Source organism: Anaeromicrobium sediminis (genome assembly GCF_002270055.1).
Lineage (GTDB): Bacteria > Bacillota > Clostridia > Peptostreptococcales > Thermotaleaceae > Anaeromicrobium > Anaeromicrobium sediminis.
On record NZ_NIBG01000011.1, the window covers coordinates 1 to 57671 of the forward strand.

41 protein-coding genes (1 of these 41 running past the window's edge) are annotated in these 57671 nt (G+C 31.3%); 34 read left to right on the forward strand and 7 right to left on the reverse strand.

Annotated features, from left to right (window positions below; genetic code table 11):
* Nucleotides 1-42: 42 nt before the first annotated feature.
* Nucleotides 43-4926, forward strand: coding sequence for an AAA family ATPase (locus CCE28_RS12840; protein ID WP_207652902.1), 4884 nt, complete (start codon nt 43-45; stop codon nt 4924-4926).
* A 117-nt stretch (nt 4927-5043) separates the two neighbouring features.
* Here the strand turns inward: CCE28_RS12840 and CCE28_RS12845 are convergent, their stop codons facing one another.
* Complete coding sequence (locus tag CCE28_RS12845) at nt 5044-5418, reverse strand: class II SORL domain-containing protein (protein WP_095134131.1); 375 nt, start codon at nt 5416-5418, stop codon at nt 5044-5046.
* A gap of 226 nt (nt 5419-5644) precedes the next feature.
* On the opposite strand from CCE28_RS12845, the gene CCE28_RS12850 reads away from it, so the two are divergent.
* Nucleotides 5645-6124, forward strand: coding sequence for a pyridoxamine 5'-phosphate oxidase family protein (locus CCE28_RS12850; RefSeq protein ID WP_095134132.1), 480 nt, complete (start codon nt 5645-5647; stop codon nt 6122-6124).
* 162 nt (nt 6125-6286) lie between these two features.
* Entirely contained in the window at nt 6287-7282 is a 996-nt protein-coding gene (locus CCE28_RS12855) for a fatty acid desaturase (protein WP_095134133.1), read from the forward strand.
* A 54-nt stretch (nt 7283-7336) separates the two neighbouring features.
* On the opposite strand, the gene CCE28_RS12860 is transcribed toward CCE28_RS12855, so the two are convergent.
* On the reverse strand, nt 7337-8506 hold the full coding sequence (locus CCE28_RS12860; protein ID WP_176461815.1) for an MFS transporter: 1170 nt from the start codon (nt 8504-8506) through the stop codon (nt 7337-7339).
* A 184-nt stretch (nt 8507-8690) separates the two neighbouring features.
* On the opposite strand from CCE28_RS12860, the gene CCE28_RS12865 reads away from it, so the two are divergent.
* Nucleotides 8691-9917, forward strand: coding sequence for an MFS transporter (locus CCE28_RS12865; RefSeq protein WP_095134135.1), 1227 nt, complete (start codon nt 8691-8693; stop codon nt 9915-9917).
* A 156-nt stretch (nt 9918-10073) separates the two neighbouring features.
* Here CCE28_RS12865 and CCE28_RS12870 read toward each other — a convergent pair whose 3' ends face one another.
* Nucleotides 10074-10637, reverse strand: coding sequence for a DUF3841 domain-containing protein (locus tag CCE28_RS12870; RefSeq protein WP_095134136.1), 564 nt, complete (start codon nt 10635-10637; stop codon nt 10074-10076).
* Between the two features lie 20 nt (nt 10638-10657).
* Nucleotides 10658-11254 carry a DUF3841 domain-containing protein gene (locus CCE28_RS12875; RefSeq protein WP_095134137.1) on the reverse strand — a complete coding sequence of 199 codons (597 nt, stop codon included), beginning with the start codon at nt 11252-11254 and terminating at the stop codon, nt 10658-10660.
* Between the two features lie 503 nt (nt 11255-11757).
* Here CCE28_RS12875 and CCE28_RS12880 point away from each other — a divergent pair.
* From CCE28_RS12880 to CCE28_RS22290, 19 genes are all read left to right on the forward strand, one after another.
* On the forward strand, nt 11758-13107 hold the full coding sequence (locus CCE28_RS12880; protein ID WP_095134138.1) for a hypothetical protein: 1350 nt from the start codon (nt 11758-11760) through the stop codon (nt 13105-13107).
* A gap of 198 nt (nt 13108-13305) precedes the next feature.
* A complete protein-coding gene (locus CCE28_RS12885; protein WP_176461816.1) occupies nt 13306-14916 on the forward strand; it encodes a sigma-54 interaction domain-containing protein in 1611 nt (536 codons plus the stop codon).
* 776 nt (nt 14917-15692) lie between these two features.
* Nucleotides 15693-17147 carry a Na+/H+ antiporter NhaC gene (gene nhaC / locus CCE28_RS12890; RefSeq protein WP_242972976.1) on the forward strand — a complete coding sequence of 485 codons (1455 nt, stop codon included), beginning with the start codon at nt 15693-15695 and terminating at the stop codon, nt 17145-17147.
* Nucleotides 17148-17592: 445 nt separating this feature from the next.
* Nucleotides 17593-18693 (forward strand): NAD/NADP octopine/nopaline dehydrogenase family protein, encoded by a 1101-nt coding sequence (locus CCE28_RS12895; protein ID WP_095134141.1) that lies wholly within the window; start codon nt 17593-17595, stop codon nt 18691-18693.
* 411 nt (nt 18694-19104) lie between these two features.
* The gene (locus tag CCE28_RS12900) at nt 19105-20244 is read left to right on the forward strand and encodes a glucose-1-phosphate adenylyltransferase (protein ID WP_095134142.1); all 1140 of its coding nucleotides are present in this window, start codon (nt 19105-19107) and stop codon (nt 20242-20244) included.
* Nucleotides 20245-20269: 25 nt separating this feature from the next.
* Nucleotides 20270-21388 (forward strand): glucose-1-phosphate adenylyltransferase subunit GlgD, encoded by a 1119-nt coding sequence (gene glgD, locus CCE28_RS12905; RefSeq protein WP_095134143.1) that lies wholly within the window; start codon nt 20270-20272, stop codon nt 21386-21388.
* Nucleotides 21389-21419: 31 nt separating this feature from the next.
* Nucleotides 21420-22850 carry a glycogen synthase GlgA gene (gene glgA / locus CCE28_RS12910; protein WP_095134144.1) on the forward strand — a complete coding sequence of 477 codons (1431 nt, stop codon included), beginning with the start codon at nt 21420-21422 and terminating at the stop codon, nt 22848-22850.
* A 59-nt stretch (nt 22851-22909) separates the two neighbouring features.
* Nucleotides 22910-25345, forward strand: a complete 2436-nt coding sequence (locus CCE28_RS12915; RefSeq protein ID WP_095134145.1) for a glycogen/starch/alpha-glucan phosphorylase — start codon at nt 22910-22912, stop codon at nt 25343-25345.
* Nucleotides 25346-25365: 20 nt separating this feature from the next.
* Entirely contained in the window at nt 25366-27258 is a 1893-nt protein-coding gene (pulA, locus tag CCE28_RS12920) for a type I pullulanase (protein ID WP_095134146.1), read from the forward strand.
* A gap of 19 nt (nt 27259-27277) precedes the next feature.
* Entirely contained in the window at nt 27278-29239 is a 1962-nt protein-coding gene (gene glgB, locus CCE28_RS12925; RefSeq protein WP_095134147.1) for a 1,4-alpha-glucan branching protein GlgB, read from the forward strand.
* A 122-nt stretch (nt 29240-29361) separates the two neighbouring features.
* A complete protein-coding gene (locus tag CCE28_RS12930; RefSeq protein WP_176461817.1) occupies nt 29362-30147 on the forward strand; it encodes an IclR family transcriptional regulator in 786 nt (261 codons plus the stop codon).
* A gap of 181 nt (nt 30148-30328) precedes the next feature.
* Nucleotides 30329-31099, forward strand: coding sequence for a LamB/YcsF family protein (locus CCE28_RS12935; protein ID WP_095134149.1), 771 nt, complete (start codon nt 30329-30331; stop codon nt 31097-31099).
* Between the two features lie 20 nt (nt 31100-31119).
* Nucleotides 31120-32349 (forward strand): NRAMP family divalent metal transporter, encoded by a 1230-nt coding sequence (locus CCE28_RS12940; RefSeq protein WP_095134150.1) that lies wholly within the window; start codon nt 31120-31122, stop codon nt 32347-32349.
* Between the two features lie 79 nt (nt 32350-32428).
* On the forward strand, nt 32429-33169 hold the full coding sequence (gene pxpB / locus CCE28_RS12945; RefSeq protein ID WP_095134151.1) for a 5-oxoprolinase subunit PxpB: 741 nt from the start codon (nt 32429-32431) through the stop codon (nt 33167-33169).
* Nucleotides 33170-34192, forward strand: coding sequence for a 5-oxoprolinase subunit C family protein (locus CCE28_RS12950; RefSeq protein WP_095134152.1), 1023 nt, complete (start codon nt 33170-33172; stop codon nt 34190-34192).
* 243 nt (nt 34193-34435) lie between these two features.
* On the forward strand, nt 34436-37504 hold the full coding sequence (locus CCE28_RS12955; RefSeq protein WP_095134153.1) for a DUF4489 domain-containing protein: 3069 nt from the start codon (nt 34436-34438) through the stop codon (nt 37502-37504).
* 472 nt (nt 37505-37976) lie between these two features.
* Nucleotides 37977-39335 (forward strand): hypothetical protein, encoded by a 1359-nt coding sequence (locus tag CCE28_RS22285; protein WP_176461818.1) that lies wholly within the window; start codon nt 37977-37979, stop codon nt 39333-39335.
* Nucleotides 39336-39401: 66 nt separating this feature from the next.
* A complete protein-coding gene (locus CCE28_RS12965) occupies nt 39402-40115 on the forward strand; it encodes a sigma factor (protein ID WP_095134154.1) in 714 nt (237 codons plus the stop codon).
* On the forward strand, nt 40112-41638 hold the full coding sequence (locus tag CCE28_RS22290) for an anti-sigma factor domain-containing protein (RefSeq protein ID WP_095134155.1): 1527 nt from the start codon (nt 40112-40114) through the stop codon (nt 41636-41638). The genes CCE28_RS12965 and CCE28_RS22290 overlap by 4 nt, the downstream gene beginning before the upstream one ends.
* A gap of 154 nt (nt 41639-41792) precedes the next feature.
* Here the strand turns inward: CCE28_RS22290 and CCE28_RS12975 are convergent, their stop codons facing one another.
* The gene (locus CCE28_RS12975; protein ID WP_095134156.1) at nt 41793-42251 is read right to left on the reverse strand and encodes a threonine/serine exporter family protein; all 459 of its coding nucleotides are present in this window, start codon (nt 42249-42251) and stop codon (nt 41793-41795) included.
* A complete protein-coding gene (locus CCE28_RS12980; RefSeq protein ID WP_176461819.1) occupies nt 42251-43024 on the reverse strand; it encodes a threonine/serine exporter family protein in 774 nt (257 codons plus the stop codon). The genes CCE28_RS12975 and CCE28_RS12980 overlap by 1 nt, the downstream gene beginning before the upstream one ends.
* 533 nt (nt 43025-43557) lie before the next feature.
* On the opposite strand from CCE28_RS12980, the gene CCE28_RS12985 reads away from it, so the two are divergent.
* The 11 genes from CCE28_RS12985 (at nt 43558) to CCE28_RS13035 (ending at nt 57184) form a co-directional block, all read left to right on the forward strand.
* Nucleotides 43558-44226 carry a response regulator transcription factor gene (locus CCE28_RS12985; RefSeq protein WP_095134158.1) on the forward strand — a complete coding sequence of 223 codons (669 nt, stop codon included), beginning with the start codon at nt 43558-43560 and terminating at the stop codon, nt 44224-44226.
* A gap of 4 nt (nt 44227-44230) precedes the next feature.
* Nucleotides 44231-46021: a sensor histidine kinase gene (locus tag CCE28_RS12990; protein WP_095134159.1), complete on the forward strand. Its 1791-nt coding sequence runs from the start codon at nt 44231-44233 to the stop codon at nt 46019-46021.
* Between the two features lie 230 nt (nt 46022-46251).
* The gene (locus CCE28_RS12995) at nt 46252-48414 is read left to right on the forward strand and encodes a right-handed parallel beta-helix repeat-containing protein (RefSeq protein WP_095134160.1); all 2163 of its coding nucleotides are present in this window, start codon (nt 46252-46254) and stop codon (nt 48412-48414) included.
* Between the two features lie 263 nt (nt 48415-48677).
* Nucleotides 48678-49292 (forward strand): Crp/Fnr family transcriptional regulator, encoded by a 615-nt coding sequence (locus CCE28_RS13000; protein ID WP_095134161.1) that lies wholly within the window; start codon nt 48678-48680, stop codon nt 49290-49292.
* A 93-nt stretch (nt 49293-49385) separates the two neighbouring features.
* Nucleotides 49386-50150, forward strand: a complete 765-nt coding sequence (locus CCE28_RS13005) for an SDR family oxidoreductase (protein ID WP_095134162.1) — start codon at nt 49386-49388, stop codon at nt 50148-50150.
* A 568-nt stretch (nt 50151-50718) separates the two neighbouring features.
* The gene (locus tag CCE28_RS13010) at nt 50719-51075 is read left to right on the forward strand and encodes a BrxA family protein (protein WP_176461820.1); all 357 of its coding nucleotides are present in this window, start codon (nt 50719-50721) and stop codon (nt 51073-51075) included.
* Nucleotides 51076-51313: 238 nt separating this feature from the next.
* Nucleotides 51314-51535, forward strand: a complete 222-nt coding sequence (locus CCE28_RS13015; RefSeq protein ID WP_095134164.1) for a hypothetical protein — start codon at nt 51314-51316, stop codon at nt 51533-51535.
* A gap of 28 nt (nt 51536-51563) precedes the next feature.
* Entirely contained in the window at nt 51564-52796 is a 1233-nt protein-coding gene (locus CCE28_RS13020) for a tetratricopeptide repeat protein (RefSeq protein ID WP_095134165.1), read from the forward strand.
* 35 nt (nt 52797-52831) lie between these two features.
* On the forward strand, nt 52832-55087 hold the full coding sequence (locus CCE28_RS13025) for a WG repeat-containing protein (protein ID WP_095134166.1): 2256 nt from the start codon (nt 52832-52834) through the stop codon (nt 55085-55087).
* 88 nt (nt 55088-55175) lie between these two features.
* The gene (locus CCE28_RS13030) at nt 55176-56759 is read left to right on the forward strand and encodes a zinc ribbon domain-containing protein (RefSeq protein WP_176461821.1); all 1584 of its coding nucleotides are present in this window, start codon (nt 55176-55178) and stop codon (nt 56757-56759) included.
* 245 nt (nt 56760-57004) lie between these two features.
* Nucleotides 57005-57184, forward strand: coding sequence for a hypothetical protein (locus CCE28_RS13035; RefSeq protein ID WP_095134168.1), 180 nt, complete (start codon nt 57005-57007; stop codon nt 57182-57184).
* A gap of 415 nt (nt 57185-57599) precedes the next feature.
* Here the strand turns inward: CCE28_RS13035 and ychF are convergent, their stop codons facing one another.
* On the reverse strand, nt 57600-57671 hold the 3' end of the coding sequence (gene ychF / locus CCE28_RS13040; RefSeq protein WP_095134169.1) for a redox-regulated ATPase YchF. The gene runs 1020 nt beyond the window's last position; the window shows 72 of its 1092 coding nt (coding positions 1021-1092); the start codon falls outside the window, past its right edge — the gene reads right to left on this strand; the stop codon is at nt 57600-57602.

A 57671-nucleotide genomic window follows, 5' to 3' on the forward strand; every position in this document is an offset into this window, starting at 1 on the left:
AAAATGCCTGAAGATAGATATCAAAATTTAAATGGACTAACAATGGATTTAAAGAGATGTGAAAAGAGTTTTAAATCCATGGGAAAAATAGAAAATTTCCAAATTGGAGAATTTGATGTTTCTGATAGATTTCAAATGCCAGAAAAGTTATATGGTAGGGAAGAAGAGCTTAAAGAATTATTTGAGTTTTTTGAAAAGGCAAATGCTGGTCATAAGGAATTAGTATTATTACAAGGTAATGCAGGGGTAGGTAAGTCAACACTAGTAAAGGAAATGGAAAATCGCCTTGTAGGAGGGTCTGTTTATTTTATATCAGGTAAATTTGAACAATTTCAAAGGGAAATACCTTATAGTGCTCTTATTATGGCACTTGAGAATTTTATAAATGAACTACTTTTAGAATCTTCTCATAAATTAGATATATGGCGTGAAAAAATATTACAGGCGGTGGGAAATAATGGACAGATAATTACAGATGTTCTCCCATCCTTAAAACTCATTATAGGAGAACAAAATTCTGCTCCAAAATTAGGAGTAGTTGAGACTCAAAATAGATTTAATCTTATTTTTCAAAATTTTATTAAGGTAATTGCTCAAAAGGAACATCCTCTTGTTATGTTTATTGATGACTTACAATGGGCAGATTCAGCAAGTTTGAATTTTATAAAAAATCTAATGACAAATAAATCAATTGAACATTTACTCATTATTGGAGCATATCGTCATAACAAAATTAATTTACTTGAACCATTTATTATGATGAAAAATGAACTTATGAAAAATAATGTTATGGTTAACAACATAAATTTAAACGAATTTCAAAAGAAAACACTTAAAGCATTTCTTCAAGATACCTTCATAAGTTTAAGGAAAGATTTAGGTACTATTGAAGAATTATCGGAATTCATCCATAACAAGACTAAAGGAAATCCATTTTTTGTGAGACAATTTTTACAATCTTTATACGATGAAGAATATATTTGGTTTGATTATGATGGAATGGAGTGGAGTTGGGATACTACACAAATAAAAAAAGTGAACATAACCCACAATGTGGTAGAATTGTTGATAGAAAAAATTGAAAAGTTAAAACCTTCAACTATTGAAGAATTAAAAAATGCTGCTTGTGTAGGTAATCAATTTGATTTAAAAACTCTTGCTCTAATTAATGATAAATCTTTTCATACTGTGTTAGAAGACTTACAGCCTGCTCTTAAGGAAGGATTAATATCTGTTATTAATAATGTAAGTGTAGATTGTAATGAAAATAATATTAAATTTTACTTTCTTCATGACCGTATACAGCAGGCCATTTATTCTTTAATACCTGATCATGTGAAGGAATCTATTCATTTACACATTGGACGAGGACTGCTAAAAGAATATTCCAATTGTGAAGAAGTAGAACAACTATTTGAAATAGTAAGGCAGTTTAATGAAGGTAGGAGAATCATAAGAGAAAAGGACGAATGTATAAAACTTGCAGAATTGAATTTTAAAGCAGGTATGGCAGCGAAAGGGGCTTCTGCTTATAAAGCCGCATTTATTTATTTTCAAACAGGTATTGAAATGTTAAGTAGTAATGCCTGGAAAGAATATTACGAAGTTACTTTGCAATTATATTCGGAAATAACAGAAATGGCATACCTTATAAATGATTATAAACAAATGGATAAATTTGGAGAAAAAGTTTTGGAAAATGCAAAAACATTAATGGATAAGGTGAAGGTATACACTACAAGAATACAAGCCTACCAGGCCCAACTTAATTTACATGAAGCTTTAAAAACAGGTATATCGGTCCTTGAATTAATGGGAATAAATATGCCTATTAAGCCAAAGCAAACTGATATTGAAAAAGCTTTTGCTAATGTAAAAGAAGCTATGGAAGGAATGGAAGTAGAAGACTTACTTAAGTTACCTTCCATGAGAGATACTGTAAAACTTGCGGCAATGGAGATTATGCTAAGTACTTTACCTGCAACTTATAAAACAGCCCCCATGTTAACTCCCATATTAACTTGCAAAATGGTGGAGTTTTCGATAAAATATGGGAATTCACCCCTTTCGGCGGGAGCCTATACCTATTATGGCCTTTTACTTTGCACAGTAGTAAATGACATAGAGTTGGGATATAAAATGGGAAAAATGAGTGTAAATATGGTAGAAAATCAAAATCTAAAACAATACAAGGCCACTGTTTTAGACATGGATAGTTATTGCATAAAGCATTGGAAAGAACATCTCAAATCAACTCTTGATTCATTTATTAAGGGATTTAGAGCAGGAATGGAAAATGGAAATTTTGAATGTGCTGCCTGTTGTTTGGCGGGACATGCTAAAAATTCATTTTATACGGGTCGTCCCCTTGGTGTCTTAAGAGAGGAGATAGAGGGAAACATAAAGATCATAGAAAAAGTAAAAGAATGTTCATCATTAAATTATAAAAAAATATTTGCACAACTTGTTTTTAATATGGAGGGAAAGTCAAAAAATCCTGTAAATCTCATAGGTGAAACATGTGATGAAAATAAAATCTTTTCGATATTAAGTAATAGCAATGATATGGTTGGAATGTTTTTTCTTTTTTTAAGTAAAACAATATTAAATTATCATTTTGGAGAATATTCCTTAGCAGTTGAAACTGCAAAAAAAGCAGAAGAAAACTTAGGTGGAGTTGGAGGAATGGTAGATATTCCAGTTTTTAATTGTTTTGATTCACTTTCAAGACTTGCAACATATTCTACTGTTTCAGATAGAGAAAAAGAATACATATTAAAAAAAGTTTCTAAAAATCAGGAAAAGATGAAAAATTGGACCAAACATGCTCCTATGAATTTTTTACATAAATTTTATTTGGTTGAAGCAGAATTACTAAGAGTTACGGGTAAAGCTGAAGAAGCAATGGAATATTATCATAAATCTATTTATCTGGCAAAGGAACATGGGTATATAAATGACGAAGCTTTGGCTAATGAGCTAGCTGCAGGCTTTTGGATTGCTAAAAATAAATATGAATATGCTAAATTACATCTTAAAAAAGCCTATTCTGCTTATAAAATCTGGGGGGCAGAAGGGAAAGCAAAGGATTTACAAAATAAATATGTAGAAATTTTTCATGAAAAATTTGAAGAAAATACAAATAAAAATGAAACTACAATAAGTACTTTAGAGTTAGTAGACATAAATACGATTATGAAAGCAAGTCAGGCTATTTCACAGGAGATAGTTTTAGAAGAACTTATAAAGAAATTAATTAGGATTCTTATTGAAAATGTAGGGGCTCAAAAGGTAATCTTCATTATGAAGAAAGAAGATGACTTTATAATTAAAGGGAAAAAAGAAATGGAAGAAGAAAAAATAACTGTAGTTAAGGATATAATGGTGGAGGAGTATGAGAACATTCCTAAAAGTATTATAAACTATGTTAGCAGAACAAATAAAAGTGTTATTTTGGAAAACTCTATTCATTCTACAACTTTTGCTTCTGATAATTATATTGTTAAAAGTAAACCTAAATCAGTTTTATGTTTTCCATTAATTAATAAAAGGGAATTAAAGGGGATAATTTATCTGGAGAACAATCTCATGACAGGGGCTTTCACTAGGGATAGGCTGAAGGTTTTAGAAATACTTTCTTCCCAAATAGTTATCTCCCTTGAAAATGCAAAGTTATATGAAGATTTAGAACGTTCTAATGAAATATTAGATATTAAAGTAAAAGAACGAACGGCCCAGCTAAAACAAGAGAGAGATAAATTGGAAAAATATCTCCATATTGCTGAAGTTTCATTTTTAGTTTTAGATGTAGAGGGGAAAGTAGCATTAATTAATAGAAAGGGTTGTGAACTTTTAGGTTATTCTGAAGAAGAGGTAATAGGACAAAAATGGCATGATAAATTTATTAAGGAAGATAATAGAGAAGAAGCAAAGGATAGTTTTAAAACTTTATTAAATGGAGAACAGGTAGAATATTGTGATAGAATTATTATTACTAAAACAGGTAAAGAAAGGATGGTCTCCTTTCATAATATTGTGTTAAGAGATCAGGATGGAAATGTGGAAGGAACCTTGAGTTGTGGAGTAGATGTTACCGAGCATAAGCTGTTGAGGGAACAGCTTGAATATAATAAATTAAAGTTGGAGTTTTTTGCTAATTTATCCCATGAGTTAAAAACACCTTTAAATTTGTCCTTCTCTGCATTACAAATGCTAAATTTATATAGAAACACTAGTTTAAGTTCAAATGATAATGAAAAACTTGAAAAATATACAAATATTATTAAACAAAATAACTATAGACTTCTAAGATTAGTTAATAATCTAGTGGACATAACTAAAATAAATTCTAATTCATTTGATTTAAATTTACAAAATCATGATATAGTAGACCTTATTAGAAGAATAACTTACTCAGTTTCAGATTATATAGAAAATAAAGATCGAACATTAGAATTTAATTCAAATGTAAAAAGCAAGGTAATTGTCTGTGACCCCTTTAGTATTGAAAGGATTATCTTAAATCTACTCTCTAATGCCGTAAAATTCACGGATGAAGGGGATGAGATTTCCGTAAATATATATGATAGGCAAGGGTCAATTATTATAGTAGTAAAGGATACGGGAATTGGGATTCCAGAAAGTAAGCAAAAAATGATTTTTGAACGTTTTAGACAGGTAGATAAATCCTTTACTAGGAATAGTGAAGGAAGTGGAATTGGGTTAACTATTGCTAAGTTACTTATTGGAGTACATGATGGTGAGATTACAGTTGAGAGTAAGGTAGGTGAATTTACTAAATTTATTATAGATTTACCTATTAGGGAATTGGAGGAAAAATATATTTGTTCAAATAATTATACAACTTGTGAAGAAAGCTTAATTAATAGAATGGATATAGAATTTTCTGATGTATATGGTTTATAGATAGAAGAGATTAGTTTTAAAATAATGTAAAAGAATTAAATATAAAATGCCACCTTAAAGTAATCATCTTTTTAGATGATTACTTTAAGGTGGCATTTTATATACAAATTCTTTGGTCTATTCTACCACGATTGCCTTTGAGCTTTGCCATAGCCCATGAATATTGCAATAGCTTAAAGCATAAAAGGTTCCAGATTTTTTTAATTTTACATTTGTAGAGGTATTTGGTTCATCATATGCATCAGCTTCTCCATGGGCTCTACATTCAAAAGAGGCAAGTTCTACAGGGAATTTTCCTCCTTCAGGTAAATAAAAAAGTTTAAGCCATGCAATATGGTGTTCAAGAGTATTTGGATGTTTAATTGCATCTCCAATAGAAATTTTAATTTCAGTTAATTCATCTGATTTTATTGTTTCAGGGGCATGGATAACTGGAACGTGCTTTTCCCCTTTCCAATCACCAGTTTGTAAAAGTTGATCTAATGAACTCATAAAAACACTCCTTATAATAAAATTACTATATACATTTTTAGAATTTGTAAAGAGTGTTTTTAATATACATATTACTGGAATAGATGACAAAAGGTATGGATGCTATCTGATAAATTATCCAAATTTTTATGTCCTATTAATTATATATATAGTAATTCTGCACATAGTATTTTAAATTATTCAAATAATAATTTTGTAGCCATAATTTAAAATAAGGAGAGATATTATGAACAGAGAAATGACATCTTCCGAGTTGAAAAATGAAATATTAGATTTTTTAAAAGAACATATATCAGCATCCTTGGCAACATGCTTAAATGATATTCCTAGAAGTAGTCCAGTGCAATATTTTTTAGGAAATGACATGGACATATATATACTTTCAGCTGGTGGAGAGAAGTTTAAAGCAATAGAAAAAAATAATAATATTTGCTTATTAGTTAACTCTGAATACATTAGTTATAGGAAAATAAGAGGTGTTCAGATATTTGGAACTGCAACTACTAGTATTGAAGATATATCTTTAAAAGACGAGGCACATAAATATTGTCCAGACCATTATTTACACAATAATGAAGATTTAAAAGTAATAAAAATAAGTCCAAGGGAAATAGTATATTTAGATTCTATAGATAAAGGAAATAGAACTAAGCAAATATTAAGAAATGATGAAGTTCTAATTAAAGATGAACCTATGTTAGTATAACAAAAGTATGAGAAGTTGGGGATACCTAACTTCTTTTAGATTACTCTGAAATAGTTAGTGATAAATTTTGCCAATTGAAAATTATTATTCATTAGAGTCTATTTAATATATTTGGGTATAGGTTATATGACAATGAATATGACATAAAAAAAGGAGTTAACTATGAATTTAAGACAATGGAACAATTATCTAAAAAAATATGCAAAGGCTAACAATAAAAAAGCTGTTATACAAATTATAAATACATTGCTGCCATATATTCTATTGATGAGTTTTTCTGTATATTTAATAGAGACACAAGCATCAATCATAACCATAATACCTATAGTTTTAATTACTGGTGGATTTATGGTGCGCGTATTTATTCTTTTTCACGACTGCACACACGAGTCTTTTGTAGAAGCTAAAAGATGGAATGATATTTTAGGGCATATTTTTGGAATATTTGCTTTTACGCCTTATGTACCTTGGAAAAGGGATCATAATATTCACCATGGCTCAGTAGGAAATTTAGACCGTAGAGGAGTAGGTGATATATGGACTATGACAGTGGATGAATACAGGCAAGGAAAGTGGTATAAAAGAGGTATATATCGTATATATCGAAATCCTATCTTTTTATTTGGCATAGCTCCAATATTTTTATTTGCTGTAATTAATAGATTTCCAAGGCTTAAAGCTAGTAAAAAAGAATGGATAAGTTGTATGATAACTAATGGAGGAATTATACTTGTAAGTTTAATATTTTCAAAAATATTTTTCCTTAAGAGCTATTTAATTGCTCAGTTGTTAGTAATTGCTTTTGCTAGCAGTATGGGAGTTTGGTTATTTTATATTCAACATCAGTTTGAAGAGGTGTATTGGATGGATAATGAAAAGTGGAACTTTGTAGATGCAGCCTTAAGTGGAAGTACATTTTATAAACTACCATTAGTTCTTGAATGGATTACAGGATATATAGGATACCATCATATACATCATCTTAATGCAAAGATACCGAACTATCATCTAAAGGAATGTTATAAGGGGAAATCAGAACTTAGAGAAGTTAAGACAGTAACCCTTTTATCAAGTTTACCTTTAGGGTTACTTCAATTGTATGATGAAAAGAAAGAATTATTAGTATCATATAAGCAGTTGTGTAAAAGTAATGTTTAGATGTGAATATAATAAAAGCTCAAGAATAGTAGTTGTCTTGAGCTTTTATTATATCTAAATTCGTTTATCGCTAATTAAAATTATTAAATATGAAAGGATAAATACTACTCCAGCTGCTACAAATAGCATTATAGGAAATACATCTAATAAGACTCCAGCGAATAAAGAACCACCAACCATACCAACTGAATTAGCAGAGTTTTGAAGTCCCATTATTTTTCCATGATCACTTTTACTAGCCTTTGATATTAATGTTTGAAGTAAAGGTCTATACATGGATAAGAAAAATAAGAATATAACTAAAACAACTATGGACTTTACTGACAATAAATCATCAAATGTAGACAATAGTATAAGGGTTAGACCTGTAATCAATAAAACATATTTTAATGATTTTTTCTCTCCATATTTTCTAGATATTCTAGGCGTAGTATAAATATTTGCAATGATTCCTATAATTCCCATAAATGCCATATAATATCCGATTTGTAAAGGATTTAAACTTAGGTATTTTTTTAAGAAATAGTTTATTCCTGTATTGTATGCTACATATGAAAAAGAGGTTAGAAAAACTAAAGTAAGTAATATTCCTAAAGAAGTCGTGATATATTCTTTCAGATTAATATTAAATTTTAATGTAAAGGGTTTATTTTTTTCTTTAGGATTTCTAGTGTCCATATTACTTTCAGGTAAAAAGAAGTAAACGAGTACAGCATGTAAAAGAAGGCCACTGGATTGAAGAATAAAAGCATAGTGGTAATCCTGTGCTCCAATGTAACCTCCTAGAAGATAGCCTAAGGATATTCCGAATCTGGTTATGGCAGTATAAACCGATATGGCCTCACCACGTTCTTTCGTTGTGGTCTCATCTACTATATAGGCAACAGACACTGTAAATACGGAACAACCAAAAGCACCTCCTATAATTCTAAATATAATAATTAAGATAGGAGATGTGGAAAAACCAAAACCTATTTGAGCAAGGGCATAACCAATAGAAGGAAGACACAAAAATAGCTTTCTTGATTGAAATCTATCAGATAAACTTCCCCAAATTGGAGACATAGCAAAACTAGCAACAGACATGGCAGCAAACATTATGCCATACATTAAAGAAGACATGTTAAGGTTGACTACAAGCTCAGGCGTTACGGGATGAGCTGTATTTGCCAATATGGACATAAAAAACATAGCTATGGTTAAATATAATATTTTTTTATTCAAAATGAACACCTCATAATTCATTTGTTATTTATTTATTATTTACATGTGTTACATTATATTCCATTAAATAAGTAGCATCAATAGAAAGTTAAAAAAATATTAATTTCTAACTCATATAATTTGACAATGGTCTAATAAAATAGTAATTTTAAAAAGTGAATAAAAAAAGAGAGGATATGAAGGAATGTTTAAAAGGCTTGAAAGGATAAATAAAATTCAATTTGTTTACTTTAGTATTATTGCACTTACAGCACTTGCTTTGGGATTTAGTCACAATGTAATATCTAATTATTTTAAAGAGGCCTATGATATTACAGCATATCAGCGAGGCCTTATAGAATTTCCGAGGGAACTACCTGGTGTACTTGTTATATTTATCATTGCAATATTATCATCATTTTCTGATATACGTATTGCTATGGTGGCACAAATATTGAGTATTATAGGCATAGGAGTATTAGGTTTTATCACACCACCATTTGCAATTATGTTAATTTTCATATTTATTAATTCATTAGGAATGCATATGTTTATGCCTGTTCAAGACAGTATAGGCATGTCCCTAATTAAAGATGAAAACATAGGGAAGAAAATGGGCCAATATAAAGGGGTTATGACTAGCTTCACTATGATTGCTAGTATTATAGTATTTGTTGGATTTAGAACTGGATTTTTTAGTTTTACAACTAAAATTAAATGGATATTTATTATATCGGCAATTATATTAGGAATAGTTCTTGTACTATTAATGGTTTTACAAAGCCTAATAAAAGAACCTATAAAAAGTTCTAAAAAGATTAATTTTGTTTTTAGGAAAAAATATAAATATTATTATGCATTAGTAGTCATGTGGGGAGTACAAAAACAAATTATGATTGTGTATGGCCCGTGGGTTTTAATTGATATATTAAATAAAAGAGCTGATACTTTAGCCATATTAAATATAATTGGTGCATTTGTAGGTATGTTTTTTATTCCTGCTGTAGGTAAATGGATTGATAAATATGGACTTAAAAAATTACTTTATGTAGATGCCTTATCTTTTATATTTGTATACTTAACTTATGGTTTATTAAGTGCGGGTTTTGCATCTAAAAGTTTAGCTACTGTAGGAATTCCAGTTTTATTTGCCTACACTTTATTTATAGTAGATAAAATGTCTACTCAAATGGGAATGATTAGAACTATATATTTACGATCTATAGCAGTAAAAACCTCAGATATTAGACCAACTCTTTCTTTAGGACTTAGTATAGATCATATAGTTTCTATCACATGTGCCTATCTAGGAGGAATTGTATGGAGTCTATGGGGACCACAGTATATATTCTTTTTAGCAGCATCTCTTTCCTTAGTAAACCTGTATGTAGCTAGTAGAGTAGAAGATGATAGGATGGTTAAATCTAGTTAATATGCCATGACTATTGGATATTAATTAGATTTACTGACAGTGGACAAGGGGACCTTTTCCATCACAAGGATACGGTTAAAAAGTGACTAGAGTAATGAAATGAGGTAAAGGAAAAGGTCCTTAAGACACTACCTAATTTATATAAATAAAAAGGTTCTAATTTTCTATAATATTAACTATCCATTCTTTTCGTATTTCCCAAAGGGCAGCTTGATTAACTCCTGAAATTTTTATATCTTCATCAAACAATCTATCCCAGCTTCTTCTAATCCTAGATTTTAATTGAGGATAAAAATTGCTCATATATGCTTCAGAATCATCTGTTATATTATATCTCTCTAATTCTTTTATAAATTTCTCCTTATCATTTTCATCTTTAGGTATATAGGAAAGATTTAATATTTTATTCCACTTTCCGCTATCAAACAATATTGTATGATCCTTTTCTATCTCTAACACCAAAATAACTGAATTTTGAAAATGCTCAACATGTTTCGGATCTGTCCATGTCCAAATGGGAAACTTTGCTTTTTCTGGGGGATGTAGTATATTTTGAGCATTTCCTACAAACCAATCATATGCAGTAAGAAAAATCTTCGAAACTTCTTCATATTTATTAGTTATATATTCTCTTTTTACATGGTATACGTCATTATTCATTATAGTATCTAGAACTATTTTATTTTGACAAGTCCACAACCTAATAACCTCTTTACTCATAGTTTTAACCTCCTATAGCTCTAATCTTCTTTGGAGTGAATAGTATCAACTATCCAGTCTTTTTTTATCTCCCACAATGTGGCCTGAGTAAGGTCACCTAATCTAATATTATTATCAAATAATCTGTCCCAGCTTTTTTTTATCTTATCCCTAAGTAGGGGATAAAAGTTTCCTTTACTGCTCATAATTAGTGCAGATTCATCTCCAATACCGTATTTTTTAAGTTCCTCATTGTGTTTTCTTTCATCTTCTTTATTTAATGGAACATACCAATAATTAATAACATATCCCCACTTTTCTTGATCTGTAATAACCACATAGTCCTTAGGAACTTCTAAATGAAAAACCACCGTATCTTCTGTAGGCTGGAGCATCATATTTTCCGTAGTAGACAACCATATGGGATATTTAACACCTTCTGGCTTTGGAACTACCTTTGATGCTCCTTCTGTGTACCGCTTATATGCCTTAAGATAAAATGGAGCAATAGTATCAAACTTTTCCTTTATATATTCTTCCTTAACGCGGTATACGCCATGTTCTTCTAAATCAGTTAAAATTCCCTTATTCTGTCTAGTCCAGAGTTTTATTTTTCCTTTATTATGTTTATCACTCATGTATAGTTCCTCCCTATAAATTAATATATTATCCTTTAGACTTTTTAATATATTCATTTTTACAAACTGACACAATATTACAAGGCTCTTTCTAATCTGAAAAGTACCAAAACCAGCAGAGGCTATTATCTATAATTGAATAGAGTTTACCATAAAAAATGCAAAAATGGAAACTAGGGAAAGTCTTTAGGAATATGTTTTGCCAAATCTTATAGAAAATTAAATTTATATTAGAATTATAACTAATATAAAGAGCAATATAACTAGATACATAAAAAATCAAAAATAAAATTACATGTTAAATTGGCATAAAGATTGCTTTGTATACCTACATGAAATTAAACCTTAATTAAGGTTAATTTTAGTCAAAAGTGATTGTTAAGATAAGAACTATTTAATTTCACTTTGAGGAGGTGAAAGCAATATAGGAAACTTATATACCTGCGTGAAATGAAAAAAATCTTGAATTGGTGTAATAATTAAATGGAAGGAGATGAACAACTATGGCAAGGATTTTAGATCAAATCGAACATATAACAAGCACTATATCTGATACAGTATGGCCTATATTCTTACCTTTATTATTAAGTACGGGGTTATTTGTATCAATCATAACAATATTCAAAATAAGAAAAGAAACAACTATTAAAGACAAAATGAAAATAAGGGATTTAATAGGGCCAGCTTCAATTTCATTAGGAGCTATGATTGGTACTGGTGCAATAATTGGGGTTTTAGGATCCTTGAGTAACTTATCTGGACAAGGACAAACTCATATAGAAGCTATTGCCATTTGGGCATTAATAGGTTCGTTAATTTTAATACCGTTATCATACTCTGAAACATTGATTTCAAAAATTATGAAACAACCTCCAAAAGAATATATTAAGACTTTATTGTCACCTGCTTTTGGAACAATTTATGCTATTGCGTTCATTGTATTATATATCTTTGGTTTTGGTGGTTTCCAGTTTAGCGGTATTGATGCAACTATAACAATCATAACAGATAGGTTTATGGGAATTGAATTAGCTGTTACACAAAGATATTTATTTGTTGTAATTCCATTGATTATAATTGCTTCTGCAATTATTTTAACTAAAAAACATGATTTGTTCATCAATTCAATGACAATAATGATTGGTATGGCAGTAGTCATATATTTCGCATTCTTCTTTATCTTTGTATTTAGAACTTCTAGTCACTTGGGAACATTCTTTACGAAATTATTCAAAGGGTTAACAAATCCAATTCCAATGTTATTTGGTATTCCATTAGGATTGGTACTAGGGTTACAACGTGTTATTCAAACAGCTGAATCGGGCTTAGGTGCATTAGCAATGGCAGCTCAAGAATCAGATAGTGAACCACGTTCTGCAGCTATTATTTCAGTAATTCCAGCTGCTATCACAGTTATAGTTGCTATTTTAGTAACTTCATATATTACTTCCTATGGAGTAGCACAAGGCATTATTAAATTACCAGCTGATGGACTTGCTAGATTATTTGGATATTTTGATACGGCTGTATCCGTAACTGGTATGTTTGGATTAGTGGGATTATCTTTATTTACAATTCTATCTGGATTAACAACACTATTGGGTTCTTACTATTTCTTATCAGTGTTATTAGATACCCGTGAAAATGTAAACATAGCTATATATATTGTATTAATTACTTTAGCAGGCACATTAGCTGTATTTGGTTTTGGTATTGTGTTTGATGTTGTGGACTTGTTATTATTCGTTGTAAGTGGTATTAATGTTGCAGCATTAGTGGTATTTTCAAAAGGTAAATGGAAAGATTATAAATTAAAAGAAAAGAATGGGGAATGTAGAAAAAACCCTGCGTAAATAAAAGAAATCTCTTTTCTGGCTATGATTGAAAATGAAAATAAAGCTGGAAAGGAGATTTTTCCCTGTTTGGGCAGGATTTTTTCATAAAGTTGTAGAAGATATTCGGAAAGAGGTAGGTTAGTATATTTCTGAAGAAGTTATAGGTAAGACAACAGTTCAAAAGTTTCTTACTAGGAAAGATAAGGGGAGATGCTTGTGGCAAGGGATATTTTTAATGCTTCAATCGGAATAATTCTAACCAATTCAAAGGAAGTTATTACTTTTTGTAATGACTCAGTTCAATCGGTAATGAAAGATATTGAATTAAAACATAAGAAAATGTATTCTATTTTGCCCTTGTTGGAATTAGAATTTCGAATTAAAAGATTTGCCTTGAAAGAGACTTGTAATGAAAATAGTGTTATATATGTACTTAAAAGATTAATTGATGATGAAGTTTTGTACAAAAAAATATTAGAATTCTCTTATGATGAAATATGTGTAACGGATCCAACGGGAATTTCAATTTATTGTAATAGTGCCTTTGAAAAGAATCATGGGATAAAACGACCAGATATTAATGGGAAAAATATTTTTAGAGTATTAAATCAAACATCTCCCTCACATAAAGCTATCTATTATGCAATTAACAAGAAAAAAAGTTGTACAATTGAAAGAGAAACGAAAACAGGTAAAACGTTGATTACTACAGCAACTCCTGTCTTTAATAATCAGAATGAAATTGAACTTGTTATTGCAAATACTAGAGATATTACTGAAATTGAAAAAATAAAATCAAAATTAAAGGAAGTACAAATATCTTCAGAAAAATATAAGCGAGAAATTGAGGTGTTAAGAAAAAAAGAGCTTGAAATAGATGGGGGATTTGTAGCCATTAGTTCAAAAATGAAAAATTTATTAGAAGTAATAAAAAGAACGGTTAACATTGATTCTACCATTTTAATTATGGGGGAATCTGGAACGGGTAAAAGTTTTATTGCAAAATATATACATAGGATGAGCAACCGGAGTCAAGGTCCATTTATAACAATAAATTGCACTACCATTCCAGAACATTTATTAGAATCTGAGCTTTTTGGCTATGCGTCTGGGGCTTTTACTGGGGCTAAAAAGGGTGGAAAACCTGGACTGGTAGAATTATCAGATGGGGGGACTCTCTTTTTAGATGAAATTGGAGAGTTACCACTTAACCTCCAATCGAAATTTCTAGAGCTTATACAAGAACGTTCCTATACGCCTGTAGGTGGAATGAAATCTAAAACAGTAGACACTAGAATAATAGCAGCAACCAATGCCGATTTAGGGAAATTAGTAAAAGAAAAAAAGTTTAGGAAAGATCTTTTTTATAGATTAAAGGTAATTGAATTACTAATGCCATCTTTAAGAGAAAGACAAGAAGATATTCTACCTTTGATTAATCTTATTAAAAGTAAGTTTGAAAAGAGATATAAACTTACTCGTGAATTTTCACAAGGAAGTATAAATGTTTTTAAGGATTATGATTGGCCGGGAAATATACGTGAACTTGAACATGTTATAGAAAAACTAATTGCTATAACACCGGATAATATCATTGAATCTCATCATATTCGAGAATTAATCCAATTAGATAATGAATCTGTAAATAATATAAGTGTTGATCAATTGATGCCGTTGGATTTAGCTATTGAGAAAGTCGAAAAAGAATTAATTCTAAAAGCATATAAAAAGTTAGGTAGTTCTTATAAAGTTGCGGAAGTTTTAAAAATTTCTCAAAGTAGAGCAAGTAGAAAAATCATAAAATATACAAAAAATATGAAAAAATAATTTTTCATATTTTTATTATAGGTCATTTTACAAAGTGAAATTCAAACAAAATAAAAGGGCTTCATGCCCTTTTGTTTTTTGTTTTTGAAAACAACTACTTATGATTATGCAACATAAGTCATTGCTGGGTCGAGTCAGTCATGAATGACTTATGACTGAAGTTTGTAATTTACTGATTATAATTAAAATCATATTAAAACAAGTCATTGCTGGGTTGGCTGTAAAAATGAATAGGAATGGGAGATGAAGATTAATTTTCAGAAAAATATAAAAACACACAAAAACTATTGATTTATCCATGAATTTTCACGTTTAATGAGTAAGTTATAATAATGAAAAAATTGGTACAAAAATTGCTACATATAAAATTAGATAAAACATTTTGCAGAAAAAAATATTGCTAAAACTGTAAAGTGGCGTTAATAGAAAATATTTAAGTTAAAGGAGGTATGGTTTTGAAAGATTTATAAATATAGTTTGCTGATTACTAATTTGTCCACTTTTCTTGGAAAACTCTTTCCTTGAGTGTTTACTCGTCATTACGTTGTTAAATAAGTAATATTCTATCAACACAAGTTTTTCTGGTCTTTTGATACCTATATGGTAAGAAATAAGCAGTAAGAAATTTTATTAATAGTAAGTAAGTGTCTTATATTACATACTTAAATAACCCCCTTCATAATTGTAAAAGTGAAAGAAATTCGTAGTGTTCATTGGAACTAATTTTGTGATTTTACTTTGTGTTATAAATGTTTAAATATTGAGGAGGAATGTACATGGTGAAACGTAAACCGACGTTATTTGAAGCAATATCTTGTATTGTTGTAATGGCTGTTTTAGTTGGAATTGGTTTTGGAATTTTTAGAATGAGAGTTGAACCACTATTAATTGCATCTGCAGCATATGCAGGATTTATTGCGAAAAGAACAGGGATGAATTGGGAAGAAATGGAGAAAGCCATATCCGAAAAAATTGCTAAGGCTATGCCAGCTATATTTATTTTATTTACTGTTGGAATAGTGGTAGGAACCTGGGTATATTCAGGAACTGTTCCCATGATGATTTATTACGGTTTGAAGATTATTAATCCGAAATTTTTCCTGGTAACTGCATTTATGATTACGGCAATAATATCTACTGCAACAGGTACAGCTTGGGGATCGGCAGGTACAGCTGGTGTTGCACTTATAGGAATAGCTAGCGGCTTAGGAATTCCAATCCCTATAGCTGCAGGAGCTATTGTGGCAGGGTCTGTATTTGGAGATAAGGTGTCGCCCTTGTCAGATACTACCAACCTTGCTGCTTTAGTTACAGGAGTCAATTTGTATGATCATATTAAACACATGTTTTATACTACAATACCATCTGCATTAATAGCTCTAGTAGTATATCTTGTAATAGGATTGAAGGGTATGGGTCAATTAGCAATACCTGAAACTGTTAGTGTATTGTTGAATACACTTGACTCAATATATGATTGGAATGTATTCTTATGGTTACCTGTAGTTATAGTGATTTACGGATCCATTTGCAAAAAACCTACAGTTCCTGTAATGCTTGTGTCATCAGTAGCAGCTGTATTTATAGGAATGTTTTCACATGGATTTACTTTTGTGGATGGCATAAATTCTATGGTAAAAGGATTTAATGTAAATATGGTGACTGCTCAAGGGTTTGATCCAAGTTCAGTTATTTGGGAAGTAACAAGGCTGATAAATCGAGGCGGTATCATGTCAATGACAGGGATAGCAGTAATTGTATTTTGTGCATACTCCTTTGCAGGGATCGTTGAAGAAACAGGCTGTTTATCAGTAATATTAGAATCCTTCTATAGCAAAGTAAAGACGGTGGGTCAATTGGTTGTAGTTACCATTATAGGAAGTATTATATTAGTTTTCACTGCTGGAACTGCCTTTATATCAATACTTATGATTGGAGAACTACTTAAAGAAGCTTATTTGAAGAAAGGATTACATCTTAAGAATTTATCTAGAACTTTGGAGGATGCAGGAACAATGATTGTTGCATTGGTGCCTTGGAGTACATCTGGTGTATTCTATCTTGCCACTTTAGGGATATCTCCTATTGATTTTTGGATGTGGGCAATTCCAAACTACCTATGTATAATATTTGCCATAATTTATGCATATACAGGATTTGGAATAGCAAAAATAGATTCGGACAGTAAGATTTCTTGTGAAATTATTAAAACTATAGAAAAACCTAGTTAATACTATTTCATGATAAATAGATGCTTGTTCACAGGACTTCATACCCTTTTATATAAGAAGGGGGTGAAGTCCTGTTTTAATATAGAGGAATAAAAGGGAAGGTAGCTTGATTTTTATGGAAATCCATTGTATGTCATTTGTATTTGAGGAAGTCGTTATCGGGTTAAGTGAGTCGTTGATGACTTTAATGTAGAACTTGCAAACTTCAAAATGCAGAGGAAATATAAGTCACTACTGGGTTGAATCAAATTAAATATATTATTTACAACAATGAAGTTCAAAAAATATAAAAAAATTAGACTAAATATGTGAAGCTAATTAAGTTTTAAGTTATATAATTTACTAAATTATATAACTTAAAACTTAATTAGCGTTGGCACAAGAATTGCTTATATAAATAACAAGTATATGAAACAAAATAATTGACATTTAGGAGGAGATTAGTGTGGAGGTAAAAAGAGTAGCAATTTTAGGGGCAGGTAATGGAGGAATTACAGCTGCTGCACATGTAAAGAGTATGGGTTTTGAAGTAAGTTTATATGAGTTGCCTGATTATGGAAAAAACTTGGAAGGAATAAGTAAAAAGGGAGGCATTCTTTATAAAAAAAGAGAAGGTGGAGAACAGTTTATAACGCCTGATTTACTAACAACAGATATTTGTGAAGCCATAGAAGGAGCCCAAATCATAATGTTAACTATACCTGGGTTTGCCATTGAAGTATTTGCAGAAATCCTTGCACCAGTAGTAGAAGAAGACCAAATTATTTTCTTTAATGGTGCTGCAGCAATGGCCTGTGTCCGTTTTGTAAACAAAGCTAAGGAAATGGGAATAACTAAGAAATTTAAAATTGCAGAGGCTAACTCATTAACCTATGGTACAAGAGCTTTTCCTGATGAAGCAGTAGTAGAAATGTCTTTGTATGTTAATAAACTATATTTTGCAGCATATCCTAGCAGTAATACGGAAGAATTGCTAAAATCTTGTATACAAGTCTATGACTGTTTAGTTCCAGCAACAAATATATGGGAAACAACATTAGCCAACGGAAACCCTGAGGTTCATCCAGGACCATGCCTATTAAACGCAGGTAGAATAGAATATTCAAAGGGTGAATTCTGGTTATATAGGGAAGGGATAACAAAACATACTGCTAATATTATTAAGGCTATAGAGAAAGAAAGACTGGATTTAGGGAAAAAATTAGGATTCGACCTTGAAGGGGCTGCCTTAGGGCGAGCAACAAGAGGATACTTTAGTGAAAGTGAAGGAGAACTATATGAATTATTTAATAATAGTGAGGTATTTGCACAAATCAAAGGACCTTTAAGTGTAACTAGCCGTTATTTTACTGAAGATATATCCACTGGATTAGTATTATGGTCTAGTATAGGTAAAGCAATAGGCGTTGAAACTCCTGCCATAGATTCAGTAATTACTTTAGGAGGAGCCTTATTAGAAAGAGACTTCTATGATGAAGGCATTTCATTAGAAAGTTTAGGTTTGGGTGGAATGAATATTGAAGAATTAGTTCAAACTGTTAGTTAGACTGTAGAGTGTCTTATATTAATACATAACTTATTATTTAAGCTAATAAGCCCCGTTAAAGTAAAGGTCAGAGATGTAGGAATTCATAATTGTAGAATCAAAAACGAGGGGTCGATGACGGTTCCATCTGTCATAAATAATATTGTTAAAATTTTTAACACCGCTATTTTCTAGAAAGATATTAGATTGTAGCGGTCTTTTTTTGTAAATTATTGCTCGGATAAAATCTGATGAAAAAAGGAATATAATTTGTCTAAGGATTTAGTTTTACAATTATAAAAAAAGGAAACGTTTCCAATAAAAAAACATGAAAAAACATAGAATATTACCTCTTTTACATAAATATAATGTTCAATAAATGATTTTTTACATTTAAGTTAAATATTGAAATATCATAGAGGAGGTATAAAGGTGTTAAGACAAAAAAAAGAAGTAGTTGCAATGGTTTTGGCAGGGGGACAAGGCTCTAGATTAAAAGAAATGACTGAGAATATTGCAAAACCAGCTGTGGCTTTTGGAGGTAAATATAGAATTATTGATTTTACTTTGAGTAATTGTTCAAATTCAGATATGGAAGCTGTTGGAGTGCTTACACAATATCAGCCCTTTGAACTGAATGCTCATATAGGCAATGGTAGTCCGTGGGATCTTGACAGGATACATGGCGGTGTAAGTGTATTACCTCCTTATGTAGGGCGTGATGGAGGAAGATGGTATAAAGGAACAGCAAATGCCATATACGAAAATATGGATTTCATTGATTCCTATGAGCCTGATTATGTCCTTATTTTATCTGGGGACCATATTTATAAGATGGACTACTCAATGATGTTAGAATATCATAAGGAAAAGGGGGCAGAGGCCACTATATCCGTTATAAAAGTTCCATGGGAAGAAACCTATAGATTTGGAATAATGAATGTAGATGAGGATAATAGGATTTATGAATTTGAAGAAAAACCTAAAAATGCAAAAAGCAATTTGGCCTCAATGGGAATATATATATTCGATTGGAAGGTTTTAAAGGAATATTTAGTAGAAGATGAAAAGGATGAAAATTCCAAAAATGATTTTGGGAAAAATATAATTCCTAAAATGGTAGATAGTGGACTTAAAGTTTATACATATAACTTCGATGGCTACTGGAAGGATGTTGGAACAATTGAAAGTTTTTGGGAAGCAAATATGGATTTATTAAAGGACGATAGTAAGCTTGATTTGTATGATCGTAAATGGAAGATTTATTCTGTTAATCCCCATACTCAACCACATTATATAAGTAGCAGCGGAGAGGTTAAAAATTCACTTTTAAATGAAGGTTGTATAGTACATGGTAAAGTTGAAGGTTCTGTACTTTTTACTGGAGCTTATGTAGGAGAAAATGCAAAGGTAATAGATTCAGTAATTATGCCTGGTGCTAAGATAGAAGATTATGCAATTATTGAAAAGACTATAGTTATGGAAGATACCGTTATAAAGGCAGGAAGCAAAATTGGAGATAAGGATTCAGCTGAGGTGGAGGTAATAAATAAAAATAACAATTCACATTAATGAGTAAAAAAGGGGGATATATAGGATGAAAGATTTAATGGGAATCATCAACTTAAGTGAAAATGAAGAAGAAATCAAAGAGATAACCTATAACAGACCTACGGCTACTGTTCCAATAGGAGGAAGATATAGAGTTATAGATTTTATATTATCAAATATGGTGAATGCTGGTATACATAATATATCTATATTTACTCAAGGTAAAAGCCGTTCTTTAATGGATCACATAGGAACTGGAAAACCTTGGGATTTAGATAGAAAAAATGATGGATTATTTGTTTTAAATCCTGTTGTTAACGTAAATGATGTAATTACGCATAAAGGAGATTTAGAGAATTTTAAAAATCATTTAGATTATATTAAATATAGCAATCAAGAATATGTACTTTTATCAAGAAGTTACATGATATGTAATATAGATTTTAAAGAAGCTCTTCAATATCACAAAGAAAGTGGATCAGACATAACTATTGTTTACAAAAAAATGATAAATAATAACAAAAGATTTTTAGGACGCAATAGTTTGAACATTGATGAAAACGGAAGAGTTATAAGTATAGGCCGTAATGCAGGTAACAGAAGATACTACAATATATCTATGGAAATGTATTTAATGAAAAAGGAATTATTTTTGGATATTATTCAAGATAGCTTAACATTGGGTGACAGCCAATATTTAAAACAAGCTATATTCCAAAGATTAGACACTTTAAATGTTAACGGATATCCATACGAAGGATATTTAGCATGCATTAATTCTATTCAGAACTATTATGAAACTAGTATGGACATTTTAGATATAGATGTTTCAAGGGAGCTGTTCCACAAAAGAGGCTCAATATATACGAAGACTAAAGACGAACCACCAGCAAAATATACAGATGACTCTAAAGTGAGTAACTCTGTAGTTGCAAATGGTTGTATTATAGAAGGCATAGTTGAAAATTGTATCATTGGTAGAGGGGTAAAGATTAAAAAGGGTGCTGTTGTAAAGGACAGTATTATTATGCAAAAAAGTATAATAGAGGATGGATCATATATAAAGAATGCAATATTAGATAAATATGTACATATAACTGAAAATAACATGCTTGCTGGGGATAGAAAAAATCCATTAGTTATTAAGAAAGGAATAAAGATTTAGTATTTCAATAACAGTTAGGGGGATAATACCAATGCTAAAAATACTTTATGTTGCTTCAGAGGCAGTGCCCTTTATAAAAACGGGAGGTCTTGCAGATGTTGCCTTCTCACTTCCGAAGGCACTTCGTAAACTTGATGTGGATATAAGGGTAATTGTTCCAAAATACAAAGAAATAAAGGAGCAGTTCACAGAAAAAATGAAGCATTTAATTAGCTTTCAAGTTCCTGTTGCCTGGAGAAGACAACATTGTGGAATCGATTATTTGGAATATGAAGGAGTACCCTTTTATTTTGTAGACAATGATTACTATTTTAAAAGAGATGGATTATATGGTCATTATGATGATGGAGAAAGATTTTCCTATTTTTGTAAGGCTGTACTTGAATCTATGGAAAATATAGACTTTGTGCCGGATGTTATACATTGTAATGACTGGCACACAGGGATGATACCTGTATTATTAAATGAGCACTATAAAAAATATGGGAAATACGACCACATAAAAACTATTTTTACTATACATAATCTAAAATATCAAGGGGTATTTCCTGAGGAAATATTAGAAGACGTTCTAGGTCTTGGAATGGAATATTATGATGAAAATGCCCTTGAATTTTATGGCGGAGTAAGTTTTATGAAAGGCGGTATTAAATATTCCAATTTAGTTACTACAGTAAGTGAGACCTATTCTAATGAAATACAATATCCTTTCTTTGGAGAAAGGCTTGATGGACTTTTGAGACATAGGAAAAATGATTTGCATGGTCTAGTAAATGGAATTGATTACGATATTTACGATCCAAGTAAGGATGAAAATATATTTGAAAAATTTAGTTTCAATTCTATAGAAAAAAAGCAAGAAAACAAAATAAGACTGCAAGAAAATCTAAACCTACCAAAAAGAAAAGATGTGCCTATGATATCAATGGTTTGTAGACTAGCAAATATGAAAGGATTAGATTTAGTATTACATATTTTAGAGGACCTATTATGTGAAGATGTTCAATTAGTAATATTAGGTACGGGAGATGAGCATTATGAATCTAAATTGAAGGAAATTGAACATAAATATCCAGAAAAACTATCTGCAAATATTCTTTTTGATGAGGGATTAGCACATAAAATATACGCAGCTTCAGACACATTTTTAATGCCTTCCTTATTTGAACCCTGCGGACTTGGCCAGCTTATAGCTCTAAGGTATGGATCTGTGCCTATAGTAAGGGAAACAGGTGGATTAAATGACACAATTAAATCCTTTAGTGAATATACTGGAGAGGGTAATGGTTTTAGTTTTACTAATTATAATGCCCATGACATGCTTTATACAATAAAGACAGCTTTAAAATTATATAGAAACAATGAAACATGGGAAAAAATCGTAAAAAATGCCATGAGTGAGGACTACAGTTGGAATAACTCAGCCAATACATATAAGAAATTATATCATAAAATATATTAAATAAAATGGCAAAAGAAATTGTGAAAGTTTATCTTCACTATATGAAATAGGAGGGGTATATGAGGTTAAGCAAAAACAAATTTAAAGAGGATTTAATCAAAAAGCTTGAAAAGGAACGAGCAACTAATATAGATGAAGCTTCCGAGTTAGATATATATTATGCCCTTGGCAGTTTAATAAGGGATTATATAGCTGAGAATTGGTTAAGAACTAACGAAGAATATATAAAAAATGCTAAAAAGCAAGTATACTATTTTTCAATGGAGTTTTTAATGGGAAAGCTTCTTGTAAATAACCTCATGAACTTAGGAATAAAACATATTTGTGAAGAGGCACTAAAGGAATTAAATATGGATTTAGATAAAATTGAAGAGTTGGAAAAGGATCAAGGCCTAGGAAATGGAGGCTTAGGAAGGTTGGCTGCATGTTTCATGGACTCGATGGCTTCCATAGGAGTTCCAGGCCATGGATGCGGTATAAGATATAGATATGGACTTTTTGAACAGAGAATAATAGATGGTTATCAGGTTGAGTTTCCCGATAAATGGCTGCAAAATAAAAATGTATGGGAAATTAGAAGAAAAGAAAGGGCAGTTGAAGTAAAATTTGGGGGGAATGTTAGGGTCATAGAAGAAAATGGAAAGCTAGACTTTATTCATGAAAACTATGAATCCATATTAGCTGTACCCTATGATACACCTGTAGTAGGATATAAAAATAAACTGGTAAATACCCTAAGACTTTTTAGTGCTGAAGCCATAAAAAAGGATTTTGACTTTTCTTATTTTAACAGGGGTCAATATATGAAAGCCTTTGAGTATAAGCATTCAGTAGAGGCCATTTCTGAGGTCTTATATCCAAATGATGCCTTTGAAGCTGGAAGAAATCTTAGGCTTAAACAAGAATACTTTTTAGTTTCTGCAGGAATTCAGAGTATAATGAGGACCTATAAAAGATTAGGAAAGTCTATAGATGATTTTCATGAATACATTGCAATTCATATAAATGATACCCATCCTGCTCTAGCAATACCAGAGCTTATGAGAATATTGATGGATGAAGAAGGACTAGGGTGGGATGAGGCTTGGAGGATAACTACAAATACTATATCTTATACTAATCATACTATCATGTCAGAGGCCTTAGAAAAATGGGATGTAGATATGTTTAAAAATCTTTTACCTCGTATATATATGATAGTAGATGAAATAAACGAAAGATTTTGTAGAGAACTTTGGAATAACAAGTATCATGGTGACTTTGAAAAAATTTGCCAAATGGCTGTAATAGCTCACAATGAAATTAGGATGGCCCATCTTGCAATTGTAGGAAGTCATAGTATAAATGGAGTAGCTAAGCTCCATACGGAGTTGTTGAAAAAACAAGAACTTAAGGAGTTTTACCAGTATTACTCCTACAAATTTAATAATAAGACCAATGGAATAAGTCATAGACGATGGCTTCTTAAAGCAAACCCAGAGTTATCAAAACTCATTAATGACACCATTGGAAAAGGTTGGATAAATTTGCCGAATCAACTGAGTAAACTATTAAAGTATAAGGATGATCCAGTTTTTAAAGAAAAAGTTCATGAAATAAAACAGAAGAATAAAATAAAGCTTGCAAATATGATAAGGGAAAAACATGGAATAGAAGTAGACCCCAATTCCATATTTGATATCCATGCTAAAAGGCTCCATGAGTATAAAAGACAACTTCTTAATGTATTTCATATAATGAATTTATATAATAAATTAATAGAAAATCCAGAACTAGATATTTATCCAAGAACATTTATATTTGGAGGAAAGGCAGCTTCATCCTATTTTATGGCAAAGCAAGTTATTAAATTAATAAACACCCTAGCATATAAAGTGAACAATGATAAAAGAATAAAAGACAAAATCAAGATTGTGTTTATGGAGAATTATGGTGTGACCTTGGCAGAACATATGATTCCAGCAGCAAATGTAAGTGAACAGATATCTACTACAACAAAGGAAGCTTCAGGAACGGGAAACATGAAATTCATGATGAACGGTGCAATTACTATAGCTACCCTAGATGGAGCTAATATTGATATAAAAAATGCAGTTGGTGAAGAAAACATAGTAATATTTGGATTAAATGAGAAAGAATTTTTAGAGCTTTATAGGAATGGAACCTATAACTCTATAGAATTATGTAATACTGACATAAGATTGAAAAAAATATTAAATCAATTAAGGGGTGGATTTTTCCCTGTTAAGGATGACGAATTTTCTATAATATATCATTCACTTACTAAGCATAATGATGAATTCTTTGTTTTAAAGGATTTTGACTCCTATGTAAAGGCACAGGAAAGAATAGATAAGCTTTATAGAAACATTTCTAAATGGACAGAAATGTCTATAGTAAATATTGGATCTTCGGGAATCTTTTCCAGTGATAGGACCATATGTGAATATGCTACAGGAATATGGAAAACTAATTTATGTGATAGACATTATTAAAAATAGGAAAGGAATTTTATATGGTAGATAAGGTGGATTTAGATAAATATATCTACAAAGGTAATGATTTAGGAGCTACTTACCATAAGGATTATACTATGTTTAAAGTTTGGGCTCCAACCCAAAAGAACATGAAAGTTATTATTTATGATAATTATAGTGACATAAATGGTCAAACATATCCTATGACTAAAGCGGAGAATGGAGTATGGGAGTTAAAGCTAAAGGGGGATTATAAAAACAAATATTATAATTATATCCTCAAAGATGGTATGTATGAAAGAGAGATTACTGATCCCTATACTAAAGGAGCTACTGCTAATGGTCAAAAAGGAATGGTTGTAGATTTTTATTCAATAAATCCAAAGGGCTGGGAAAACCATAAAATGCCTAAGGTCATAAAATCAGCCCAGTCGGTAATATACGAAACCCATATTAGGGATTTTTCAGTCCATAAATCATCAGGTATGAAAAATAAAGGGAAATATCTTGGATTATCAGAAACTGGAACAAAAAATTATGCTGGATTGGCAACGGGTGTTGATTATTTGAAGGAATTAGGAATTACTCATATACATTTATTGCCAATTTTTGATTTTGCTAGTGTTGATGAAACAAACCCAAAGGAATATAACTGGGGGTATGATCCTCATCTTTATAATGTACCAGAGGGATCCTATTCTACAAATCCCTATGATGGAAGATCAAGAATCCAAGAACTGAAAAAAATGATAATGGCCCTTCATGAAAATGATATAAGGGTTATTATGGATGTAGTATATAATCACACCTATGAATCCCATAATACTCCTTTTAATATACTTGTTCCAAAGTATTATTATAGAACAGATAAAAATGGTAATTTTACAAATGGTTCAGGTTGCGGAAACGAAATAGCCTCAGAAAGACCAATGGTTAGAAAGTTTATAATGGATTCCTTGAAATTTTGGGCTACAGAATACAAAATAGATGGATTTAGATTGGACCTTATGTCCCTTTACGATAAAGACACAATTAAAGAAATTGAACGAGAATTGAAAAAAATAAATTCTAATATTCTAATTTATGGTGAACCTTGGACAGGAGGCCCTTCAGCTTTAGAGTTTAAATATCAATTTAGAAAGGGAAGCCAAAGAGGTATGGGAATTTCCTTATTCAACGATGATTTTAGAAATGCCATAAAAGGAGATAATGATGGAATAGGCCTAGGATTTGCAACTGGAGGATTAGGATTAGAAAATGAAATAAAAAAGGGGATTGTAGGAAGTATATATTATAATGAAAAAATAAATGGCTTTGCTCAACAGCCTATAGAAACAATAAATTATGTAAGCTCTCATGATAATCTCACACTTTACGACAAGATAGAAAAGGTTAGGGCTTATGCTACCCATGAAGAAAAAGTTAAAATCAATAGATTGGCGTTGTCTATAATTTTAACATCACAGGGAATAGCATTTTTACAAGGTGGAACAGAAATATTGAGAACAAAAAAGGGCAATCACAACAGTTATAATGCTGGAGATGAAGTAAACAGTATAGATTGGGATAAAAAAACTGAGTATTTAGATAACTTTAATTACATGAAGGGGTTAATAAGGCTAAGGAAAAAACAAAAAGTCATGATGCTAGAGAAAGCTGAAGACGTAAGAAGATATATGAGGTTCATAGATTCTCCAAGTAAATCTGTTGCCTATCTTTTAAATTCACAGTATACAGAGGACTATAGGCACATACTTGTTATACACAATGCTAATTTAGGAGAAATAACAATAAAACTTCCCTTTGATGGTCAGTGGAAAGTAATAGCCAATGAATATGAGGTTAATGAACATGGAGTATCAAAGGGCAATAAAAACTTTATCCATGAAGTAAAGGTTAGTCCCTTATCAACCTATATACTTCACAAATAAGTAAACGGGAGGGGATTAAATGGGAGATTTGTTTAGGGGGTATTTGCCTCCTAGTTCCTTTGATATACATCTTTTTCACGAAGGTAATAGTTTTAGAAGCTATAAATTTTTAGGTGCACATTTAACAGAATATGAAGGAATCAAAGGAGTAAGCTTTACACTATGGGCGCCAAAGGCTAAGGAAATAAGAGTCGTGGGAGATTTTAATGGATGGAATGGAACAGGATTTTCCATGAAAAAGATTGAAGACTCAGGTATGTGGAATATATTTATATCGGAAATTAATGAAGGAGATATATACAAATATGAAATATACACTATAGATGGTAGAGTTATATTAAAATCTGATCCCTATGGATTTTATTCAGAATTAAGACCAAATACGGCCTCTAAAGTAGTAAGTCTAGATAATTACCATTGGGATGATTGGAATTGGCTAAAAAATAGAGATGGAAGTTATAATAAACCAATGAATATATATGAACTACACTTAAGTTCTTGGAAGAAAAAGTCAAGTGATGAGTTTTACAAATATGATGAGATAGCTGAGGAAATAATAGATTATGTAAAGGAAATGGCATATACTCATATAGAAGTACTGCCACTGAATGAACATCCCTTTGATGGGTCATGGGGATATCAAGGGACGGGATATTATAGTATAACCAGTAGATATGGAGAGCCTAAAGATTTTATGTACTTTGTAGATAGATGCCACCAAGAAGGAATAGGAGTAATATTAGATTGGGTACCCTGTCATTTTTGCAAGGATGATCATGGATTATATAGATTTGAAGGATTTCCCCTATATGAGTATGATGACCCAATAATGGCAGAAAACATTGAATGGGGTACTGCATTATTTGATTATACAAAACCTGAAGTAATTAGTTTTTTAATATCAAACGCAATTTTTTTGTTTGATATGTATCACATAGATGGACTTAGGGTTGATGCTGTATCCTATATGCTTAATTTAGACCATGGAAGAAAAGAAGGAGAGTTTAAACTAAATAAATATGGTGGGAAGGAAAATATTGAGGCCATAGAGTTTTTAAAAAAGCTTAATGAAGCTGTTTTTAAGTATTTTCCAAATGTATTAATGATTGCCGAGGAATCTACTGCTTGGCCCTTGGTAACAGGTCCTACACATTTAGGAGGACTGGGATTTAACTATAAATGGAATATGGGATGGATGAATGACATGCTAAAGTATATGGAAATGGATCCTATATATAGAAAGTATCATCATAATTTGATAACTTTTTCCTTTATGTATGCCTTTTCAGAAAATTACATACTTCCACTGTCCCACGATGAGGTAGTGCACGGAAAAAAATCTCTTCTAGGCAAAATGTCTGGAGATTATCGGACTAAATTTGGCAACTTGAGATTATTATACTCCTATATGATAGGCCACCCAGGTAAAAAGCTATTGTTTATGGGCGGAGAATTTGGGCAATTTATTGAGTGGGATTATAAAAAGGAATTAGATTGGTCTCTATTTGACTATCCTATGCATGAAAAGCTTCAAGATTTTCTAAAAAGACTTAATAGAATTTATACTGAAGAAAAAGCATTATATGAACTTGACAGCCAGCAGGAAGGATTTTCGTGGATAGACCATCAAAACAGTGAAGAAAGTGTCATAGCCTTCATGAGAAAAGGAAAGAAGGAAAAGGAATTCATAATAATTGTTTGTAATTTTACTCCTGTACCAAGATACAACTACAAAATAGGAGTTCCTTATGAAGGAGAATACATAGAAGTTCTTAATAGTGATTTAGAGGAGTATGGTGGTTGGGGAGTTAACAATGAAGGAATTATAAAATCATATGGTGAAAACTGGCATAATCAACCATATTCTATAGAAGTTAAGATTCCACCTTTGGGAACTTTGTTTATTAAAATGAAAAAGGAAAATGACACTAATGATGATTCTATGGGTAGTAAAAACTTACTAATTTCCACTAAACTATAAAAGGAACGGTCATAGATCGTTCCTTTTATAGTTTTAAATATCATAACTAATGGTAATTTTATGTAATAAGTAAATATATGATATAATGTACTTATTATAATGAAAAAAGTGGTGATATGAATATGGCTGAAAATGATCATAGTATTAATAATAGTTTAGATAAAGCATTAGGGCTTTTAAAATATTTTACTGTAGAGAATCCAGTCAGAGGGTTAAGTGAAGTAGCGAGGTTATCATCTATTCCCAAGGCTACTGTATATAGGCTATTCAATACTTTTGAAAAAAATGGATATCTTATGAAGGTAGATATAAGAGGGAAACAGAATCAATATAAATTAGGTATAAAGTTTCTTGAATTAGGTACAATTGTTTCAGAATCTATAGAAATAAAAGAAGTTGCCCTACCTTTTATGAAATGGTTAAGAGATGAACTCAATGAAGATGTACAATTAGTTATAAGAGAGAAAAATCATGCAATTTACATTGAAAAATTAATCTGTACACATCCTATAAGACTCTTTACGAAAATAGGAAGAACAGCATCTTTTAATGCAGGGGCTTGTCCGAGAGCCTTATTATCATTTTTAGAAGATGATGAAATTAAAGAAATATTAGACAGTGAAAATCTAATAAAATATACAGAGAATACGGTCGTAGATGAAGATAGGTTATGGGAAGTAATTAGAGAAAGTAGAAAAAAAGGATATACTATTAGCTTAGGAGAAATGGAACCCCAAACTATAGGAGTAGGTGCACCTATATTTGATTATACTGGAAAGGTAATTGCATCTATTAGTACAGCAGGACCAGAGCTGCGGTTTAAAAAAGAAAGGTTTGATATAATTATAGAGAAAACAAAAAAAGCAGCTGGAGATATTTCAAGACAATTAGGATATATAGAAAAATAGAAAGAATAAACGCCTATATCTTTAAGATATAGGCGATTTTTTTTTATATAACTCTATTCAATTATCAGAAAATTGTAAAATTGAATAGACAATTTAGTTATATCGTGTTAATATTATTATATGAAAATGAACCTATGGTTTAATATGTAAAACAGAGATGTGGAAATGGAGGGGTTAAAAAGTGTATGAGGTTGATTTAAATAGTGACATAGGAGAAAGTTTTGGAAATTATAAAGTAGGACTAGATGAAGAAGTAATAAAATATGTTACTTCTGCAAATATTGCCTGCGGTTGGCATGCAGGAGATCCGCTTGTAATGGAAAAAACGGTTCAAATGGCAAGTGAAAAGGGCGTAGGAATAGGAGCACATCCAGGATATTTAGACTTAATGGGATTTGGAAGACGAAATATTGTAGTTACACCAGAGGAAGTAAAGGCTTACATAAAGTATCAGTTAGGAGCACTTATGGCATTTGCCATATCTAAGGGAGAAAAAATTCAGCATGTAAAACCTCATGGTGCCATGTACAATATGGCAGCTAAAGATAAGAAATTATCAATGGCAATAGCAGAGGCTATTTACGAAGTAGATGAAGAAATTATTCTCATGGGACTTGCTAATAGTGAAATCATAAAAGCTGGGAAAACGATTGGACTAAAAGTCTGTAATGAGGTGTTTGCAGATAGAGCATATAACCCGGATGGAACTCTGGTATCTAGAAAATTAAAAGGTGCAGTAATTCATGATGCTGATTTAGCCATATCCAGGGTTATAAGAATGGTTAAAGAAGGCAAGGTTACTGCTATAAATGGTGAAGACATAGAAATTGAAGCTCAATCAATATGTGTTCATGGTGATAATCCAGAAGCAGTTGAATTTGTTAAAAAGATTCGCTTAAAGCTTGAAGAAGAAGGTGTAAAAGTAACGGCAATTTCGAACTTTATTAAATAATATGGGTAGGAGGGGTCAGAATGGCAATAAAGAAAATGAACACAAAAGAAGGTATAAAAGCGCCAAAGAATAACCTAGGAGCTCTTTTGGGTGCAGCATTTATTATGGCTACATCAGCTATAGGACCAGGTTTTTTAACACAAACAGCCACGTTTACGGCAGAATTTGCAGCAAGCTTTGCTTTTGTAATACTTGTATCTGTAATCCTTGATATTGGTGCACAGGTAAATGTATGGAGGGTTATTGGTGTATCCGGTATGAGAGGTCAGGATATTGCAAATAAAGTAGTACCAGGACTTGGATATGTTGTTGCCATATTAGTTGCATTAGGTGGATTAGCATTTAATATTGGAAACATCGGTGGAGCTGCTTTAGGATTAAATGTTTTACTTGGAATGGATGTTAAAATAGCAGCTATTATTTGTGGAATTATAGGAAGTATTATTTTCTTATCAAAAGATGCAGGGCCAGTAGTAGATAGATTTACCAAAATACTTGGTGGTTTAATGATCATAATCGTTGCATATGTGGCATTTGTAACAAAACCACCAGTAGGAGAAGCGATTTTTAGAAGTGTTGCTCCTGAAAACTTTAAAGGCTTGATTTTTCCTACTATTACACTTCTAGGAGGAACGGTAGGAGGATATATTACATTTGCAGGTGGACATAGATTAATCGACGCGGGAATTACAGGAAAAGAAAATTTAAAAGAAATTACAAAGGGCTCTATAATGGGAATCGTTATTGCATCTATTATGCGTATATTCTTATTCTTAGCAGTATTAGGCGTTGTAGCAAAAGGATTTAAGCTAGACCCTTCTAATCCAGCAGCTTCTGCCTTTCAACATGGAGCCGGTATGATTGGATATAAATTCTTCGGAATTGTATTATTGTCAGCTGGTATTACTTCCGTTGTTGGAGCAGCATATACTTCTGTATCATTTTTGAAGACATTACATCCAACCATTGAACGTAATGAGAAAAATTGGATAATCGGATTTATTGTAGCGTCTACAGCAATTATGGCTATATTAGGAAAACCAGCTAAGTTGCTTATATTAGCAGGATCATTAAATGGACTTATATTACCGATTACTATAGGTGTTATTCTATTAGCAGCTAGAAGAAAAGATATTGTGGGAGATTATAAACATCCTACTTGGTTACTGGTATTTGGATTATTGATCGTAATTATAGCTGGATATGCAGGAGCAAATGCACTAAAAAATATGCAAATGTTAGTACATTAATAAAATAGGCATCTAGATGTATGGTAAAATACGTCTAGATGCTATGAATATTTCATAACCAAGTATGGGGGGATGGTTAATGTATAAAGAGACAAAATATTTAACATCAGGGGAAAAAGCTTTAGTTATAGAATTTGGGGATAAAATATCTGAAGAAATTAATAGTAAAGTAAGATCCATGATGATAGCCATAGAGAAAAAGAATATAAGTGAAATTGTAGAAATGACACCAACATATCGTTCTTTGATGGTACATTATAATCCTTTAGAGATTGGTTATAATTCTCTACTTAATAAACTTAAAACTTTAGAAAGTGAATTAGATAATATTGAAATTCCTCTACCGAAAGTAATAGAAATACCAACATTATATGGTGGAGAATATGGACCAGATATTGAAAATGTGGCAAAACATAATGGGATTCCTGTTCATGAGGTTATAAAAGTTCATTCTTCAAAAGAATATTTAATATATATGATTGGATTTACTCCAGGTTTTCCATACTTGGGAGGTATGGATGAGAGAATTGCCACACCTAGACTTAAAACCCCTAGAACTAAAATTAGTGGGGGATCAGTAGGTATTGCTGGAAGTCAAACAGGAATTTATCCAATAGATAGTCCAGGTGGATGGCAATTAATAGGTAAAACTCCATTAAAGCTATATGATGCACATAGAGATACACCTATTTTATTACAAGCAGGAAACTACATTAAGTTTGTACCAATTGATGAAGAAGAATATATAAAGATAGAAAAGGAAATAAAAAAGAATTCCTATGAATATAATACATATCCCAAAGAAAGGAAGGGGATATAAATGGGAAAAATAAAGATTATAAGTCCTGGATTTTTAACAACAGTACAAGATAAAGGAAGATATGGATATCAACAGTTTGGGGTTCCTGCTTCAGGGGTAATGGATAATTTTGCTCATCGTATAGCCAATATTTTAGTTGAAAATCATGAGTTAGAAGCAGTATTAGAAGTTACTATGCTAGGGCCACAAATAGAATTTCACAGTGTAGAGATCATTTCCATAACAGGAGGAGATTTATCTCCTAGGATTAATGGAAAAGAAGTTTCCATGTGTAGAAGTATAAAGGTTAATAAGGGAGATGTTTTATCATTTGCTGGAATGAAAAGTGGATGTAGAAGCTATATTGCATTCTCGGGGGGAATAGAAGTACCTGTCATAATGGAAAGTAAATCAACCTATATGAAAGGTAGGTTTGGTGGATACGAGGGAAGGAATTTAAAAGTTGGAGATTTATTAAATATTGCACAATCAGAGACTGTTTTTAAAGAGCGAATTGTACCAGATAAATATATTCCTAAATACAATAATGAATTAGATGTACGTGTTGTATTAGGGCCACAGACTGAGTATTTTACGGATAAAGGTATAGAAACTTTTTTATCCAATGAATATAAGGTAACAAATGAATGTGACAGGATGGGATTTAGACTTGATGGTGCGGAGATTGAACATGTAGATGGTGCTGATATTATTTCCGATGGTATTGGATTTGGAGCTATTCAAATACCAGGTCATGGAAAGCCTATTATTATGATGGCAGATAGACAAACCACTGGTGGATATACAAAGATAGGGAATGTTATTAGTGCTGATCTCTATAAGATTGCCCAGGCAAAGCCTGGAGATAAAATAAAATTTAAAGGAATTAGTGTTGAAGAAGCACAAGATATTCTAAAAGAAGAAGAAGAAAAAATAAGCTCTATTAAAAAAGAATGTTTATCTAAGGAAATTATAAGCAGTAAGAAATATTTCTTAAAGATTAATGGAAAAAGCTACAATGTAAAAGTTGAAGAGGTTAAATAAAAAACAATAGTGCAGATTAAAGTGTGCAAACTTTCAAAGGGTGATGATGACTAAACTATTGAAATCATTACTAAAAAGGAAGGGCACACTTTTTACGTTAAATAAAATTGAGAAATAACAGATGAATTTGTAAGCAATAAGTCACTGATTTATTGAAGCTACATATAATATAGTGGAAATAGAGTATATAAAAAGTAGAAATTTAATCCTATAATATAAAAAGTATTTAGAGGAGGTATATAAGTGACTTATAATCATACCTATCAAGACTACAAAGCTTGTGAGCTAGATAGGAATTTAGCTAAATGCAAACTAAAGCACTCTAAACCTCGAAAAATATTATTAGAATGTGGAGAGGGCACTGGAAGTAGAACTTTTGCATCATCCAATGAGGTGCCCTTCCAGTTAGCCCATGTTACCTTAGATACCACCTGTTTAGATGAATCTCAAATTTTAATAAAGTTTTCTAGTCTGGTCAAGATGGAGAGACTTATTGATGGAGCAACAGTTAGATTAAAATACGAGTTATTTAAAGTATGTGACCATAAAGAACCAAAATCTTTAGGAATTTGGATGTTTGAGGAAACTGATGTTACTGTTGACACATTTGAAGTACAAGAAGAAGCCTTTAGCTTTATCTTTTGCGATTGTATTACTTGTCTAGGATGTTCAGACTATTTTGTTGCAGTTACACCTATTGAAATAGATGGGGCTACAGCTACAATTAGCAATGGAAGAATGGCAGCATTATCTCAATCTTTATGCGACTCTTTAGAGAAATATGATAAAATTTTTGACTCAAAGCATCATAGCACTAAATTTATAGGGAAACACCCTAAGCCTAAAGACATATTGATTGAATGTGGTGAGGGAAATGGAAGTGTAATTCTTAGAGAAGAGAGTGAGGTAGAACCACCATTCCAAATAGCACATGTTACCCTAGACACAGCTTGTTTAAGTAAAGCTAAAGTTTTAATAGAGTTTTCGAGTATGATTAAGATTGATAGGCTAGTGGAGGATATCCGTTTACAATTTGAATTGTTTAGAGTCTGTGGTGATGGAGAGGCCGTATCTCGTGGCATTTGGACATTTGAAAGAACAGACGTTTCTGCAAGTGTGGAATTAGAGAAAGTCTTCGACTTTACTTTTTGTGAATGTGAAGTTCCCAGGGGGTGCTTAGAATACTTTGTGAAGGTTACACCTCTTAAAATAGATATATCCGGTAATTCAGCCGATGTAGTAGTGGACAATGCTAGAATGGTTGCACTTGCCCAATCATCAAGGGGCTTGGATGATTGTATAACAATTAATAGAAAAGATAACTGCATAGATTGTGTACCAAAGCATCCTATAGCTAAAAAAATAGTATTAGAATGTGGTGAAGGTACTGGAAGTAGAACCTTTACTTCATCAAATGAGCCAGCCTTTCAATTAGCCAAGGTTACCATTGATACGACTTCTTTATGTAAGCCAATGGTGAATATTGAGTTTTCAAGTATTGTAAGTTTTGATAGCTTAATAAATTTCTCAGATGCACGACTAAGGTATGAGTTGCTAAGAGTCTGTGATAATAAAAGACCTATATCACTAGGTGTATGGGTATCGGAGAGAATACTAAGAACTTCGGGAGAGCTAGGGAAGTCCACAAATATATTTAATTTTACTTTTTGCGATTGCATAACCTGTCCTGGCTGCTGTGATTACTTTGTAACCGTTACACCTATTCAAATAACAGAAGGTTCTGTTACGGCAACGGTTAGTAATGGTAGAATGGCTGCATTGGCTCAGGAAAGATATAATAATAAGGGGTGGGTGAAAAATAATCACTATAAATCACCAGTCAACTGCACTAACTGGAAACCTAAACCTACTAAAATGAAAAAAGTACTACTTGAATGTGGTGATGGGACTGGCAGTAAAACTTTCACATCATCTGATGAAGCAAGCTTCCAATTAGCCCATGTCACCCTAGATACCATTTGCTTAGATAAACCTGAAGTCTTAATAAAGTTCTCTAGTATTGTATGTATGCTTAACCTATCCACATCATCCCAAGAGCCTGGAACTGTTCGACTTCAATACGACTTGTTCAGAGTATGTGAGGATGAAGAACCAAAATCCTTAGGAACTTGGATATTTGATGAAGTTAATGTTAGGTCAGGAGCTTTTGATCGTCAAGAAGAATCCTTTAGTTTTATCTTTTGCGACCGTATCGCTTGCCCAGGTTGCTGTGAATATTTTGTAACAGTTACACCCATTGAAATTGACAATGCTACAGCAACAGTCAGCAATGGAAGAATGGCAGCATTATCTCAACCTTTATGGGCCTCTGCAGAAAACGAGCATAAAAATTTTCACTCAAAAAAAGATATATTACTTGAATGTGGTCAAGGAAATGGAAGCGTGGTTTTTAGAAGAGACACTGAATCTTTGATTGAGCTAGATCCACCAGTTGAAATAGCCCATGTTACCATTGATACAACATATTTAACTAAACCTAAAGCTTTGATAGAGTTTTCGAGCATGATTAAAGTTGATGATGGTGTGGATGACATCCGTTTACAATTTGAATTATTTAGGGTCTGTGGTGATGGAGAACCCTTATCACGTGGTATTTGGAACTTTGAAAGAACAGATGTTAATGAGTTTATAGAACTAAATAAGGTCTTCGACTTTACCTTTTGTGAATGTGAAGTCCCATCAGGTTGTTGTGAGTATTTCGTTACAGTTACACCTCTTGAAATAAATATAGACATAGTTGGAGCAGATATAGTAGTGGACAATGCAAGAATGGTTGCTCTTGTCCAAACATCAGGAAATTATGATGATTGTAGAATTTTTAATGGAAAAAGTGACTACATTCATTGTGTTCCAAAGTATCCTACAGCTAAAAAAATAGTATTAGAATGTGGTGAGGGCACTGGAAGTAGAACCTTTACTTCAGCAAATGATCCAGCCTTTCAATTAGCCCATGTTAACATAGATATCACCTGTTTATGCAATCCTATGGTGAATATTGAGTTTTCAAGTATCGTAAGTTTTGAGGGTTCAGGTGATGGTAGGTTACGATATGAATTGTTTAGAGTATGTGATAATAAGGAACCTACATCACTAGGCATTTGGGTATCGGAGAGAATAGGTATCTCATTTTTTGATAGAACTACAAACATATTTAATTTTACATTTTGTGATTGCATAACCTGTCCTGGGTGCTGTGATTACCTTGTAATCGTTACACCTATTCGTATATCAGCAGAACTTACAGCAACAGTTAGTAACGCTAGAATAGCTGCACTAGCTCAGGGAAAATAGTAGAATGACTAAAATATAGAATTAAGAAATTGATAATAACAAAATTAACACAGAGACAACCGCTTAAATTTTAAAAGAAAAGTAGCTGATTGATAAATTATTTTATCTGATAGCTACTTTTTTCTATCACCATATAAGCTTGAAATATAAAATAATTTGTATTGGGCTAATGTAAATCAAATTAGACTATGAAATAAAAGTGTTTAATTTTATGAGATAAAAAAATTAGGTATTAACATAGGCTCAGATTGTGTCGATTTATATTAGTAAAGAAGAAAGAAGTTTATGCATGTTAAAATGAATAAGCAAGTTAATTATACTTAGAGTTTAACAAGTTTTTTAATAGTTGTAGAATAAACAAAGAAAAAATTTATTTAATCTAAAATTTTTTTTTATTTCTCATCCAAAAGGGGCCCTAAAAAAAATAGGTGGGTCGTATATAGTAGTATAAATCGAAGGAAGGATGAGATGTATGAAAAAATTTTTAGCATTAATGTTAAGTATCATGATAATGACAACAGGAGCTCCTGTGTATGCAGACGGGATACAGAAAAAGGCAGAAAACAAAGTTATAAAGGGAAGAAATCTAACTGTAACAAGTGAGGTCTATTCTGATGAGACGTGGGAAAAGCCAGAGAAGGAAGTTGTGGAGGAAATAAATCTGCATGAAGAATTGGGTATGCTTATCAACGAAGGTCTACACTTGTATGATGCTTTGGAGGATGAGGCTGACAAGGAACTTATGAATGACCTTGCAGAAAAATTGAAAGCCGGTTTCGTGATGATTCTCTCAGGCGACTTAGATGAAGATGAAATGAAGGAAAGTATTGAATCATTAGAGACAATACTTTTGGATCTGGAAGAAAAGGTGAAAAATGAAAGAATTGAAGGAAGAGAAGAATTTTTAGAGAAAATTGCTGAACTGGATAAAGAACTTGAAAACAAGGAACTTAGCAAGGAAGAAACTGAAAGTATTAAAGACAAGCTAGAAGGGGCCTATGAAGTATTAGATGAAATGGATAAAGAATTCGAAGATGATTGGGACGATGAAGGTTTTGAAGGCGACTGGGATGAGGAAGAGGATGAAGACTTTGAAGGCGACTTAGATGAAGATGAAATGAAGGAAAGTATTGAAGCATTAGAGACCATATTTCTAGAGCTTGAAAACAAGGGACTTAGCAAAGAAGAAGTTGAAAGTATCAAAGAGAAGCTAGAAGGGGCCTATGAAGTATTAGATGAAATGGATAAAGAATTCGAAGATGGCTGGGATGAAGAAGACGACGAAGACTTTGAAGGCGACTGGGATGAGGAAGACGACGAAGACTTTGAAGATGACTGGGATGACGAAGATGATGAAGACTTAGAAGATGACTGGGATGACGAAGATGATGAAGACTTAGAAGATGACTGGGATGACGAAGATGATGAAGACTTAGAAGATGACTGGGATGACGAAGATGATGAAGACTTAGAAGATGACTGGGATGACGAAGATGATGAAGACTTAGAAGATGACTGGGATGACGAAGATGATGAAGACTTAGAAGATGACTGGGATGACGAAGATGATGAAGACTTAGAAGATGACTGGGATGACGAAGATGATGAAGACTTAGAAGATGACTGGGATGACGAAGATGATGAAGACTTAGAAGATGACTGGGATGACGAAGATGATGAAGACTTTGAAGATGACAGGGATGACGAAGACGATGAAGACTTTGAAGGCGACTGGGATGGCGAAGATGATGAAGACTTTGAAGATAACTGGGATGACGAAGACGATGAAGACTTTGAAGATGACTATGATGACGAAGACGATGAAGAGTAATACTGACTAGATGTGAGTACATATGGGGTGCTATTTGGCATCCCAATTCTTACTGGAGGGGTTCAAATGACAGTGACAATGGAAAAACCAGAAGAAATAATTGAATACATACGTGCCCACCCTGAAGAGGAAAAAGAGTACAAAAGTAGAGTGATTGAGGATCACTTACCATTCATAGTGCACACGATAACCCAAGTTACCGGGCGATATGTAGAAGTAGAAAACAGTGAAGAACTGAGCGTTGGACTTATGGCATTTGATGAAGCTATGTCAAAATATAATCCAGACCGTGGTGCTACATTCTTAAGTTTTGCCAGACTGGTCATTACCAGTAGGATTAAAGATATGATAAATAAAGAACGTAGCAGAAACAAAGCCATTTCATTTGATCAGATGACAGAGGTCCATGGGGATCAAATTGGAATTATTGATTCAAATTTGGAAAATGATGTGGCACTTGAAGTTAAAACATGGGAGTACATAATAAAGAAATTTGGATTTGATTTAGAGCAGTTGGTGGATGAATTACCGAAGCATGTGGATACGAGGAATAATGCAATTGATTTGTCTGAAAAAATAAGTGATGATGATGAAATTGTTGACCGTATGTATGAAAAATATAAACTGCCAATGGCCAAGGTCATACTTAGATTTAGAACTACTAAGAAAATAGTAAAGCGAAGCAAGAAATTCATAATAGCCACCGTGGTTATTTTAACGAAGAACTTAGTCCTTTTGAAAGAATGGATTTATCCAGGTAGAAAGAGGTGTACATCATGATGAGACGTGGTATGGTTTTGAAACTGAATAAAGATTATGCCCTCATCGCAACGGATGACTCCGATTTTCTTAGAGTAAAATTCAGAGAAGGCATGCGAATTGGACAAAAAATCTTTATATTTGATGAGGACATCATATCTTTAGATGAAGAATATGAAAAGGGTTCAAGTGTGCCAAATTATTTGAAACTTGTGGTAGCATTGGTGGCATGCATGGCAATTGCAGTAATCATAAATAATCCATTTGTTAGAGGCCCTAGACCTCTGTATGCAATGGTTAGCATTGACATTAATCCTAGTTTTGAACTGGGAATCGATGAGGCGTATAATGTTATTGAAATTAATGCAATGAATGAGGAAAGTAAAGAGATTTTGGATTCGAAATTGGTTGGTGAACCCTTATCGATTGTTGTGTCGGAACTTTTATCTGACGTTGAAGAGTCGGGTTATGCATTGGCATCAGATAATGCCCTTTTAGTATCAACAGTTGATTTAAAGAATGATGATGATGAACCTTTACAAAAGGCTGTAGCAGATGGTGTTTATTTAGCCATGGAAAAAAATAAGGTTTATGAAAATACAAAGGTTATATTTATTGAAGCCGATGAGGAGGACCTTAAAGAGGCAGAAGAACAGAAACTTAGTGTGGGTAAATACCGATTACTTGAAATGAGTGATAATAAGATTGATAAAAGAGCCATTATAGAAGGTAGAGTATCTGACCTTATAAAGGAAGAAGAGATTAAAGATGACTTGGAGACAGATGAGGATATCAAAATTATAGATGGAGAAGATTTACAGGAACTCAAGGAGATGAAAGAAGACATTGAGCATATTAAAAATACAGTGGAGCAAGTAAAGGATGTATTAAATAGTGATGATTTTGAAAGAATGGAAGATTTGGTTGATCATATTGATATAATGGAAAATAAACTCATGAATAAGGATTCAGAGTTTCAAGAAATTCATGAGGCAATAGAAGCCTTATACCGAATAATAGAATTGGAAGAAGATGAAGAACTAAATGAATCCTATGAAGAGGACGAAGATTGGGAAGATGAGGAAATAGAAACTCGATATCGAATGATAGAATTGGAAGAGGAAGACCTAGACGAATCCTACGAAGAGAATGAGGAGATGGAAGATGAAGAAATAGATGAATTCTATGAAGAAGATGAGGAGATAGAAAATGAAGAAATAGATGAATCCTATGAGGAAGATGAGGAGATGGAAGATGAAGAAATAGATGAATCCTATGAAGAGGATGAGGAGATAGAAAATGAAGAGATAGAAGAATCCCACGAAGAGGATGAGGAAATGGAAGATGAAGAGATAGAAGAATCCTACGAAGAGGATGAGGAAATGGAAGATGAAGAGATAGAAGAATCCCACGAAGAGGATGAGGAGATGGAAGATGAAGAACTAGATGAATTCGACGAAGAAGACGAAGTGATGGAAGACGAAGAACTAGATGAATCCTACGAAGAGGATGAAGAGATGGAAGATGAAGAATCAGAGAATTAATAACTAATTTAGGGATGAAACGAAAAGAAGTTATAGTTTGACTATAAGTTTATAAGCTTGATTTAGGAGAATTCTCAGCTTTAGATGAAGAATAGGTCGTAGCAGTGCTACGACCTATTTAAATCATGAGTAATTTGTTGAAATAGTTAATCAACTATTTTTGAGTAGGGGACATTTTAGCAACTGAACGAATTTTCTTAAATAGTTTTGCAGTAGATGAAACTAATATTACCCCTATTGCTATTGATCCAGCTACAAATATGGTATCACTACCAGTCTTAGCAGCACTGTTAAAATCATTATTTATAATGTCTAGCATAGTCAAATACATACCATAACCTGGAACTAGAGGAACAATTCCTGGTATTATGAATACTGTAACGGGTTTTCTATTTATCCTCGCAAATACTTCTCCTAGTAAAGCTATTATAGTAGCTGATATAAAGCTTGATAAAGAAGCTGAATTACTTATACCATTTAAATAAGTGTATAATGTCCAACCAATACTTCCAGTAATAGATCCATATAAAAGATCCTTTTTAGGAACATTAAAAAATATACAAAAACCCAATGTTGCTAAAAATGAGTAGATAAAGTGAAGATATAAGCTCATTAGAATGCACCTCCAAACCAGCTAACCCATAGTTGGAATACTATACCTATTCCAACGGCTATACATATAGCTATAAATATTGCCTCAAATATTTTTGTAAGGCCTGCTATTAAATCGCCTGATATAAAATCCCTTAGACCATTTGTAAATGCTACTCCAGGAACTAGAGGCATAAGAGATCCAACTATTATCATATCAAGACTTTTACCGATGCCAATTAAAGTAAATAATATACCAAGTAGCCCTATAGTAGATGATGCTATAATTGTTGGGAAAAAAGAAGTATCACTTATCTTATCTATTTGATCTGCTATAAATATGGATACCATAGATATGATAGACGCAGATATAAAATCTAGAAATTGACCTCCAAACATAAGTGAAAAAAAGCCACCTATAACTCCCGTAAAAAAAACTCTTACAGGGAGAGGATATTTATCTGATTCATCTATTTTTTTTAATTGAGTTAGGGCCTGGGATATTCCCATGGTAGAATTTACATAACCTCTTGAAAAATTATTTACCATGGACACTTTATGAAGATTTAAACTTCTATTTTTAATTCTCTTGATAAAACTTATACCATCCATCCTATCATCTGATACAAATATTCCTGTTGGTGTTACAAATGCATTTACATGGTTTAGATTCTTTGATGTACATATTCTGATTATAGTGTCTTCAACTCTATATATCTCTGCTCCGTTTTTAAGCATTATTTCTCCAGCGTAAAGAGCTATTCTTAGTATGCCTTTTTTTTCTGTTATAGTCATCATGTCACTCCTTATTCCTTTGACATTATCAGTCAAAATCTCAAACGTCCAACGACTAACTTTTAAAACCCATTAGTCTAGAATTATACAAAATTAAATATATTATTCAAATAAAAGACACCTCTAAATTAAATATCAGAGGTGTTTTATCTTCTTGTAGTAAAACTCCAGTAAAAATTGCTTTATTTATAAGTTAAACCCGGTCCATATAATCTCTTAGATGATAAAAGCTGATAATTAGTTATTTTATGTCTAAGACTTGGGCATTGGTTATGAATTAATCTATTATATATTAACATATCTGCAGTAAAATTGCAGTAAAAATATTTGCAGTAAAATCAAGGGATTAGTATAGTTCAAAGCTTGCCTAATCTTATTAATTATAAGATGAAAAAAATATATATGGAGTTTTTTGTTTAGAAATCCACTAGTTTTCATATTGAAGTTTTTTCTTTTGATAAATAAGTTGTAATGATAAAATTGTAATAGTGCATTAATACATTAAACACTTAAGATGCAGAAGGGGTGACTATATGCAAAATAGTATACTAGTTGTTGAAGATGAAAGTAGAATGCGTGAATTTGTTAGCTTATATCTAAGAAATGAAGGATATAAAGTAGTTGAGGCCCATACAGGTGAAACCGCCATGAAAAAGTTTGAAATAGAGAAAATTGATCTCATAATTCTTGATATTATGATGCCTAAATTGGATGGTTTTGAGGTTTGTAAAAGAATTAGAGAGAAGTCCAAGGTACCAATTATTATACTAACAGCTATAGAAAAAGAAATGGAGCAAATTAAAGGTTATGAACTTGGGGCAGATGATTATGTTACAAAACCCTTTAAAATAAAGGTACTTATAGCAAAAATTAAAAGACTTCTTCAAAGATTAAATGAAGAAACTGCCAAAAAAGTCATAGTATATGGTGAGCTTAGAATAAATCTTCATGGCAGAGAAGTTTGGATAAATGAGAGGCAAGTTAAACTTGCACCAAAAGAATTTGAACTATTGGAATATCTCATAGTAAATAGAGGAATGGCACTCTCACGTAGTAAAATTTTAGAGCAGGTTTGGGGATATGATTTTGAGGGAGGAACTAGAGTAGTTGACAACCACATTAGAAAGTTAAGAAGTAAATTAGAAAATTATGCGAAAACAATTAAGACAGTAATTTCTGTTGGTTACAAATTTGAGGTGTAAGAATATGTTTAATAGTATTGTGAAGAAAATATTTTTAACAATTGTAGGTATGTTTGTGATAATACTGTTTATTCAACTAGTACTACATAACTTTTTTCTTGAAGATATATATTTTAACATGAAACTATCAAAGGTTGAGAGAACTTTCGATGGGTTTCTTAACGCCTATGAAGAATCAAATTGGTCAAAGTTAGAATTGAATGATTTGGCGAAAGACTACGAAGAGGAAAGTGGCGCTTCAATCATTATTTTAAATATCAATAATGAAATATTAAATAATTGTTATTTTGAAACTTTTAATTATTTGACTTTAAGGACAGATGACGGAAAGCATATTAATGTAATAGTAGATTTCTTGATTGATGAAGAGGGAAAGTTTAGGAATGATAATAACATATTTAATATTGGTGAAGAGATAGAAGTAGAATGTTTAAGCATTAAAGGGACAAACTTCTTAGAAACATTAGAAATAAGAGGCGAAGATAAATCAGTAATAAATGATGAGGGATATGAAACCTGGAAGGAGTTATATAAAAAAAATACCTCTATAATTACAGAAATAAGCGGAGTAATAATTAAAAGAAATTTTATTATTAGAGATAGGGGAATATTAAGCTATCAGCAGGAAAGATTGTGGAATGAAGTTAAAAAAAGAATGATTGAGAATAATATTTTTGCTAACAATATTTTTGAAAAAGGCGGGTATGAGTATGTTGAAGAGTATTCTGGTTTATTAACCGTTGTATTAGTCAATAAAATTGAGGGCATTAATGGTACTTCAGAATATGTATATTCATTATTTACACTTGAAAACATTCGTGATGCATTTCAAATTTTAAATGGGTACTATTATTATATTTTTGCGATTCAAATAGCCTTAGCCTTAATACTTGTCTATTTTTATTCAAAGTGGATAACATACCCACTTATTAGACTTATAGATGTGGCAAAAGGTATATCAGAGCTCGATTTTACTAAAAAGTCCCACGTATGTTCAAATGATGAGTTGAATATTCTTTCTAGTAGTCTTAACAATATATCTAATAATCTGTCTACCACAATTGAGCGATTAGAAGATTCAAACAATGAATTAGCCATTGAAGCAATAAAAAAAGCAGAGAATGAAGAACGTATGAGAAATTTACTTACTGGTTTATCACATGAATTTAAGACACCACTTGGGATAATGTCTGGTTTTTTAGAGATTATAAGGGATGGAGTTTATGAAAAAGAGCCTGAATATTATATAGACGTAATTTCAGATGAGATTCATAAACTTAACGGCCTTGTACTTGAGACAATTGAGTTGTCAAAACTTAAAACAGGTAGCTATAAACTAAATCTTAGTGAATTTGAAATTAAGCCATTAATTAAAAGACTAATAGATAAATTTGAGAAACAGCTAAGAGATAAAGAAATGGATATTGAAATTAATGTTGAAGACAAAACTGTTCTTGGAGACGTAAAGAAAATTGAACAAGCAATGACCAACCTTTTAAGTAATGGTATTAGATATTCGCCAAATAATCAAAGAATTGAAATTGAAACAAAAATTGAAAATAAGAAGCTATATATTTCTATTAGAAATTATGGTGTTTTAATTGATGAAGAAGATTTAAATAAAATTTGGGAGAGGTTTTATAGAGTAGAAAAGTCAAGAAATAGAGAATTGGGTGGAAGTGGACTTGGTCTCACAATAGTGAAGAATATTCTAGAGTTACATGAAGCAGATTATGGTGTAAAAAGAATAAATAATGGCATTGAGTTTTATTTTTCCCTAAAATTAAAGGATTGAAAGTAGGATAACTAAAATCTATGTTTAAGACTATGGCTAAAAGTTATGGCTATGGTCTTTTTTATGAAATTTATTGCTAAGCATCCATTAGTAATATAACAACAATGAAACTTTCATATTATATTAAAATGGATACAGGATGGATACATAAAGAGTTTAAAATGAGTAAGAAGATAGAGTAATGGTTAATTGCATAGGATTTTACTAAACTAGGAGGTGTCTATAAAAATATGATGGAAGAAAAGAAATGGATTACCCTGATATTATGTATTGCATTGTTTTTGCTTATATTTCAAGCATCTACTTTTGCAGAGGAACAAGAAACAGAAAAGCTCGTTTATGTAGCGCCAAATGGCAATGATGACGGACAAGGTACTATTGAAGACCCATTTAAAACAGCACATAGAGCACTTGAAGAGATGAAGCAATTTTCAGGAAGAAAATCAATTGTATTCAGGGGTGGTGACTATTATTTTACTGAGACATTAGTTATTGACCTTGAAACATATGGGAATAATGTACATCTTAGTGCTTATCCTGGAGAAACACCTGTGTTCACATCGGGTATGAAACTTGAAAACTTTCGAAAATTGAATAAGACAGATCACATATGGGAATCACTGACCAGTGATCAAAGAGAGCACATTAGGGTGGCTGAAATTCCTGAAGAAATGAATGATGTTGAGAATATCGTAGATAAATACAGCCATTGGGTCGATCGAGGCAGAGTAGACTTGTCTTCTAATCTTGTGACTCACAGAAATGAAAGGAAACTTTCAATCGAAGCGGAAATGTGGCTACCATCATCCGAAAAACAAGTAGCATATTTCAATGTTTCTATAGATAAATATGCTGATACTAACTATGAAAAAGACCTTCTGATGAGGATATACTCGTCAGACTGGAATACGAACCTGTTGCCAGTAAAGAAAATCATAGACAAGCTATTGCTTACAGAAGTTGCCGGTACGTATAAACTAGTTGCATATGAGTTTGGAGAAGAAAAAGCTGCTTGGCTTGAGAATGTAATAGAGGGAGTTGACAATCCAAACAAATGGGTGATTAATTCTTTTGAAAACAAACTGTATATATGGCCTGCTAGGGAAGACTTTCAGGTATCAATTCCTTTGTTAGATGAGTTGATAAGAATAGAAGGTAGTGATGTTGATCCTATGACATCATTAGAAAAGCCAATAAAGGATATAACCATAAAGGGCATTACATTTACAAATGGTAATCGTCCAAACTGGGAAAAAAATGACGCAGGTGCGCAACATGACTGGGCAATGCTTGATAAAGGAAATGCGTTGCTAAGATTCAGGGGCGTAGATAATTCACTTGTTACTGAATGTAATTTCACTAAGAGCGGAGGTGTGGGGGTTCGTTATGACCTCTATGCTAAAAATAACCAGGTTATAGATAATAACTTCTCATATCTTGGATGTGAAGCTATACATTTTGGTGGATATGGTATTGGGGTAAAAGATGATAACAGAGATAATATTATCAAGAACAATGAGATTCATCACATTGGTATGATCAAGTGGGATGCTCCTGCAATTGTCATTTGGAACAGTGGGTACAATACAATCTCAGGTAATATCATACACGATATTCCTGAAAAAGCTATTTTGCTGTCCGCACCCAGAAGCAGAAGTTTCACCAAAGAGACTCCGTTAAGGGAGCAGGCATGGTCCTTAGCAAGATGGTTTGAGATGAAGGAATCTGATACAACAAGAATCAATAGGGATGGCAGTGAACTGGTAGGAAACGAAATGACTTTTGATGAAGAAATCGCTCAGTATTACCGTTTCAATAGAGGTAATACAATAGAAGAAAATACCTTCTATAATGTGCTGAGTGCAGATGGGATTATCTATATTACTGCCCAGGGTATTGGTGGTGCAAATCGTATTGTTGGCAATAACTTTGTCAATATGCATATGTCACCTTCAGAAGGTATGGTATGGCCTCAAGGTGAGGAAATCTCAAGAAATCAATACTTGATATTTGCTGATGGCTTCCTTGGAGACCTAGTTATTCAAGAGAACATTTTTGCCTATTCAGAATCCCTGTTTTGGCCTATTTTTATTCCTCTATGGTATGGTGAAGGGGATGTATCATCTAATGTGTTCTATAAGGTTGAAGCAAACTATGATTTTGTGGAAAACTATATAAATCCTGGATTTGCTGAAGACGAGGATTATCCAGTGACATTAAACTTGACGAAAGTTTATGACAACATAATTCTGGATGATAGAGAGCATGATGATGACGATGGCTTGAGTAGTACAACGTATAATAGGATTATAAAGAGACTAAGTAGCTCCATACCAGGAATAACAAAAAAACAACAGCAAGAAATTTACAATCATATGATAGAGGAATACTAATAAAAAAGACTCCTATATGTAAAACACAGGAAAAACGCTGCAAGTCACTTATAAAAGACTTGTAGCGTTTTTCCTATGGATAAAGAAAATATTTAACTATAGGTTAAAACAAAATAAATAGCCATGTTTATATTGTTTAAGTAAGTATATAGTATTAATTATTGACCCCATATTGAAATTTGATATAATAGGGCTAGAACAATGGTTTAGGTAAGATTAAAAGATTAGTTGGGTATCATAGATTGATAAAGTGAGGTTAGAAAATGGAGTATGGAAATAATAATGCTAATGATATAGATCATATAGCCTTTAAGAATAGAATGATGATTGGACTTAACAATATTCATACTGTGACAAGGGATATGATTGATGAACTCTATAGGCTGACTACTTATAAAATGGTTAAAAAGGGAGAATATTTCGTTAGGGCAGGAGAGATACCAGATTCCCTAGCCTATAATATAAATGGTCTATTTAGGCTGTATTATGTTGATAGAGAGGGAAACGATTTTACTAAGGGATTTTCTGTACCAGGTATTTTTACTATGTCATATAGTGCTATGGTTGAAAATAGGGAGTCTTTTTATTCGATTGAGGCTTTAAGGGATTCAGAAATACTGATGTTAAAATATAAGGCGTTGTTAGATTTAGCAGATAGGGACATTAGATGGTATGCTTTTCTTTTTAAGTATGTGGAGAAGATGTATATGATGAAGGAACTGAGGGAAAAAACCTTTTTACTTGATGACGCAACCAAACGTTATCTAGATTTTATTAAGAGATATCCTACCTTAGTAAAAGAAATAAAAAAATATCACATTGCCTCATATCTAAGGATTACCCCAGAGACTTTGAGCAGAATTAGGAAAAAAATTTAAATATATAAAAATTATTTATAAAATTGACCTATGTCAAGGAACACTATCCTCCTGTACTGTAGACTATAAGAAAACAGATTAGGAGGTTTTTTTATGAAGAAAAATATAGTATTAATAACAGGCGGAAGCTCAGGTATAGGATTGGAAATGGCAAAGCAGATGGATAAGTTAGGCTACACTATTCTTATATGTGGCCGTAGTGAGAAAAAACTTGACTTAGTAAAAAAACAAGTTCCTTCCCTTCATACTTATGTATGTGATGTTACAGATTCTAAGGATAGAATAGCTCTGTTTAACAAAATCAATGACCAGTTTGGACAACTGGATATGCTAATCAATAATGCAGGGAGTGCCAATAGATATCTTTTTAACATGGAAGATATGGAGCAGCTTGAAAGATATATGGATGATGATTATGAGATTAATCAAAAAGTACCTATACTAATGGCAAAATTATTTCAACCTCTTCTTGAGAAAAGTAAGGGAACTATTGTGAACGTTACATCGGCATTGGTTTATGTCCCGGTATTTACTAAAGCTAGTTATTGTTCTAACAAAGCCGCACTACATTCATTGACAAAAACCTTGCGACATCAGCTAAAAGATCGAGGTATTCATGTTAGAGAAATACTATATCCCGAGGTTAATACTCCATTTCAACAGGGTGATGTATCCGATAGAGCTATTATGCCAGATGAAGCTGCAGCTTTGGCTATTAAAGGTTTGATGGAAGGGAAAGATGAGATTCATGTAAAGGGAGCTGAATTAATATATAAAATGTATAGAAGTGATTCTAAAAAAGCATTTGAAACATTGAGCAGCTCTATACCAAAGAATGTTGAAGAAATGCTGTATTAAAAGTGAATACTGATAAAAATTTAGTTATATGAGGTATATATTAGAGAAAATTCTTAAGAGGGTCAAACAAAAATATTGAGAAATAAAAGAGACATCTTTTACAACTCTAGTAAAATAATGTGGAATGTTACAACATGAAAAGACGAAATAAAGTAACTTTATGATTCTTATTATAAATATCAGTAAGTGAGTATTGATAATATAAAAAAACCGTTACAATCCTACAAAGGCTGTAACGGTTTTTTTATATTATTGATCAAGTAAAAGTTAGTAATGGCAGAATTGGTTTAAGAAGTTCAATCTAATATTATCGTAATTGCAGTAAATTTGCAGTAAAATACAGTACAGCTTAATAACGGTAAAATCAAGGGATTGGCATTGTTTAAAGCTTTGCTAGTCTCTATTATTTTTAGGAGGGAAAATATATGTACCACAAAATGAAAGGATTCTCTAATGAAGAAATAAGAGAGAAAGTTATCAAAGATAATGTATGGGGCTATAAATCTATAAAACAAGCTAAAAGGTTTTACCAGTGACCTTAAGAAGAATTATATTTTTAGATGATATTATGGCTGATGTATTAGTTAATGGTAATGGGGAAGAAAGTAAAATAGTAGCTTTAAATCTAGTAATGAAGAATAACTTACTATTTAGCGAGTTTGTTAAGGAAGTTTATTTGGCAAAGTCAAAGGCAAAAGAGAAGAGTATTACAAAGACTGATATAGCAGAGTTCTTTGAAAGAAAGAAAAAACAAAGCCCTGTTGTTGCTAGTTGGAAGCCATATGTTTTTAGAAAGCTAGGACAGGTGTATATTAATAGTCTTTATAATGTGGGTTTGTTAAAGTGTGCTTTAAGGAGAAATAAGTCAAGTATTGAAATTAATAAAAGCAAAATTAAATATATAAAAAATAACGCTATAGATTGATACCATAAACAACAAATAGGTAAAATGTGGATTTAATTTATGGATGCGTGTATAATATTATGTGGATGTCTGGTTTTAGAATGGATTAAAGTTGTCATGCTAATCTAAAAGTAGATAATACCATAAAATATTATAGTTTAAATAATGTGATATGGTTTATAACTTTAGAAATAATTCTAAAATAGCATAATCAAAATGCTCAATTTAAAAAATATATATTTTTATTGGAGGGATATTTATGTTTTATTGTAGAAAATGTGGAGATAACCTAAAAGAACCTTATAAATTTTGTTCGGTTTGTGGTTGTAGGCAAGACATTGAATTAAAAGATAATGAAAAAGATTCGAAGGCAATTGATAATAGCAAAGATGAACCGAATAAGAAAAATAATAGAGAATATCATAATGATATTGACAAAGAAAAATTAATTATAGGTAAAATTTGTGACAATTTATACTAATAAATTATTTAATTAAGGAGGAAAGAATATGCCTTTAGTTGATACAGCTATTAGATGTTTAACAAGATTTTTTGCAATTCATACAGGAAGATATTTAGGAAGTAAAATAGATGAAGCTGTGGAAAAATCAAGACAAAAACAAGAAGAAGAGCAAAGGTTAGCAGAACAACGCAAGAGAGGTGCTTTTTGGGGGGGGATAAGATATGCTCAAAGAAGTATGTATAAAGAAGCTTTACAGGAATTTCAGAGAGCGTATGATTTAGGATTACAGTCAAATTCATGTAAATATAATTTAGGTATATGCCATACTCATTTAGGAAATTATGAGCAGGCAATATCATACTTAAAAGATACGATAAACATGGAGGGTGCTAAAGAAACATTAGCAAGTGCATACATATGTGTTGGAATTAAAAATGATGAAATATTAAATTTTCTGATTGGTATGAGAGAAATAGAAAACTATTCTATAGGAGCAGAGGCACAGATTAGAAATATAATAGATACAATTCATGTTGAATTAGCCAATTACTTTGTCATAAATCCAAGTAAATTAGATGATGAAAAAATAGTAATACTAAAAGATGTTTTAAACCAAAATGAGATTAATGATAGCTATATTATTGCAATTTGTAAATATTATTTTAATAAACAAGATTATAGTAGTGTTATTCATTATGTAGAAAAATTACAGAAAAAACTAAGTGATATAGAAATGATAAAGATATATGCTATCTCATTAAAAAATGCTAAAGATAAAAGTGAAAAAGCTTTGGAAGTTTACAATGATTACCTTAGAATTGAACCAGAAAATTATAGCATGCGTTTATATGTTGGTGAAATATTTCATTTAAGAGAAGAGTATGAAAAGGAAATTGAGTTATATAAATATGGGATAAGTATAGATAAAACGAATTCATTGATAAAAATGAATATGGCGAAAGGATATATGAAAATAAATGAAATAGATAAGGCTATAGTAGAAATACAAAGTATTATGAATTCAGCACAAGATAATTATGGCATTAATACATCAGATCTTCATAAACTTTTAGGAATATGTTTTATGAAAAAAGGTATGTATAGAATTTGCTTGAAACAATTTTTATTGTGCGATAATAAAGTTGATGTATTAGAATATTTATATTTATTAGGGCAAATGTTTGAAAAAAAATCAGATATGGAAGATGCAAGAATTTGTTGGGAAGAAATATATTCTGTAGATTCTACTTATAAAGATATTTCGACAAAATTGACTTAAATAATTGAACATGAATAATTTGGAGGTAGAAAAGGATGTTCTGTACAAATTGTGGTTATAAAATGGGTGAAGAAGATGAATTTTGTTCTTCATGCGGACATGCTAAAAAGGAAGAGACAATAAGAAAAAATAGTAAAGATAGAAATTTAAATGTAGAAAATCAAAAAAAATATAATCGTAAAACAAAAATATTTTTATCTATACCAATTATCTTTTCAGTAATTGTTATAGCGAGTGTTGTTTTTTTTCATAGCGTTGAAAAGTATGGATTTAAGCAGTCATTTGGAGAACAATTAAATACATCAGAACAAAACTTATTTCCGATATATATAAATGATAAGTTTGGATATATTGATGAGGATGGAGAAGTTGTAATTGAACCTAAATTTTATGATTTTAGTGACTTAACTGGACGACATAATGATGATTATGATTTTCATGAAGGTTTATCATGCGTAGGAATAAAAGAAGGGGAAAATATTAAATATGGTTTTATTAATAAAAAAGGAGAGTTTGCTATAAAACCGATTTATGATGAAGCTAGAAATTTCTATAATGGACTTGCTTCTGTAATTATTGGTAGTAAGAAAGCGTTTATAAACAAAAAAGGAGAAATTGTTTTTGAACATGAATTTCATAGAGTAGATAATTTTTCAGAAGGATTGGCGTATTTTGAAGATAGTTCATTAGATAAACTTCCGAATTATGGGTTCATAGATAAAAAAGGTGAAATTAAAATTAAAGGGCTACAAAGGCTAGCAACTATTACTAAATTTGAGGAAGACTATCTTCCACTTGTTGCAAATAAATTTATTGATAAAAACGGTAATGATCATCTTGGATTTAAAAAAGATTATGTGATATATTCAAATTTTTCTGAGGGATTAGCACTAATAAAATTAGGTGACAAATATGGATATATTGATAAAACTGGTAAAATAGTTATTGATCCTCAATTTGAAGAAGGAAGAGGATTTTCAGAAGGTCTAGCAGCTGTGAAAATGAATGGTAAATGGGGTTTTATAAATAAAAATGGTTTATTAGTTATTCCTAACAGTTTTAACTATGTATTTGATTTTTCTGATGGAATGGCTGCATTTTCAAATAATGAGTATGAAGGTATAGAGCATCATACAAAAGATCATAAGTTAGGATTTATAAATAATGAAGGTAAAATTGTAATTAAACCAGAAATTCCAATAGAACTAAACTTTTTAACACATGGAGATAGTTGGTTAGTTTCTAATATGTATAGATTTAGAAATGGGTTAGCTTATGTACCAATGGATGGATTAAAAACAAATGGATCTTATACCAGTAGAAAATATGGATATATAAATAAGAAAGGTAAATGTATTTGGTCTGAAAATATTAAAAAAGATTATACTTATACAAATCAGTTTAATTCAGAATCAACAATTATTTATATGAATAAATATAATGAAATTATTGAAGAAGCTAAAGAACCCTTAAATAAATGCTTTAATATATACATTGAACAAGATGTAGAAAAATTTTTAAAAGGTATTGATTTATTTGGTGAATTTCAAAATTTGAGAAATACATGTGAAAAATATGGTGTAGACTATGATGAATTTATTGAAGAAGTAAAAGTGATTTTAGGAATATCTAACCAGGAAGTTATAGACAGTGCAAACGAGTATTTATCAACTGTTTATTTTGTGCCAGTTAACGCAAGGGGCGCAACTACTCAAATTGACTTTAGACCATGCTCAGATAATTTTGTTGGTACAGATAGAGAATATATACGTGTTATAAATCTAGATGATAGAGGTTGGGTTATTTATTCTCCTGAGCTGATTTTTGAAGTGTATGAATTGCTGTTTAATGATTTTACAAACTATGAAGATTTTATGATTATTGATAATGATTATATTAAAGATGAGGATACACCAGAGTTCGCATTAAAAAAATTATATAAATCTATACATGATAAAGATATTGAACTTTTCATAAAACTAATGGATTATAAAGGAGAATTTAACGATTTAGAGGAACTATGTGAAAATTATCATAAGGATTATGAAGTGTTTATTAAAGAAGGAAAACAATATTTAGAAGATATCAACATGAATTTTGGTGAAGATTGGTTTAGTAATATGAAATATATTATACCTCATAATGGAACTACTTCCATATTACCGGTTAATATTAATGGATATAATAACATTCATATGATGCTTAATATTAAAAATAAAGGCTGGGTATTAGGTATAAGCGAAAAAGGTGATAATTTTTATGATGAAATATATGATATTTTAGAAAATTAAGAGCTATATAGATAAGAAGATATTAAATACTTTATAAGATTTTACAAATAATTATGGGAGTATGTTTGGTTATAGGAGGAGAAGAAAATTGCATTGTAAAAATTGCGGTCATGAAATAGAAGAAAATGATAAGTTTTGTTCATCATGTGGATATTCAGCAGTTGAAAATAAAGAGAAAAGAAGTTTTAATGAAGAAACTAAGACTATAGAGAATAAAAATTTTAAGAATATTAGAATAAAAGTTTTAAGAGTGAGTGCTTATATATTTGGTGTTTATGGATTTCTAATGATAATTGGAAATTGGATAAATAGTTCAGGACCGCATAACTCGGTTAATGGAACTCATATATTAAGGATGTTTATAGGAATTGTTTTAATGATTTTAGCAAGGTTGGTAGTTATCAAGACAAAAGATAAACAGGATGAAAAAAAAGACTATTCTAGAAATAGTTATGAAACTAAAAATGCTAATGATGTTGAAAAAATAAAGGACAAAAAATGGAGGAGAAAAATACTTTTATTTTCAGTAATAGCAATAGTAATTATAGCTATTGGAAGTGGAATCTTATCACAGAATTTTGCTAGATTTACATTTAAAGAATTACCAGAAGAAATAGCTTGTAGTTCTGCTGAACAAAAATTTTTAGGAAATTGGGTAGGACAAGATGAAGAAGGAAATATTGGATATATTAGATTTGGAAATGATACAAAATTTGAAATGACTTACCCTAAAAAAAATAGAAGTATGAGTGGAAAATATTTAATAGAAGACTCAAATACTATAAACTTTTACCCTACAAAAGTAGATGGAGAAATAGTAGTAGAACGTATAGAAATAAAAGATAAATTTTATTTTGAAGATGATAATACTTTTGCACTTAGTCATAATGATTCTTCAGCTGTATTTAAGAGGGATGAGAATGATAGTTTAAATTCTAATGAAAATGCTAAAATAAATAAAATAATTAGTAAAGAAGAAGCAATTCAGATTTTAATGAATGCTAAATGCGTAGAAGATATGACAGTAAATAGACCTTCTGAAGAAGAGATTACGATAGAAAATATTAATAATGAAGAATACTATAGAATTCCATTAACATTTACATATTCATTTACAGATGAAACAGGATCAATTAGAACTAGAACGACAAGCGAAGGTACGTACTATGTTAACACTCAGACTAGAGATTTATATATAGATAAAGGAAATGGATTAGAATATCTTTATACTCATGAATATGAAGTATTTGATTTAGGGAATGAAAGTTTAAATTCTAAAGGTAATGAACTTATAGATTCAGATGGCAATATTTTCAATTATTTAGGATTAACTAAAGAAGATATTCTTGATTTATTCGGAACTAATTATGAATCTGTATATTCTCATATTGGTGAAATTTGGGAGTATTATGATTCTCAGATATCCTTTTGGATTAGAAATAATAAGGTGATTCGTATAGAGTGTTTAAGTGGGAATGTTAATGGGGTTCAAATTGGAATGAAATTCTCTGAAATTAAAAGTATTTTAGGAGAACCAACAACTGAAGGTTTTGATGGAATTATTCAGGAATGGGATATATGTTATCAAATAGATGATGTTCTACTTACTTTTTATTCTGATGCTGAAGATGGTGTTTCTAAAAAGGTATTGATAGAGAAACAAGATAATTGAAATGCATAAAATCACAGGTTAACTGAAACTTAAATAAGTGTTATTTTAATTTGAATAGAAAGAGTTTCAATGATTGTTGGATAAGATATTTTGATTGAAGTTAATGTCGCTAAATTTGGTTTAGATGAGATTGAATGCAAAGCCTATATAACTAAAAAAATCATCATAAATTTCTATGGCTACCTAGACTTATTATAATTACATTTGATAACATAAATATCAATAATAATCAAATCAAGAAAGAAATGACTTTTGATGAAATAGAAAAGATTTTAGGAGAATCTAGTTATAGAGGCTTTGATGACGTAATGGATGATGTATACTACACTTGTTTTGAAGTAGACGAATATGAAATTACTTTTAGGTCAAAATATCAATCGGGAGTTTCTTGGGAAACAGATATAAGAAAAAAGCAAAATAATTGATGGAGAAGACTATCTCAAATAAAAAATAAAATAACTATTGATTAGACACAAAATGTATATGTCTAAACATAGTATAGGAGGAGTGATTCCATGAAAAAAATTACTAAACTAGCTCTAACAGTAGTAGCTTTCAAAGCACCTAATGGAACTTATCATGCTGATGGTTATAATCTGTACAAAGGAGACAAGCTTATTGTAGACCTAAGATAAGAAAGAAGAAGCAATTCAAAAACTAAATGTATTATTCAAATAAAAGACACCTCTGAATGAGATATCAGAGGTGTTTTATCTATTTGCAGTAAAATTGCAGTAATTACTGTTTTAATTATGACAGTATATTACTAACTAATAGCTCAAACCCTTGCGTTTAAGGGCATTACAGAGATTAGTTATTAAAAGTTGTGGACGTTTTTGTTTACACGTTAAATCTAAAGATTATTACATCCCCGTCTTTAACTACATAATCCTTACCTTCAAGTCTAACTAA

Bases quoted from the DNA above. Each gene is read 5' to 3' on its own strand.
- CCE28_RS12840 (WP_207652902.1), top strand. From the start codon at position 43: ATGGATTTAAAGAGATGTGAAAAGAGTTTTAAATCCATGGGAAAAATA.
- CCE28_RS12845 (WP_095134131.1), bottom strand. From the start codon at position 5,418: ATGAGTTCATTAGATCAACTTTTACAAACTGGTGATTGGAAAGGGGAA.
- CCE28_RS12850 (WP_095134132.1), top strand. From the start codon at position 5,645: ATGAACAGAGAAATGACATCTTCCGAGTTGAAAAATGAAATATTAGAT.
- CCE28_RS12855 (WP_095134133.1), top strand. From the start codon at position 6,287: ATGAATTTAAGACAATGGAACAATTATCTAAAAAAATATGCAAAGGCT.
- CCE28_RS12865 (WP_095134135.1), top strand. From the start codon at position 8,691: ATGTTTAAAAGGCTTGAAAGGATAAATAAAATTCAATTTGTTTACTTT.
- CCE28_RS12870 (WP_095134136.1), bottom strand. From the start codon at position 10,637: ATGAGTAAAGAGGTTATTAGGTTGTGGACTTGTCAAAATAAAATAGTT.
- CCE28_RS12875 (WP_095134137.1), bottom strand. From the start codon at position 11,254: ATGAGTGATAAACATAATAAAGGAAAAATAAAACTCTGGACTAGACAG.
- CCE28_RS12880 (WP_095134138.1), top strand. From the start codon at position 11,758: ATGGCAAGGATTTTAGATCAAATCGAACATATAACAAGCACTATATCT.
- nhaC (WP_242972976.1), top strand. From the start codon at position 15,693: ATGGTGAAACGTAAACCGACGTTATTTGAAGCAATATCTTGTATTGTT.
- glgD (WP_095134143.1), top strand. From the start codon at position 20,270: ATGAAAGATTTAATGGGAATCATCAACTTAAGTGAAAATGAAGAAGAA.
- glgA (WP_095134144.1), top strand. From the start codon at position 21,420: ATGCTAAAAATACTTTATGTTGCTTCAGAGGCAGTGCCCTTTATAAAA.
- CCE28_RS12915 (WP_095134145.1), top strand. From the start codon at position 22,910: ATGAGGTTAAGCAAAAACAAATTTAAAGAGGATTTAATCAAAAAGCTT.
- pulA (WP_095134146.1), top strand. From the start codon at position 25,366: ATGGTAGATAAGGTGGATTTAGATAAATATATCTACAAAGGTAATGAT.
- glgB (WP_095134147.1), top strand. From the start codon at position 27,278: ATGGGAGATTTGTTTAGGGGGTATTTGCCTCCTAGTTCCTTTGATATA.
- CCE28_RS12930 (WP_176461817.1), top strand. From the start codon at position 29,362: ATGGCTGAAAATGATCATAGTATTAATAATAGTTTAGATAAAGCATTA.
- CCE28_RS12940 (WP_095134150.1), top strand. From the start codon at position 31,120: ATGGCAATAAAGAAAATGAACACAAAAGAAGGTATAAAAGCGCCAAAG.
- pxpB (WP_095134151.1), top strand. From the start codon at position 32,429: ATGTATAAAGAGACAAAATATTTAACATCAGGGGAAAAAGCTTTAGTT.
- CCE28_RS12950 (WP_095134152.1), top strand. From the start codon at position 33,170: ATGGGAAAAATAAAGATTATAAGTCCTGGATTTTTAACAACAGTACAA.
- CCE28_RS22285 (WP_176461818.1), top strand. From the start codon at position 37,977: ATGAAAAAATTTTTAGCATTAATGTTAAGTATCATGATAATGACAACA.
- CCE28_RS12965 (WP_095134154.1), top strand. From the start codon at position 39,402: ATGACAGTGACAATGGAAAAACCAGAAGAAATAATTGAATACATACGT.
- CCE28_RS22290 (WP_095134155.1), top strand. From the start codon at position 40,112: ATGATGAGACGTGGTATGGTTTTGAAACTGAATAAAGATTATGCCCTC.
- CCE28_RS12975 (WP_095134156.1), bottom strand. From the start codon at position 42,251: ATGAGCTTATATCTTCACTTTATCTACTCATTTTTAGCAACATTGGGT.
- CCE28_RS12980 (WP_176461819.1), bottom strand. From the start codon at position 43,024: ATGACTATAACAGAAAAAAAAGGCATACTAAGAATAGCTCTTTACGCT.
- CCE28_RS12985 (WP_095134158.1), top strand. From the start codon at position 43,558: ATGCAAAATAGTATACTAGTTGTTGAAGATGAAAGTAGAATGCGTGAA.
- CCE28_RS12990 (WP_095134159.1), top strand. From the start codon at position 44,231: ATGTTTAATAGTATTGTGAAGAAAATATTTTTAACAATTGTAGGTATG.
- CCE28_RS12995 (WP_095134160.1), top strand. From the start codon at position 46,252: ATGATGGAAGAAAAGAAATGGATTACCCTGATATTATGTATTGCATTG.
- CCE28_RS13000 (WP_095134161.1), top strand. From the start codon at position 48,678: ATGGAGTATGGAAATAATAATGCTAATGATATAGATCATATAGCCTTT.
- CCE28_RS13005 (WP_095134162.1), top strand. From the start codon at position 49,386: ATGAAGAAAAATATAGTATTAATAACAGGCGGAAGCTCAGGTATAGGA.
- CCE28_RS13010 (WP_176461820.1), top strand. From the start codon at position 50,719: ATGGCTGATGTATTAGTTAATGGTAATGGGGAAGAAAGTAAAATAGTA.
- CCE28_RS13015 (WP_095134164.1), top strand. From the start codon at position 51,314: ATGTTTTATTGTAGAAAATGTGGAGATAACCTAAAAGAACCTTATAAA.
- CCE28_RS13020 (WP_095134165.1), top strand. From the start codon at position 51,564: ATGCCTTTAGTTGATACAGCTATTAGATGTTTAACAAGATTTTTTGCA.
- CCE28_RS13025 (WP_095134166.1), top strand. From the start codon at position 52,832: ATGTTCTGTACAAATTGTGGTTATAAAATGGGTGAAGAAGATGAATTT.
- CCE28_RS13035 (WP_095134168.1), top strand. From the start codon at position 57,005: ATGACTTTTGATGAAATAGAAAAGATTTTAGGAGAATCTAGTTATAGA.